General features: G+C 72.8%; 35 protein-coding genes and 2 rRNA genes (2 of these 37 running past the window's edge). 16 read left to right on the plus strand and 21 right to left on the minus strand.

Going from position 1 to position 57,671, the window contains the following annotated elements:
• Together OG900_26240 and rrf are read left to right on the plus strand one after the other, a co-directional pair.
• Positions 1 to 1,463 (plus strand): 23S ribosomal RNA (locus tag OG900_26240); it begins 1,661 nt to the left of the window's first position.
• A gap of 103 nt (positions 1,464 to 1,566) precedes the next feature.
• A 5S ribosomal RNA gene (gene rrf / locus OG900_26245) occupies positions 1,567 to 1,683 on the plus strand.
• Positions 1,684 to 1,762: 79 nt separating this feature from the next.
• Here rrf and OG900_26250 read toward each other — a convergent pair.
• Positions 1,763 to 3,190: a hypothetical protein gene (locus OG900_26250; protein WUH93268.1), complete on the minus strand. Its 1,428-nt coding sequence runs from the start codon at positions 3,188 to 3,190 to the stop codon at positions 1,763 to 1,765.
• A 91-nt stretch (positions 3,191 to 3,281) separates the two neighbouring features.
• Here OG900_26250 and mtnA point away from each other — a divergent pair, with 91 nt between their 5' ends.
• The 7 genes from mtnA to OG900_26285 all read left to right on the plus strand — a co-directional run bounded on the left by mtnA (position 3,282) and on the right by OG900_26285 (position 11,703).
• Positions 3,282 to 4,346: an S-methyl-5-thioribose-1-phosphate isomerase gene (gene mtnA / locus OG900_26255; protein WUH93269.1), complete on the plus strand. Its 1,065-nt coding sequence runs from the start codon at positions 3,282 to 3,284 to the stop codon at positions 4,344 to 4,346.
• Positions 4,347 to 4,505: 159 nt separating this feature from the next.
• Positions 4,506 to 5,183 carry an MtrAB system response regulator MtrA gene (gene mtrA, locus OG900_26260; GenBank protein ID WUH93270.1) on the plus strand — a complete coding sequence of 226 codons (678 nt, stop codon included), beginning with the start codon at positions 4,506 to 4,508 and terminating at the stop codon, positions 5,181 to 5,183.
• A gap of 52 nt (positions 5,184 to 5,235) precedes the next feature.
• A complete protein-coding gene (gene mtrB / locus OG900_26265) occupies positions 5,236 to 7,146 on the plus strand; it encodes an MtrAB system histidine kinase MtrB (protein WUH95932.1) in 1,911 nt (636 codons plus the stop codon).
• Positions 7,146 to 8,975: an LpqB family beta-propeller domain-containing protein gene (locus OG900_26270; protein WUH93271.1), complete on the plus strand. Its 1,830-nt coding sequence runs from the start codon at positions 7,146 to 7,148 to the stop codon at positions 8,973 to 8,975. The genes mtrB and OG900_26270 overlap by 1 nt, the downstream gene beginning before the upstream one ends.
• A gap of 170 nt (positions 8,976 to 9,145) precedes the next feature.
• Positions 9,146 to 9,853, plus strand: coding sequence for a ComF family protein (locus OG900_26275; GenBank protein ID WUH93272.1), 708 nt, complete (start codon positions 9,146 to 9,148; stop codon positions 9,851 to 9,853).
• A 276-nt stretch (positions 9,854 to 10,129) separates the two neighbouring features.
• Positions 10,130 to 10,813 (plus strand): ribosome-associated translation inhibitor RaiA, encoded by a 684-nt coding sequence (gene raiA / locus OG900_26280; GenBank protein ID WUH93273.1) that lies wholly within the window; start codon positions 10,130 to 10,132, stop codon positions 10,811 to 10,813.
• A gap of 143 nt (positions 10,814 to 10,956) precedes the next feature.
• Positions 10,957 to 11,703 (plus strand): response regulator transcription factor, encoded by a 747-nt coding sequence (locus OG900_26285; protein ID WUH93274.1) that lies wholly within the window; start codon positions 10,957 to 10,959, stop codon positions 11,701 to 11,703.
• 30 nt (positions 11,704 to 11,733) lie between these two features.
• Here the strand turns inward: OG900_26285 and OG900_26290 are convergent, their stop codons facing one another.
• The gene (locus tag OG900_26290; protein WUH93275.1) at positions 11,734 to 12,921 is read right to left on the minus strand and encodes a winged helix DNA-binding domain-containing protein; all 1,188 of its coding nucleotides are present in this window, start codon (positions 12,919 to 12,921) and stop codon (positions 11,734 to 11,736) included.
• A gap of 67 nt (positions 12,922 to 12,988) precedes the next feature.
• Complete coding sequence (locus OG900_26295) at positions 12,989 to 13,600, minus strand: GNAT family N-acetyltransferase (protein ID WUH93276.1); 612 nt, start codon at positions 13,598 to 13,600, stop codon at positions 12,989 to 12,991.
• Positions 13,601 to 13,829: 229 nt separating this feature from the next.
• Between OG900_26295 and secA the strand changes: the two genes are divergently transcribed.
• The gene (secA, locus tag OG900_26300; protein ID WUH93277.1) at positions 13,830 to 16,631 is read left to right on the plus strand and encodes a preprotein translocase subunit SecA; all 2,802 of its coding nucleotides are present in this window, start codon (positions 13,830 to 13,832) and stop codon (positions 16,629 to 16,631) included.
• A gap of 121 nt (positions 16,632 to 16,752) precedes the next feature.
• Here secA and OG900_26305 read toward each other — a convergent pair whose 3' ends face one another.
• Positions 16,753 to 17,133 carry an Rv3235 family protein gene (locus OG900_26305; protein ID WUH93278.1) on the minus strand — a complete coding sequence of 127 codons (381 nt, stop codon included), beginning with the start codon at positions 17,131 to 17,133 and terminating at the stop codon, positions 16,753 to 16,755.
• Between the two features lie 316 nt (positions 17,134 to 17,449).
• Between OG900_26305 and OG900_26310 the strand changes: the two genes are divergently transcribed.
• The 3 genes from OG900_26310 to OG900_26320 all read left to right on the plus strand — a co-directional run bounded on the left by OG900_26310 (position 17,450) and on the right by OG900_26320 (position 23,951).
• Positions 17,450 to 17,956 (plus strand): hypothetical protein, encoded by a 507-nt coding sequence (locus OG900_26310; GenBank protein ID WUH93279.1) that lies wholly within the window; start codon positions 17,450 to 17,452, stop codon positions 17,954 to 17,956.
• 97 nt (positions 17,957 to 18,053) lie between these two features.
• On the plus strand, positions 18,054 to 18,707 hold the full coding sequence (locus OG900_26315; protein WUH93280.1) for an HAD family hydrolase: 654 nt from the start codon (positions 18,054 to 18,056) through the stop codon (positions 18,705 to 18,707).
• Between the two features lie 288 nt (positions 18,708 to 18,995).
• The gene (locus OG900_26320) at positions 18,996 to 23,951 is read left to right on the plus strand and encodes an NAD-glutamate dehydrogenase (GenBank protein WUH93281.1); all 4,956 of its coding nucleotides are present in this window, start codon (positions 18,996 to 18,998) and stop codon (positions 23,949 to 23,951) included.
• 28 nt (positions 23,952 to 23,979) lie between these two features.
• Here the strand turns inward: OG900_26320 and OG900_26325 are convergent, their stop codons facing one another.
• The 3 genes from OG900_26325 to OG900_26335 all read right to left on the minus strand — a co-directional run bounded on the left by OG900_26325 (position 23,980) and on the right by OG900_26335 (position 29,194).
• The gene (locus tag OG900_26325; protein WUH93282.1) at positions 23,980 to 25,923 is read right to left on the minus strand and encodes a serine/threonine protein kinase; all 1,944 of its coding nucleotides are present in this window, start codon (positions 25,921 to 25,923) and stop codon (positions 23,980 to 23,982) included.
• Between the two features lie 242 nt (positions 25,924 to 26,165).
• A complete protein-coding gene (locus tag OG900_26330) occupies positions 26,166 to 27,671 on the minus strand; it encodes a hypothetical protein (protein WUH93283.1) in 1,506 nt (501 codons plus the stop codon).
• Positions 27,668 to 29,194, minus strand: a complete 1,527-nt coding sequence (locus OG900_26335; protein WUH93284.1) for a DUF6020 family protein — start codon at positions 29,192 to 29,194, stop codon at positions 27,668 to 27,670. Before OG900_26335 ends, OG900_26330 begins: the two co-directional genes overlap by 4 nt.
• A gap of 167 nt (positions 29,195 to 29,361) precedes the next feature.
• Between OG900_26335 and OG900_26340 the strand changes: the two genes are divergently transcribed.
• A complete protein-coding gene (locus tag OG900_26340) occupies positions 29,362 to 29,979 on the plus strand; it encodes a dTDP-4-dehydrorhamnose 3,5-epimerase (protein WUH93285.1) in 618 nt (205 codons plus the stop codon).
• Here the strand turns inward: OG900_26340 and rfbD are convergent.
• The 8 genes from rfbD to OG900_26380 all read right to left on the minus strand — a co-directional run bounded on the left by rfbD (position 29,934) and on the right by OG900_26380 (position 41,513).
• Positions 29,934 to 30,797 (minus strand): dTDP-4-dehydrorhamnose reductase, encoded by an 864-nt coding sequence (rfbD, locus tag OG900_26345; GenBank protein ID WUH93286.1) that lies wholly within the window; start codon positions 30,795 to 30,797, stop codon positions 29,934 to 29,936. The genes OG900_26340 and rfbD overlap by 46 nt on opposite strands.
• Positions 30,794 to 31,807: a dTDP-glucose 4,6-dehydratase gene (gene rfbB, locus OG900_26350; GenBank protein ID WUH93287.1), complete on the minus strand. Its 1,014-nt coding sequence runs from the start codon at positions 31,805 to 31,807 to the stop codon at positions 30,794 to 30,796. Before rfbB ends, rfbD begins: the two co-directional genes overlap by 4 nt.
• Positions 31,804 to 32,871: a glucose-1-phosphate thymidylyltransferase gene (locus tag OG900_26355; protein WUH93288.1), complete on the minus strand. Its 1,068-nt coding sequence runs from the start codon at positions 32,869 to 32,871 to the stop codon at positions 31,804 to 31,806. Before OG900_26355 ends, rfbB begins: the two co-directional genes overlap by 4 nt.
• Positions 32,868 to 35,273 carry a methyltransferase domain-containing protein gene (locus OG900_26360; protein WUH93289.1) on the minus strand — a complete coding sequence of 802 codons (2,406 nt, stop codon included), beginning with the start codon at positions 35,271 to 35,273 and terminating at the stop codon, positions 32,868 to 32,870. Before OG900_26360 ends, OG900_26355 begins: the two co-directional genes overlap by 4 nt.
• Positions 35,270 to 36,736 carry a glycosyltransferase gene (locus tag OG900_26365; GenBank protein ID WUH93290.1) on the minus strand — a complete coding sequence of 489 codons (1,467 nt, stop codon included), beginning with the start codon at positions 36,734 to 36,736 and terminating at the stop codon, positions 35,270 to 35,272. The genes OG900_26360 and OG900_26365 overlap by 4 nt, the downstream gene beginning before the upstream one ends.
• On the minus strand, positions 36,733 to 37,512 hold the full coding sequence (locus OG900_26370) for a glycosyltransferase family 2 protein (protein WUH93291.1): 780 nt from the start codon (positions 37,510 to 37,512) through the stop codon (positions 36,733 to 36,735). Before OG900_26370 ends, OG900_26365 begins: the two co-directional genes overlap by 4 nt.
• On the minus strand, positions 37,509 to 37,883 hold the full coding sequence (locus OG900_26375) for a DUF2304 domain-containing protein (protein WUH93292.1): 375 nt from the start codon (positions 37,881 to 37,883) through the stop codon (positions 37,509 to 37,511). The genes OG900_26370 and OG900_26375 overlap by 4 nt, the downstream gene beginning before the upstream one ends.
• A gap of 81 nt (positions 37,884 to 37,964) precedes the next feature.
• On the minus strand, positions 37,965 to 41,513 hold the full coding sequence (locus tag OG900_26380; GenBank protein WUH93293.1) for a CDP-glycerol glycerophosphotransferase family protein: 3,549 nt from the start codon (positions 41,511 to 41,513) through the stop codon (positions 37,965 to 37,967).
• A 188-nt stretch (positions 41,514 to 41,701) separates the two neighbouring features.
• Here OG900_26380 and OG900_26385 point away from each other — a divergent pair, with 188 nt between their 5' ends.
• On the plus strand, positions 41,702 to 43,978 hold the full coding sequence (locus tag OG900_26385) for a bifunctional glycosyltransferase family 2 protein/CDP-glycerol:glycerophosphate glycerophosphotransferase (GenBank protein WUH93294.1): 2,277 nt from the start codon (positions 41,702 to 41,704) through the stop codon (positions 43,976 to 43,978).
• A 54-nt stretch (positions 43,979 to 44,032) separates the two neighbouring features.
• On the opposite strand, the gene OG900_26390 is transcribed toward OG900_26385, so the two are convergent.
• The 6 genes from OG900_26390 to OG900_26415 form a co-directional block, all read right to left on the minus strand.
• Complete coding sequence (locus OG900_26390; protein ID WUH93295.1) at positions 44,033 to 46,276, minus strand: bifunctional glycosyltransferase family 2 protein/CDP-glycerol:glycerophosphate glycerophosphotransferase; 2,244 nt, start codon at positions 46,274 to 46,276, stop codon at positions 44,033 to 44,035.
• Positions 46,277 to 46,384: 108 nt separating this feature from the next.
• Positions 46,385 to 47,362 carry a class I SAM-dependent methyltransferase gene (locus tag OG900_26395; GenBank protein WUH93296.1) on the minus strand — a complete coding sequence of 326 codons (978 nt, stop codon included), beginning with the start codon at positions 47,360 to 47,362 and terminating at the stop codon, positions 46,385 to 46,387.
• Between the two features lie 169 nt (positions 47,363 to 47,531).
• Positions 47,532 to 48,425, minus strand: coding sequence for a carbohydrate ABC transporter permease (locus OG900_26400; GenBank protein ID WUH95933.1), 894 nt, complete (start codon positions 48,423 to 48,425; stop codon positions 47,532 to 47,534).
• A gap of 26 nt (positions 48,426 to 48,451) precedes the next feature.
• A complete protein-coding gene (locus tag OG900_26405; GenBank protein WUH93297.1) occupies positions 48,452 to 49,732 on the minus strand; it encodes a sugar ABC transporter permease in 1,281 nt (426 codons plus the stop codon).
• A 119-nt stretch (positions 49,733 to 49,851) separates the two neighbouring features.
• Positions 49,852 to 51,276 (minus strand): extracellular solute-binding protein, encoded by a 1,425-nt coding sequence (locus OG900_26410; GenBank protein WUH93298.1) that lies wholly within the window; start codon positions 51,274 to 51,276, stop codon positions 49,852 to 49,854.
• A gap of 747 nt (positions 51,277 to 52,023) precedes the next feature.
• A complete protein-coding gene (locus tag OG900_26415) occupies positions 52,024 to 55,260 on the minus strand; it encodes an FtsK/SpoIIIE domain-containing protein (protein ID WUH93299.1) in 3,237 nt (1,078 codons plus the stop codon).
• A gap of 570 nt (positions 55,261 to 55,830) precedes the next feature.
• On the opposite strand from OG900_26415, the gene OG900_26420 reads away from it, so the two are divergent.
• Positions 55,831 to 57,671 carry the 5' portion of a serine/threonine protein kinase gene (locus OG900_26420; protein ID WUH93300.1) on the plus strand. It continues 34 nt past the right edge of the window, so the window shows 1,841 of its 1,875 coding nt (coding positions 1-1,841); it begins with the start codon at positions 55,831 to 55,833; its stop codon lies beyond the right edge, outside the window.

Raw genomic sequence — 57,671 nt, forward strand, 5'->3', positions numbered from 1 at the left:
CCAGCCCGGGCGGTGGTTGTCCCGGGGTAAGGGTGTAGCCCGAGGAATAGGCAAATCCGTTCCTCATGCAGGGTGAGACCTGATGCCGAGCCGATTGTGGTGAAGTGGATGATCCTATGCTGTCGAGAAAAGCCTCTAGCGAGTTTTACGGCGGCCCGTACCCTAAACCGACTCAGGTGGTCAGGTAGAGAATACCGAGGCGTTCGGGTGAACTATGGTTAAGGAACTCGGCAAAATGCCCCCGTAACTTCGGGAGAAGGGGGCCATGTCTGGTGATCCGATTTACTCGGTGAGCTGGGTGTGGCCGCAGAGACCAGCGAGAAGCGACTGTTTACTAAAAACACAGGTCCGTGCGAAGCCGTAAGGCGATGTATACGGACTGACGCCTGCCCGGTGCTGGAACGTTAAGGGGACCGGTTAGTCACATTTCGGTGTGGCGAAGCTGAGAACTTAAGCGCCAGTAAACGGCGGTGGTAACTATAACCATCCTAAGGTAGCGAAATTCCTTGTCGGGTAAGTTCCGACCTGCACGAATGGCGTAACGACTTCTCGACTGTCTCAACCATAGGCCCGGTGAAATTGCACTACGAGTAAAGATGCTCGTTTCGCGCAGCAGGACGGAAAGACCCCGGGACCTTTACTATAGCTTGATATTGGTGTTCGGTTCGGCTTGTGTAGGATAGGTGGGAGACTTTGAAACATCGGCGCCAGCCGGTGGTGAGTCGTCGTTGAAATACCACTCTGGTCGTGCTGGATGTCTAACCTCGGTCCGTGATCCGGATCAGGGACAGTGTCTGGTGGGTAGTTTAACTGGGGCGGTTGCCTCCTAAAGGGTAACGGAGGCGCCCAAAGGTTCCCTCAGCCTGGTTGGCAATCAGGTGTTGAGTGTAAGTGCACAAGGGAGCTTGACTGTGAGACTGACGGGTCGAGCAGGTACGAAAGTAGGGACTAGTGATCCGGCGGTGGCTTGTGGAAGCGCCGTCGCTCAACGGATAAAAGGTACCCCGGGGATAACAGGCTGATCTTCCCCAAGAGTCCATATCGACGGGATGGTTTGGCACCTCGATGTCGGCTCGTCGCATCCTGGGGCTGGAGTCGGTCCCAAGGGTTGGGCTGTTCGCCCATTAAAGCGGTACGCGAGCTGGGTTTAGAACGTCGTGAGACAGTTCGGTCCCTATCCGCTGCGCGCGTAGGAGTCTTGAGAAGGGCTGTCCCTAGTACGAGAGGACCGGGACGGACGAACCTCTGGTGTGCCAGTTGTCCTGCCAAGGGCATGGCTGGTTGGCTACGTTCGGGAGGGATAACCGCTGAAAGCATCTAAGCGGGAAGCCTGCTTCGAGATGAGGGCTCCCACCCACTTGATGGGGTAAGGCTCCCAGTAGACGACTGGGTTGATAGGCCGGATGTGGAAGCCCTGTAAGGGGTGGAGCTGACCGGTACTAATAGGCCGAGGGCTTGTCCTCAGTTGCTCGCGTCCACTGTGTGGTTCTGAAACAACCAGCTACCACACACCCTCACTGTCCTTTGCGGGCAGGTGTCGGGGGTGTGGTGTGTGTTTCATGGTGTTTCGGTGGTCATAGCGTTAGGGAAACGCCCGGTTACATTCCGAACCCGGAAGCTAAGCCTTTCAGCGCCGATGGTACTGCAGGGGGGACCCTGTGGGAGAGTAGGACACCGCCGAACAAATATTAGAAGAAGCTCCGCCCCCGAAGTCACTTCGGGGGCGGGGCTTCTTTGCGTTTCCGGTTATTCGCCCCGCCGGTCAGCGTCCGGCGCCGGCTGTTGCGGGAGCCTCGTATCCGGGGACCTTTGCCGCACGGCCGAGGTCGACGTCGAGCGCCTCACGGCGGATGCGCTGGTCGATGTACAGCAGCGAGACGGCGCCCGCGCTGATCGGCAGGGTCAGGGTGGAGCTGATCACGCCGCCGACGGCGACGATGATGATCGTGGTCCAACTGCTGTCGGTGCTCGCGGAGAAGACGCTGCTCATGCCGCCGCCGTCGATCGCGTCGGCGATCAGGCCGAAGGGGAATTGGATGACCAGCGACGCGATGGCCGCGATGAGCAGCATGAGGAGCTGCACACCGAGAATGCGCCACCACGAGCCGTTGACGAGTTTCACCGAGCGCTTGAGCGCGGTCTTGGCGCCCTGCTTCTCCAGCATGAGCGCCGGAGCGGTGAGGCTCCAGAGATTCCACTGCCAGATCGCGACGACGACTCCGAAGAGCAGCCCGAGCGAGGCGAGCGAGGCGCCGCCGGCTTCCCCGCCTGCCAGCGCGATCAGCAGGCCGGGCACTGCGGGCACCGCGACGATCGCGCAGAGTGCGAGCGGGAGCAGCAGCGCGAGACCGACGAGCTGACCCAGCCGGGGGCGGACGTCCCGCCACACGGAGGGGAGTGTGGTCGGCCGGCCGAGGACGGCACGGCTGATGACGACGGTGAGCAGGCCGGCTGTGAGGATCACGCCGATCATGCTCGTCAGGATGAGCAGCGACGATGCCGCCGCTCCGCCGCTGAGCGCGTGCAGGATCTCGTGCACGCTCGGGTCGGAGTCGCGGTTCAGGTCATCAATTCGAGTGTCGTCGATGAGGAATCCGCTGATGACCGCGTTGACGCTCTCGGTCAGAAGGCTCACGACGAAGGCCAGAAGCATCGCGGCCCGCCAGTGCTTCCGCAGGGTGGAGGCGGCGCCCTGCAGGATCTCCCCGGCGTCCAGCGGACGCAGCGGGATCACGCCGGGCTGCGGCGCGGGCGGCTTGGCGGCGTACGGCGGCTGTGCGGCGCCGTATTGACCCACCGTCGGGCCCCAGCGTGGGCCGCCGTCCTGCGGTGGAGGAGACGGCGGGGGAGCCCACTGCTGACCCCAACCCGAGCGCCCCGTGCCGGCGGCCGGCGGTGCCGGTGCCTCGGGCGGGGTGGGCGCGTCGGGGCGCGCGGCCGTGGGGGCCGCGGCGGGGTGCGGGCCGGTGGCGCCGGACGGCGTGTGCCACTGCGCCGGAGGGGGCTGCTGCTGAGACCAGAGGCCGCTCGCCGGCGGCGCCGGTGGTGTGTTCTGCGCGGCAGCTGCGTCCTGCGCGCCGTCGCTCTCGCCGTCCGCCGCAGCGGGGGACGTGTCCTGGGGGCTGTCGCCGCCGTCCGGCTCTGGCGAGTCGGAGGATCCGGGCGAGGCCCAGCCCGGAGTGTTGGTCATCGGAGGCTGCCCTTTCGTATGTCCTGTCAGTACTCATCGCCATCGTGTCACGGGCTGCCGCAGGTCGGGCTTGGCAGGGCAGACTGGGCAGATGGGTGATCACCTCGCGAAGTCCGGTCATGAAACCGTCCCTGCTCTGCGCTGGGAGGAGCCGCCGGACGGTCCTGTCCTGGTGCTGCTCGACCAGACGCGGCTGCCGCACGAGGAGGTGGAACTGGCCTGCACGGACGTGCCTGCGCTCGTGCAGGCGATACGGTCCCTCGCGGTCCGGGGCGCGCCGGTGCTCGGGCTGGCGGGGGCGTACGGGATCGCGCTCGCGGCGGCTCGCGGTTACGACGTGGAGGACGCGGCCGCGGTGCTCGCGCACGCACGTCCGACCGCGGTGAATCTCGGGTACGGCGTACGGCGGGCGCTGACCGCCTTCCGCTCGGCCGGGCCGGGCCAGGGCGCCGCGGCGGCGCTCGCCGAGGCACGGCGGTTGCACGCGGAGGACGCGGCGGCGAGTGCGGCGATGGCGGCGCACGGCATACGGCTGCTCTCGGAGCTGGCGCCCGGCGGTGGATACCGGATCCTGACGCACTGCAATACCGGCGCTCTGGTATCGGGCGGTGAGGGAACGGCGCTGGGCGTCGTCCTGGCCACCCACCGGGCCGGTGAGCTGCGGCGGTTGTGGGTGGACGAGACCCGTCCGCTGCTCCAGGGCGCGCGGCTGACGGCGTGGGAGGCGGCGCGGGCGGGGATGCCGTACACGCTGCTGGCCGACAGTGCCGCCGGGTCGCTTTTCACCGCGGGCGAGGTGGACGCGGTGCTGATCGGGGCGGACCGGATAGCGGCCGACGGCTCGACGGCGAACAAGGTGGGGAGCTATCCGCTGGCGGTGCTCGCCCGCTATCACCATGTGCCTTTTATCGTGGTCGCGCCGACGACGACGGTCGATCCGGCCACTCCCGACGGTGCCGCGATCGAGGTGGAGCAGCGGCCGGGGAGCGAGGTGACGGATCTGGCGCCGTCACCGCTCGGCACGCAGGCCTATAATCCGGCATTCGATGTCACACCGCCGGAGCTGATCACCGCGATCGTCACGGAGAACGGTGTGGCGTCGCCGGTGACTGCCGAGAGCCTTGCGGCGGTGTGTACACGGCAGACCGCTTCGTGACGCTCCGTGGAGCGTCGGTGGCGTACTGGTCCACAAGTTATCCACAGGCTGCAACTGGGGGGCAGCGCAACCGCGTACAACCATGGACAATAGTCGCATAGCGTGACCTTGATCACGAAAGGTCACCAGTATCGATATGCAAATGGGATGATGGTCGGTATGAAGGGACGTGTCCTGGTCGTCGACGACGACACTGCGCTGTCAGAGATGCTTGGCATCGTGCTGCGCGGAGAAGGTTTCGAGCCGTCGTTCTGTGCTGACGGCGACAAAGCGCTGGCCGCTTTTCGAGAGGCCAAGCCGGATCTGGTGCTGCTCGATCTGATGCTGCCCGGGCGTGACGGTATCGACGTCTGCCGGCAGATCAGGGCGGAATCAGGTGTGCCGATCGTGATGCTCACGGCGAAGAGCGACACCGTGGACGTGGTGGTCGGCCTGGAGTCGGGCGCGGACGACTATGTCATCAAGCCGTTCAAGCCCAAGGAGCTGGTGGCGCGGGTGCGGGCGCGGCTGCGGCGGGCCGAGGAGCCCACGCCGGAGCAGCTGACCATAGGCGACCTGGTGATCGACGTGGCCGGCCACTCGGTGAAGCGCGACGGCCAGCCGATCGCGCTCACACCGCTGGAGTTCGACCTGCTGGTCGCGCTGGCCCGCAAGCCGTGGCAGGTGTTCACCCGCGAGGTGCTGCTCGAGCAGGTGTGGGGCTACCGGCATGCGGCCGACACCCGGCTGGTGAATGTGCATGTGCAGCGGCTGCGCTCGAAGGTCGAGCAGGACCCCGAGCGTCCGGAGATCGTCGTGACCGTCCGCGGGGTCGGTTACAAGGCGGGACCGGGCTGAGATGAGCGCGTCGTACGAGCGTGAGCGGCTGGAGAGCCGGCTAGCGGACCCGATGCGCGGTCTGCTGCCGGTGATCCGCTCGTGCGTGCGCTGGGCACGGCGTCCGCTGCAGCCGGCAGCCCGGCTGTGGCGGCGCAATCTCCAGCTGAGGGTGGTGGCCTTCACGCTGCTGATGTCGGTCGGCGTGGTGCTGCTGCTCGGCTTCGTCGTCATCGGCCAGGTGAAGAACGGCCTGCTCGACGCCAAGGAGAAGGCCGCGGAGAACCAGGCCACCGGCGGGTTCTCCATCGCGCAGAATCTGGCGGCCCAGGGCAGTCAGGCGCAGGACGGCTCGGGATCGGGGACGCCGCCCGCACCCGTGGACTCCGGCAACTGGCTCAACGGCCTGGTCGGCCAGTTCGCTAGCGGCGGCAAGGGCGTCTACGGCATCGTCACGCTCAGCCCCGGCGCCGAGGCGGGCGGCGGGCCCGGCGGAGGCAGTGCCGACGCCCGCGGGTCGCGCGGCTCGAACCACGTGCTGCCCTCCAGCATCCCCAAGTCGCTCAGTGACGCCGTCGAGACGCACACCGGCGCCCTCAAGCAGTACACGATGATGCACACCGACGAGGGCACGCCGCCGCGGCCCGCGCTCGCGGTCGGCAAACGCCTCACAGACCCCAACGGCAACACTTTCCAGCTGTATTACATCTTCCCCTTCGACCAGGAGGAGAAGACCCTCGGCCTGGTCAAGGGCACTCTGGCGACGGCCGGCATCTTCGTGGTCGTGCTGCTGGGCGCGATCGCCTGGCTGGTGACCCGGCAGGTGGTCACGCCGGTGCGGATGGCCGCCGGGATCGCCGAGCGGCTCGCGGCGGGCCGGTTGCAGGAGCGGATGCAGGTGACCGGCGAGGACGACATCGCGCGACTCGGTGAGTCGTTCAACAAGATGGCGCAGAATCTGCAGGTCAAGATCCAGCAGTTGGAGGACCTGTCGAGGATGCAGCGCCGCTTCGTCTCCGACGTGTCCCACGAGCTGCGGACCCCGCTGACGACGGTGCGGATGGCGGCGGACGTCATCCATGACGCGCGCACCGACTTCGATCCGGTGACGTCCCGCTCCGCCGAACTGCTGCAGAACCAGCTGGACCGCTTCGAATCGCTGCTGTCCGACCTGCTGGAGATCAGCAGGTTCGACGCGGGCGCGGCGGAGCTGTCGGCGGAGCCGATAGACCTGCGCGACGTCGTGAGGCAGGTGGTCGACGCGGCGGAGCCGCTGGCCGAGCGCAAGGGCAGCCGGGTGCTGATACGCGGCGACGCCCAGCCGGTCATCGCCGAGGCCGACCCCCGCAGGGTCGAGCGGGTGCTGCGCAATCTGCTGGTCAACGCGATCGAGCACGGCGACGGCCGGGATGTGGTCGTACGGCTGGCGACAGCCGACGGCGCCGTCGCGGTCGCGGTGCGGGACTACGGTGTCGGGCTCAAGCCGGGCGAGGCGACCAGGGTGTTCAACAGGTTCTGGCGGGCCGATCCGGCCCGGGCGCGCACCACGGGCGGTACGGGCCTCGGCCTGTCGATCGCGGTGGAGGACGCGCGGCTGCACGGCGGCTGGCTCCAGGCGTGGGGCGAGCCGGGCGGCGGGTCGCAGTTCCGTATGACGCTGCCGCGCACGGCCGGCGACAGCCTGCGCGGATCGCCGATCGCGCTGGAGCCCGACGACTCGCGCCGCAACCGCGCTCTGATCACCTCGGGGCGTCCGGCATCGGCGGCGACGCCGACCGTGCCCGCACCCCGGGCGGGGAGCGCGGGCGGCGCCGCGGCGGGCGGCGGGCAGGGCGCGGACGCGGGGCGGCTGCGGCCGCCGCTCATACCGCCGATGCCCAACGTCGCTCCGATGCGCACGGCGAAGGCCGATCCGGCCGCGCTGCCGGGCAGCGGGGCACGGGTGGTGGAGCGCAGGGAAGCGGCTCGGGAGGACGACGTCTGATGCGTGCGATGGGGGGCCGGGCCCTGCGGGTGTTCAGAGTCGGTGCGCTGCCGCTGGGGGCCGCGCTGCTGCTGGCCGGATGCGCGTCCATGCCGAACGGCGGCGAGGTGCGCAAGGTCGACAACGGCCAGCAGGCGGACGCCGACGCGCGGGTGCGGGTCTTCGGCATCCCGCCGCACCCCGGGGAGAGCGCCGCCGAGATCGTCAGCGGCTTCCTTGAGGCCACCACCAGTGGTGAACCCGACTTCGCCACGGCCAAGAAGTACTTGACCGACGCGCTCGAGCACCGCTGGAATCCGTCGGCCAAGATCACCGTGCTGTCCAACGGCCCGCAGAGCGACGACGGCACGGAGATCGGCCCCAAAGCGACAGGCACCGTGGTCGGGGTGTCGGGCTCCAAGACCGCGCTGGTGGACGCCAAGCACGCCTACAGCCCCGACGAGGGCGCCTTCCACGCCTCGGTCCACCTGGTCAGGCAGGGCAACGAGTGGCGGATCGACAGGCTGGACGACGGCCTGATCCTGTCCGCGTCGGACTTCCAGCGGATATACCACTCCGTGAACATGTACTACTTCGCCGAGCTGGGCCCCGACGGGCAGCGCTCCGGCACCCGGCAGCAGACGCTCGTCGCCGACCCGGTGTATCTGCGCCAGCAGCAGACCGACTCGCTGACCGCCACCGTGGCCACGCTGCTCGGCGGTCCCACGAACTGGCTCGCTCCCGCGGTCGCCACCGCGGCGCCCGCCGGTGCCCGGCTGTACGACAAGGGCCCCGGCCAGGGCGTCACCGTGGACGACTCGCAGCATCTGAAGGTGCGGCTGAGCAAGGAGGCGGACCGTCTGGGGCACGACCAGTGCATGCGGCTGGCCGCGCAGCTCTTCGCCACCGTGCAGGGGCAGGCGTCCGCGAAACTGGCGTCCGCCGAGGTGCAGCGTGCCGACGGCGCCACGATCTGCTCGCTGCTCAGCACCCAGGCGCTCACTCCGATGGACCTGGTCGGGTCCACGGACAAGCGGTATTTCATCGGGTCCGAGCAGCACCAGTTGTACGAACTGGCGGGGGAGGACACGACCGCGACTCCGGTGCGCGGCCCGTTCGGCTCGGCCAAGGCGGATCTGGCGTCGGTCGCGGTGCGGCGCGACGGTGGGATGGCCGCGGGGGTGAAGGCCGACGGCCACCTGGTGGTCGGCTCGTTCGCGGAAGGCGACTCCCTCCGGACGTCGGAGCTGACCAGTTCCGCGCAGAGCCCGAAGAACGGGCTGAGTGCGCCGAGCTGGGACGGACTGAACGACCTGTGGGTGGCCGACCGGAGCCCGGCGGTCTCCCGGCTGTACGTGCTGCCCGACGGCACGGGCGCGCCCGTGCCGGTGGAGGTGCCGGACCTCGACGGGCGGGTCGAGTCGCTGCGGGTCGCCTCCGACGGGGTGCGGATCGTCCTGGTCGAGGACGAGGGCGGGGTCAAGACCTTGCAGCTCGGCCTGATCCAGCGGGGCGGCACCCTGGAGAAGCCGCAGTTCAGCGTGCTGCATCTGCGTAATCTCACGCCTGCCGGGGAGAGCGTGAGCTCGGTGTCGTGGGCGGGCGCCAGCCGGCTGGTGATGCTGGGCAGCGACATCGGCGGGGGCGGGCAGCAGATCCAGTACGTGAGCACCGACGGATCCGTGGCGCCCGCGCTGGAGAGCATCGGCGAGGCGGTGTCGGTCGCGGCCTCCGAGGACCCCACCAGGCCGCTGCTCGCCTCCTACAACGGCAGCGTCTACTGGCTGCCCGACGACTCGAACTGGAAGAAGGTCACCCAGAAGGGCGGCAGCCCGGTCTACCCGGGCTGACCGGGGCCGCTCCTCACCGGGGCGCTGGTGTGCCGGGCAGCCGGTCCATCGCCGGCACTGTGGCGTCTTCCGCGTATCCGGCCGGGCTTGTCAGGTGCCTGACCCGAGTTGTCCACAGCCACCGAACGAGTGACTGGCAGCCGCCGGCTCGCAGCGGCCACAGTGGAGGCATGCGGGGCTGGTGGCGGGAGATCGCCGGGCTGGTGCTGCCGGTGGACTGCGCGGGCTGCGGGCGTCCGCGTACGGAGTTGTGCGAGCGGTGCCGGGGGCTGCTGGGCGGCGCGTCCTCGGTGCGGCGGGTGCGTCCGACACCGGAGCCGCCCGGTCTGCCGCCGGTCTATGCGACGGGGCGGTACGGCGACGAGGTGCGGGCGGTGCTCCTCGCGCACAAGGAGAGGGGCGCGCTGGGCCTGGCCCGGCCGCTGGGAACGGCCCTTGCGGCGGCTGTACGGCCGCTTGGCGTCGCGGGGACGGTGCTGCTGGTGCCGGTGCCCTCAGCGCGGCGGGCAGTGGCGCGGAGGGGCCATGACGCCACAGCACGGATGGCCCGTGCTGCGGCAGCGGCACTGCGCCGCACGGGGACGCCGGCGAGGGCGGTGGCCCTGTTGCGGCAGCGGCGGGCGGTCGCCGACCAGTCCGGCCTGGACGCGGCCGGACGGGCGGCGAACCTGTCCGGTGCGGTGGAGGCGGTCGGCGGCTGTGCGGCGCTGCTGTCGGTCGCCGAGGTGGTGCTGGTGGACGACCTGATGACCACCGGGACGTCACTGAGCGTGGCGGCGCGGGCCGTCTCGGTGGCGGGAGGGAGAGTGGCGGGAGCGGCGGTCGTGGCGGGGCCGGATGGCCCGGAAATCCACCCGGGCGGGCATCGTCGCAGGTGAAGAGGGGCGGTTTTCACCCGAACGGAGGGAGCGCGGCGCTGGGGATGCCGACTTCCGCACTCCGGGACTATGTTCGGGGGAGAGGGAAGGGAACACCATGGGGTGTTGATCTTCCCAGTGGGGCAGGAGGAGGTGAAAGCCGCAGCTTCGCGGTTCCCGGTGAGCCCGGGATGCGGAGCGGCAGCCGACGCAGCGCCGGACGGGTGGCACCCGGGCCGGCCTCAGCGAAAGGGATCGCCACCGGTCAGCCGGGGCGGTCCGGGAACGGAGTTCTGCGTGGACATCGTCGTCAAGGGCCGCAAGACCGAGGTGCCTGAGCGGTTCCGGAAGCACGTGGCCGAGAAGCTGGACAAGATCCAGAAGCTCGACGGCAAGGTGATCAGCCTCGACGTCGAGGTGTCCAAGGAGCTCAACCCGCGGCAGGCGGACCGTTCAGACCGGGTGGAGATCACGCTCAACACCCGGGGCCCGGTGGTCCGGGCGGAAGCGGCAGCGGCCGACCCGTATGCCGCCCTGGACGTCGCGGTGACGAAACTGGAGGCGCGGCTCCGCAAGGCCGCGAGCAAGCGCCACACCCGCAGGGGAAACGGCCGGATCCCGGCCGCGGACGTAGCCTCCGCCGTCCCGGACGCGGCGTACATGAACGCGGAGGGCGAGGTGGTCGGCGACCCGTCGAGCGACGGTGTGCCGACCAAGCGGATGGGCCCGTTGGAGGTGCGCGGCGAAGGGCCGCTGGTGGTCAGGGAGAAGACGCACGCGGCCGCGCCGATGGCGCTCGACCAGGCGCTGTACGAGATGGAGCTGGTGGGGCACGACTTCTATCTGTTCGTCGACGCCGACACCAAGCAGCCGAGCGTGGTCTACCGGCGGCACGGCTACGACTACGGCGTGATCCATCTCAACGCGGACGAGGCGGGAGCGGAGGCTCCGGCCGGCGCCGGCGGGGCGCTGGCCCGCTGAGCGCTGCCCCGGCCTGTTGATCGGCCCGCCGGAAGACAGGCGGACGCCCTTGGTGCCCCATGGTTCGCTGTGGGGCACCACGGCGCCGGGACGTGAAATGCTGGACCGGAAGTGGTGAACTCTGGTCTGAGGGGGAGGATCTGATGCCGGACTTCGCGCACCGGGCTGCCGGCGGGAGCAGGCCCGGCCCCTACGAAGGACCGGACGATCCGGCCGGGCCGGCGCCGGTCGAGCCGATCCGGGTGCTGGTGGTGGACGACCACGCGCTCTTCCGCCGGGGTCTGGAGATCGTGCTGGCGCAGGAGGAGGACATCCAGGTCGTCGGCGAGGCCGGGGACGGGGCGGAAGCGGTGGACAAGGCGGCCGACCTGCTGCCCGACATCGTGCTGATGGATGTGCGGATGCCGCGCCGCGGCGGTATCGAGGCCTGTACCTCCATCAAGGAGGTGGCACCGAGCGCCAAGATCATCATGTTGACCATAAGCGATGAGGAAGCCGACCTCTACGAGGCGATCAAGGCCGGGGCGACCGGTTATCTGCTCAAGGAGATTTCCACCGACGAGGTGGCCACCGCGATCCGCGCGGTCGCGGACGGGCAGTCGCAGATCAGCCCGTCGATGGCGTCCAAGCTGCTGACCGAGTTCAAGTCGATGATCCAGCGCACCGACGAGCGGCGGCTGGTGCCCGCCCCCAAGCTCACCGACCGGGAGCTGGAGGTGCTCAAGCTGGTGGCCACCGGGCTGAACAACCGGGACATAGCCAAGCAGCTCTTCATCAGCGAGAACACGGTGAAGAACCATGTGCGCAACATCCTGGAGAAGCTGCAGCTGCACTCCAGGATGGAGGCCGTGGTCTACGCGATGCGCGAGAAGATCCTCGAGATCCGCTGACCCCGGCGCCCCGACGGGCGCCCCGCGGGGCTAGCGGCGGTCGTGGGAGCGCTTGACCGCGGTGACCAGCGGTTCGCGCAGGGTCTCCGGGAGCACCCGCTCGACACGAGCCTCCTCGCAGCCGACCCAGCCGGCCGCCTCCGCGATGGCGTCGGCGGCGGGCTGCACTGCCTTGTGGCTGTCCAGCGTCACCTGCCGGGCGACCAGCGTCCTGCCCTCCCTGGCCGGGTCGACCCGGCCCACCAGCCGGCCGCCGGCCAGCAGCGGCATGGCGAAATAGCCGTGGATCCGCTTGGGCTTGGGCGTGTAGGCCTCCAGCCGGTGGGTGAAGCCGAAGATGCGCTCGGTGCGCGGCCGGTCCCAGATCAGCGAGTCGAAGGGCGACAGCAGCGTCGTACGGTGCCGGCCGCGCGGCTCGCTCGCCAGCGCCGCCGGGTCGGCCCAGGCCGGCTTCCCCCAGCCCTCGACCTCGACCGGGACCAGGCCGGTGTCGGCGATCACCGCGGCGACCTGCTCGCCCTTGAGCCGGTGGTAGTCCGCCAGGTCGGCGCGGGTGGCGACCCCCATGGCGGCACCGGCCTGGGCGACCAGCCGCCGCATGCACTCGGCGTCGTCGATGTCGTCGTGCAGCAGCGCGTCGGGCACGGCGCGCTCCGCCAGGTCGTAGACCCGCTTCCAGCTGCGCCGCCGGGTGCAGACCACCTCGCCGGTGTCCAGCAGCCACTCCACGGCGATCTTCGTCTCGGACCAGTCCCACCACGGTCCGCCGTTCTTCGCGCCGCCCAATTCGGTGGACGTCAGCGGTCCGTCGACGCGCAGCCGGTCGAGCACGGTGGCGCAGGACCGCTCGGCGTCGGCCAGCACATGCCAGCGGTGGCCGCGCGCCCGCCGGGCCCGCCGCCGGAAGGCGAAGTGCGGCCACTCCTCGATGGGCAGGATGCAGGCGGCGTGCGACCAGTATTCGAAGGCGTGGTCGTCCGACCAGTACGCCTGCTCCACCGCCTCCCTGCCGACCGCGCCCAGCCGCGCGTAAGGGATCAGCTCGTGCGACCGGGCCAGCACCGAGATCGTGTCGAGCTGCACGGCGCCGAGCGAGCGCAGCACCCCGCGGGTGCCGGCCCGCCGGTCGGGGGCGCCGAGGAACCCCTGGGCGCGCAGGGCGATCCTGCGGGCCTCGTCGGCGGACAAGGTGAGCTGGTGCGGCGGCAGCGCTGTCATGGCCGCAAGCGTAGGACGCCCCACTGACAATCGGTGCTGACCTGCGAGAACCGCGGTCCCGGCGGGATCAGTCGACAGGCCGATCGGAGCCGTCCGGCGGATACGGCAGATACGGGGTCGCCGACTCCCGGCCCCAGTCCGAGGGCAGCAGCGCCGCGCTCCAGGTGTCGCGCCGGACGCCGCGGTGCACGATCTTCGCCCGCAGGGTGCCCTCCATGACGAAGCCGATGCGGAGCGCCACCGCGCGGGAGCCCTCGTTCCCGGCCTCCGCGAACCATTCGACCCGCTCCACGCCCAGCGCCCCGAAGGCCCACTCGCACACCGCCCGGCCCGCCTCGGCCGTGTAGCCCTTGCCGCGCTGCTCCTTCACCGTCCAGTAGCCCAGCTCCGCCTGCCGGCCGGGCTCGGGCAGCTGCCCGAGCCTGAGCAGTCCCATCGAGCTGACCAGGGCGCCGTCCTCACGGGTGAAGACGCCGAAGTTGTACAGGGTGTCGTCCCGCCAGCCCTGGGCGGAGATCCGTTCGACGAAATCCGCCGCGTTCTCGCGGGTGTAGGGCGAGGGGACGGACGTCCAGCGCGGAATCTCCGGGTCCTGGCAGGCGGCCAGCACCGCGTCGGTGTCGCGGGGCTCCAGCGGGCGCAGCAGCAGGCGTCCGGTGGTCAAAGTGACGGGATCCATGGCTCGGCAACACCTTCCGCGGGGGGACGCAGCTGGGGACAAAGGACGTGCGGCCGAGTATTGCGGAGCCTCTGCGACCCCGGAAAACCGTTTTGCCGACGCCGGGCCTCCCGGCCCGCTGGTCTCCTCGCTTACGATGGCCGTTGCAGCAGGGCCGAGGCAGACAGAAAACCCCGCTGTGCCCCGCGCGGCAACCGCGCCAGGCCCGACCGGCAAGGAGCCAGCCTACGTGTCCGTCATCAACAAGCTCATGCGTGCAGGCGAAGGCAAGATCCTGCGCAAACTGCACCGCATCGCGGACCAGGTCAATTCCATCGAAGAGGACTTCGAGAGCCTTTCCGATGCCGAGCTGCGGGCACTCACCGACGAGTACAAGGAGCGGTACGAGAACGGCGAGACCCTCGACGACCTGCTGCCCGAGGCGTTCGCGACGGTCCGCGAGGCGGCCAGGCGCGTTCTGGGACAGCGGCACTACGACGTGCAGTTGATGGGCGGCGCGGCCCTGCACCTGGGCTATGTCGCCGAGATGCGCACCGGTGAGGGCAAGACGCTGGTCGGCACGCTGCCCGCGTATCTGAACGCGCTGTCCGGCAAGGGCGTGCACCTGATCACCGTCAACGACTACCTCGCCGAGCGCGACTCGGAGTGGATGGGCCGGGTGCACAAATTCCTCGGCCTCGAAGTCGGCTGCATCCTGGCCAACATGTCGCCCGCCGAGCGCCGGGCGCAGTACGCGTGCGACATCACGTACGGCACCAACAACGAGTTCGGCTTCGACTACCTGCGCGACAACATGGCCTGGTCCAAGGACGAGCTCGTACAGCGCGGCCACAACTTCGCGATCGTCGACGAGGTCGACTCGATCCTGGTGGACGAGGCGCGTACGCCGCTGATCATCTCCGGGCCCGCCGACCAGGCGACCAAGTGGTACAGCGACTTCGCGCGGCTGGTGCGCCGGCTCAACCGCGGCGAGGCCGGCAGCCTCGGCAAGGAGGAGACCGGCGACTACGACGTGGACGAGAAGAAGCGCACCGTCGCGATCCACGAGTCCGGTGTCGGCAAGGTCGAGGACTGGCTGGGCATCGACAACCTGTACGAGTCGGTCAACACCCCGCTCGTCGGTTACCTGAACAACGCCATCAAGGCCAAGGAGCTCTACAAGAACGACAAGGACTACGTCGTCATGGACGGCGAAGTCATGATCGTCGACGAGCACACCGGCCGTATCCTCGCCGGCCGCCGCTACAACGAGGGCATGCACCAGGCGATCGAGGCGAAGGAAGGGGTGGACATCAAGGACGAGAACCAGACGCTCGCCACGATCACCCTGCAGAACTTCTTCCGCCTGTACGACAAGCTGTCCGGAATGACCGGTACGGCCATGACCGAGGCCGCCGAGTTCCACCAGATCTACAAGCTCGGCGTGGTCCCGATCCCGACCAACCGGCCGCTGGCCCGGATGGACAAGCCGGACCTGATCTACCGCACGGAAGAGGCGAAGTTCGCCGCCGTGGTCGAGGACATCGTCGAGAAGCACGAGAAGGGCCAGCCGGTGCTGGTCGGCACCGTGTCGGTCGAGAAGTCCGAGTACCTGTCGGCGCAGCTGTCCAAGCGCGGTGTGCCGCACGAGGTGCTGAACGCCAAGCAGCACGACCGTGAGGCGTCGATCGTCGCCCAGGCCGGCCGCAAGGGCGCGGTCACCGTGGCGACGAACATGGCCGGCCGCGGTACGGACATCAAGCTCGGCGGCAATCCCGACGACCTCGCCGAGGCGGAGCTGCGGCAGCGCGGTCTTGACCCGCTGGAGCACGTCGAGGAGTGGGCCGCGGCCCTTCCCGCGGCGCTGGAGCGCGCCGAGGAGGCGGTCAAGGCCGAGCACGAGGAGGTCGTCGACCTCGGCGGGCTGTACGTGCTGGGCACCGAGCGGCACGAGTCGCGCCGCATCGACAACCAGCTGCGCGGCCGCTCCGGCCGGCAGGGCGACCCGGGCGAGTCCCGCTTCTACCTGTCCCTGGGCGACGACCTGATGCGGCTGTTCAAGGCGCAGATGGTCGAGCGCGTGATGTCGATGGCCAACGTGCCCGACGATGTGCCGATCGAGAACAAGATGGTCACCCGCGCCATCGCCTCGGCCCAGTCGCAGGTCGAGCAGCAGAACTTCGAGATCCGCAAGAACGTCCTGAAGTACGACGAGGTGCTCAACCGGCAGCGCGAGGTCATCTACGGCGAGCGCCGCCGCGTGCTGGAGGGCGAGGACCTGCACGAGCAGGTGCAGCACTTCATGGACGACACCATCGACGCCTACATCGACGCGGAGACCCGGGAGGGCTTCGCCGAGGACTGGGACCTGGACCGGCTGTGGGGCGCCTTCAAGCAGCTCTACCCGGCCAAGGCGACGATCGACGAGCTGGAGGAGGAGGCCGGCGACCGCGCCGGCATCACCGCCGAGTTCATCGCGGAGACCGTCAAGGACGACATCCACGAGCAGTACGCCGAGCGCGAGAAGCAGCTCACCGAGGACGTCATGCGCGAGCTGGAGCGGCGCGTGGTGCTCTCTGTGCTCGACCGCAAGTGGCGTGAGCACCTCTACGAGATGGACTACCTCCAGGAGGGCATCGGGCTGCGTGCGATGGCGCAGCGCGACCCGCTGGTGGAATACCAGCGCGAGGGCTTCGACATGTTCACGGCCATGATGGACGGGATCAAGGAGGAGTCCGTCGGCTACCTGTTCAACCTGGAGGTCCAGGTCGAGCAGCAGGTCGAGGAGGTGCCGGTGATGGCCGACGCCGAGGTGCAGGACGCGCCGCCGTCGCTGGCCAAGGACCGCCCGGAGATCCGCGCCAAGGGCCTGGACGCGCCCAAGCGGGCCGACCGGCTGCACTTCTCCGCGCCGACGGTCGACGGCGAGGGCGGTGTCGTCGAGGGCGACTTCGCGGGCGAGCCGGCGGACGCCGCCGAGGGCGAAGAGGTCGGCCAGACGCGCGCCGAGCGCCGCAAGGCCGCCAAGGGCGGCCGCCGCCGCAAGAAGTAGCGCCACGGCCCGCAGCAGGGCGTGTGAGAACCGGCCGGGGGCCGGACCGGGAACGGTCCGGCCCCCGGCCGCGTCATGCCGCCGCGCACTGCCTGGTGGGTCGCGGCCGTCCGGTCCCCGGTCACCTGGCGGCGACCGCGGTGCAGTGCCAGCGCTCGGGGCCGTAGCCGGAGGTCGCCCGAACGCCGCCGGACTCCAGGCGGAAGGCCAGCGCGCGGAAGACGTCCCGGTCCAGGCACACCACGGCGCACACTTCGAGCGCCCCGCGGTAGGTGCGGTAGGAATGGCAGCGGTACACGAAAGGGGTACGCCCGCGGTTGCCGCGGGGGCGCCAGTCGGCCCGCTGGGCGTGCAGCTCCCACAGCTGCTGGTACGCCTCGTCCCTGACCTTGCCGGCCAGCATCGTCAGCGGCTGCCGCCCGGTCAGCACGTCGAGCAGCCGGCCGGCGAACCAGTCGTGCGCCGACATCGGGCCGAGGGCCCCGGCCGGCGTCCTGGCCACCTGCGGCCGCCCCGCGGGACGGCGGCTGTCCCGGCGTCCCGGCGGCGCCGCCCCCGCACCTCCCGGCCTGCGCGGCGGCAAGGGCGCGGACGGCGGCACGTGGCCGGGCAGGCGCTTGCGCCGGGGGTCCGGGGCGGCTCCGGAAGAGGGTGCGGCGGGTGGCTGCGGTGGCTGCACGAGTGGCTCCCCAAGATCGCTACTGGCTGGTAGTCAGGTTCTAGGGGCGGCCGCCGGAGACAGGCAAACCTGGTGGGCGCTGTTCGAAGGCGCCGTGGAATTCACCTATCAGGATGGTTGCGCACGTATGCTTCACGCCATGCGCGTCTATATTCCGACGACCCTGGCGGGACTGGCCGAGGCGTACAAGGCGGGCGAGGTGGGCCCCCTGCCGCTCGACGCCTTCGCGGTCACGCCGAGCCTGCGCGAGTGGTATGTCTCCGACGACATAGAGGAACTCGAGTACGCGGCGCTGAACCGGGCCGCCCAGGCGTCGCTCCGGCTGCTCGCGGTTCACCCGGATGTGGCACGCCGCCGCACGGTCATCGCGGTGGACGTCCCCGACGCCGCGGTCCGTTTCGACCCGGACCGCGCGCTCGATCCGGCCGCGCTCGGCGAGGTCCGGCTCTCCCAGCGGGTGCCGCTGTCCGAGGCCGCCGCGGTCCACCTGGACGCCGACGACGCCGAGCCCGACGTGGCCGCCGCGGCCGCCGCGCTGGGCGCTGCGGACGCCGGCGACGACGACGCGCAGTTCACGGTCGACGGCGCCGAGGACCACGAGCTGCTCTGGTACGCCACCCAGGAGATCCCCAATCTGATCGGCTGATCGACCGATACGCCGATCGCCGTACCGTCACACTGCGAGCCGAGTTATCCACAGGCCGCAGAACGTCTTGACCTCCCACGCGAGTACGGTTCTTTCCATGAGCACGCATCTCGTGTGGGACTGGAACGGCACCCTTTTCCACGACATCGACGCGGTGATCGAGGCCACGAACGCCTCCTTCGCCGAACTCGGCCTGCCGCCGATCACCCTCGACCGCTACCGCGAGCTGTACTGCGTGCCCGTGCCCCGGTTCTACGAGCGGCTGATCGGCCGGCTGCCGTCGGACGCCGAATGGGAGGTCATGGACGCGGCCTTCCACCGGCACTACTGGGCGCTGGCCGACGGCTGCCGGCTCGCCGACGGCGCCGCCGACCTGCTGGCCGCCCGGCGGGCCGCGGGGCTCACCCAGTCGCTGTGCTCGCTCGCCCCGCACGCGCAGCTGGTGCCGATCGTGGCCGCGCACGGCATCACCGACCACTTCCTGCGGGTCGACGGCCGCAAGGACACCTCGACGGCGGGCAAGGCCGCCCAGATGGTCCGCCACCTGGAGTCCCTCGGCACGATCGACCCGCGCCAGGTCGTGGTGATCGGCGACGCGCTGGACGACGCGGCCGCCGCCGCGCACGTCGGGGCGCGAGCCGTGCTCTACACCGGCGGGTCGCACAGCAGGACGGCCCTGGAGTCCGCGGGGGTGCCGGTGGTGGACAGCCTCGCCGAGGCCGTCGAGCAGGCCGAGCGAATAGCTTCCTGACGGATCGCCGTCCCGGTTCCGCGTGCGTTCCCGGCCGGTTCCTGTCCATTCGGGCCAAAGGCGTCTGGTGCATTTGTACGAAGACGTCTCCTGACAGCCACCCCGGACGGGGCGATAGCCTGGACGCCGTGATCAACGTTGATCCGTTCTCCCGGGGCAGACTCGTGCCGACGGGCACGGCGAACCCCCTTTTCGGCATAGCGTCGTCCCGTAGCGGAAACCCCGCGTCGCGGTGCGTCGTGCCACCCACCGACGTCACGCAATGGCGCGCGACAGGAGTCAGAGGACATGCAGACCAAGCTGGACGAAACCAAGGCCGAGCGGCTGGAACAGGCAGCGCGGGTCGGTGAGAACAGCCAGAAGGGGAAACTGCCGGGGCAAGGCCTCGACAAAGAGGCGCTGACCGCGTTTCTCCAGCGGTACTACCTGCACAGCGCGCCGGAAGACGTGGTCGACCGTGATCCGGACGACATCTTCGGTGCCGCGCTGTCCCATTACCGGCTCGCCGAGGTACGCCCGCAGGGCACCGCGAACGTGCGGGTGTTCACCCCGAGCGTCGAGGAGAACGGCTGGCAGTGCAGCCACACCGTCGTCGAGGTGGTCACCGACGACATGCCCTTCCTGGTGGACTCGGTGACCAACGCGCTGACGCAGGCCAACCGGGCGATCCATGTGGTGGTCCACCCGCAGTTCACCGTCCGCCGGGACGTCACGGGCAAGCTGCAGGAAGTCATGGCCACCGTCCCCGAGGGCGCGGACGGCACGCTGCCGCACGACATGCTGATCGAGTCCTGGATCCACGTCGAGATCGACCGGGAGACCGACCGGGCCGACCTCAAGGAGATCACCGCCGACCTGCGCCGGGTGCTGTCCGACGTGCGCGAGTCCGTCGAGGACTGGACGAAGATGCGGCAGGCCGCGCAGTCCATCGCCGACGAGCTGGCCGCCGCCCCGCCGCCGCTGCCCGCCCAGGAGACCGGCGAGGCCCTCGAACTGCTGCGCTGGCTCGACGGCGACCACTTCACCTACCTCGGCTACCGCGAGTACGCGCTGACCACCGAGACCGCGGAGGACGGCAGCCCGGAGGACGTGCTGGTCGCCGTGCCCGGCACCGGCCTCGGCATCCTGCGCTCCGACCCGCAGCACCCGCACAGCGACTCCACCCACCCGGGGCATCCCAATTCCCCGTCGTTCAGCCGGCTGCCCGCCGACGCGCGGGCCAAGGCCAGGGAGCACAAGCTGCTCGTCCTGACCAAGGCCAACAGCCGCTCCACCGTCCACCGGCCGTCGTATCTCGACTACGTCGGGGTGAAGAAATTCGACGCCGACGGCAATGTCGTCGGCGAGCGGCGCTTCCTCGGGCTGTTCTCGTCGGCCGCCTACACCGAGTCGGTGCGCCGGGTGCCGGTGGTCCGCCGCAAGGTCGAGGAGGTGCTCGAAGGGGCCGGCTTCTCCGCCGACAGCCACGACGGCCGCGACCTGCTGCAGATCCTGGAGACCTACCCCCGCGACGAGCTGTTCCAGACCCCGGTCGACGAGCTGCGGTCCATCGCCACCAGCGTGCTGTACCTCCAGGAGCGCCGCAAGCTGCGGCTCTTCCTGCGGCAGGACGAATACGGCCGCTACTTCTCCGCGCTGGTGTATCTGCCGCGGGACCGCTACACGACCGCCGTGCGGCTGCGGCTGACCAACATCCTCCAGGATGAGCTGGGCGGCCACAGCGTCGACTTCACCGCGTGGAACACCGAATCGGTGCTGTCCAGGCTGCACTTCGTGATCCGCATCGACCCGGGCGGCTCGCTGCGGGAGCTGGACGACGCCGACGTCGAGCGCATCGAGAGCCGGCTGTCGGACGCCACCCGCTCCTGGGCCGACGGCTTCGCCGAGGCGCTGACCGCGGAATGCGGCGAGGAGCGCTCCGCCGAGCTGGTCCGCCGCTACGGGCAGGCCTTCCCCGACGGCTACCGCGCCGACTTCCCGCCGCGGGTGGCGGTCGCCGACCTCCAGCACTTCGAGGAGCTGGGCGCGGACGACTTCACCCTCAGCCTGTACGAGCCGGTCGGCGCCGCACCCGAGGAGCGGCGGTTCAAGATCTACCGCACCGGGGCGCCGGTGTCGCTGTCCGCCGTGCTGCCGGTGCTGCAGCGGCTCGGCGTCGAGGTGGTGGACGAACGGCCCTACGAGCTGCACCGCTCCGACAAGTCCAGGGTCTGGGTCTACGACTTCGGGCTGCGGCTCGACCCGGCGCTCGGTGACCTCGGTGACGACGCCCGGGGGCGCTTCCAGGAGGCCTTCGCCGCCACCTGGACCGACCGGGCGGAGAACGACGGCTTCAACTCCCTGGTGCTGCGGGCCGGCCTGGACTGGCGGCAGGCCATGGTGCTGCGCGCGTATGCCAAATACCTGCGGCAGGCGGGGTCCACCTTCAGCCAGGACTACATGGAGGACACCCTCAGGACCAACGTCCACACCACCCGGCTGCTGGTCAACCTCTTCCAGGCCCGGCTCTCGCCCGACCACCAGCGGGCCGGCAGCGAGCTGACCGACGGCATCCTGGAGGAGCTGGACGGCGCCCTCGACCAGGTCGCCAGCCTGGACGAGGACCGCATCCTGCGGTCCTTCCTCAGCCTGATCAAGGCGACCCTGCGCACCAACTACTTCCAGCGCGCGCAGGACGGGCAGCCGCACCGCTACCTGTCGATGAAGTTCGACCCGCAGGCCATCCCCGAACTGCCCGCGCCACGGCCCGCGTACGAGATCTGGGTGTATTCGCCGCGGGTCGAGGGCGTGCACCTGCGGTTCGGCAAGGTCGCCCGCGGCGGGCTGCGCTGGTCCGACCGGCGGGAGGACTTCCGCACCGAGGTGCTCGGCCTGGTCAAGGCGCAGATGGTGAAGAACACGGTGATCGTGCCGGTCGGCGCGAAGGGCGGCTTCGTCGGCAAGCGGCTGCCCGACCCGGCCGCCGACCGTGACGCGTGGCTCGCGGAGGGCATCGACTGCTACAAGACCTTCATCTCCGGGCTGCTCGACATCACCGACAACCTGGTGGCCGGCGAGGTCGTCCCGCCGCGCGACGTGGTCAGGCACGACGGGGACGACACCTACCTGGTGGTCGCCGCCGACAAGGGCACCGCGTCGTTCTCCGACATCGCCAACGAGGTCGCCGTCTCGTACGGCTTCTGGCTCGGTGACGCCTTCGCCTCCGGCGGCTCGGTCGGCTACGACCACAAGAAGATGGCCATCACCTCCTCCGGCGCCTGGGAGTCGGTGAAGCGGCACTTCCGCGAGACGGGCCACAACACCCAGGAAGAGGACTTCACCGTCGTCGGCATCGGCGACATGTCCGGTGACGTCTTCGGCAACGGGATGCTGCTGTCCGAGCACATCAAGCTGGTGGCCGCCTTCGACCACCGGCACATCTTCCTCGACCCCAAGCCGGACCCGGCGGCCTCCTACGCCGAGCGGCGGCGGCTGTTCGACATGCCGCGCAGCAGTTGGGCCGACTACGACACCTCGCTGATCTCCCCCGGCGGCGGGATCTACCCCAGGACGGCCAAGTCGATCCCGGTCAACGCGCAGGTGCGCGCGGCACTGGGCATCGCGGCGGGAGCGGTCAAGATCACCCCGGCCGAGCTGATGAAGGCCATCCTGCAGGCCCCGGTCGACCTGCTGTGGAACGGCGGCATCGGCACCTACGTCAAGGCGTCCACCGAGACCAACCTGGACGTCGGCGACAAGGCCAACGACGCGATCCGCATCGACGGTTCGCAGCTGCGGGTCAAGGTGGTCGGCGAGGGCGGCAACCTGGGCTTCACGCAGCTGGGCCGGATCGAATTCGCCCGCTCCGGCGGCCCGGAGGGCGAGGGCGGCCGCATCAACACCGACGCGATCGACAACAGCGCCGGGGTGGACGCCTCCGACCACGAGGTCAACATCAAGATCCTGCTCAACAGCGTGGTGGCCGAGGGCGACCTGACGGTCAAGCAGCGCAACACGCTGCTGGCCGAGATGACCCACGAGGTCGGCAACCTGGTGCTGCGCAACAACTACGCGCAGAATGTCGCGCTCGGCAACAGCATGGCGCAGTCCGACAGCCTGCTGCACGCCCACCAGCGCTTCATCCGCAGGCTGGTGCGCGACGGGCACCTGGACCGGGCGCTGGAGTTCCTGCCCACCGACCGGCAGATCCGCGAACGGCTCAGCGCGGGACAGGGCCTCAGCCAGCCGGAGATGGCGGTGATCCTCGCCTACGCCAAGATCACCGCGGCCGAGGAGCTCATCCACACCGGGCTGCCCGACGATCCGTATCTGCGCGGGCTGCTGCACGCGTACTTCCCCGTGCCGCTGCGGGAGCGGTTCGCACCGCAGATCAACGCCCACGCCCTGCACCGCGAGATCGTCACCACCGTGCTGGTCAACGACACGGTCAACACCGGCGGCACGACCTTCCTGCACCGCTTCAGGGAGGAGATCGGCGCGACCACCGAGGAGATCGTCAGGGCGCACACCGCGGCCCGCGCGATCTTCGGGCTCGGCGCGATCTGGGACGAGGTCGAGGCGCTGGACAACACGGTCGACGCGGCCGTGCAGACCCGGATCCGGCTGCACTCGCGTCGGCTGGTCGAGCGCGCCACCCGCTGGCTGCTCAACAACCGGCTGCAGCCGCTGCAGATCGCCGAGACCATCGAGGACTTCACCGACGGTGTGGCCGTGGTGTGGGCGCAGCTGCCGAAGCTGCTGCGGGGCGCGGACCTGGAATGGTACGAGTCGCTGCACGACGAGCTGATCGCCGGCGGGGTGCCCGAGGCCCTGGCCATCCGGGTCGCCGGCTTCTCCTCCGCCTTCCCGGCGCTGGACATCGTGGAGGTCGCCCACCGCAGCGGCAAGGAGCCGCTGGACGTGGCCGAAATCTACTTCGACCTCGCCGACCGGCTGCAGATCACCCAGCTGCTCGACCGGATCATCCTGCTGCCGCGCGCCGACCGCTGGCAGTCGATGGCTCGGGCCGCGATCCGCGAGGACCTCTTCGCGGCGCACGCGGCGCTGACCGCGGACGTGCTGGCGGCCGGCGACGACCTGGCCACACCGGAGCAGCGTTACCACGCCTGGGAGGAGCAGAATTCCGGCCTGATCGGGCGGGCGCGGACGACACTGGAGGAGATCCAGGGGGCCGAGGAATTCGACCTGGCGAGCCTGTCGGTGGCGATGCGGACCTTCAGGACGCTGCTGCGCACCCACCGCTGAGCCCGCGGTCCGCCCGGCCGCCGGGGGGTCAGGACGTGCCGCCGCCCGGAATCGTCCAGAGGGTGAGCAGGCCGGTGTAGACGGGGGTCTTGTAGAAGTTCGCCGTCGGCTCGGTCTTGGTGATCGTCCACATGGCCAGATGGCCCTCGGCGGTCACCATGCAGAGCCGGTCACCGACCTGGAGCAGCGCGTTGGAGCCGACCAGGTCCTGGGCGCCGACCTGGGTCGGCAGCGGGGCGGACTCGGCGGCGCTCTTGCAGTCCGCGGGCTGGTCGGTCGGGGACTTGCCCGCGGGGGTGTCGAAGGTCAGATAGTCGTCGCCGTAGGTGAACTCGACCTGGCGGTTTTCGAGGGTGTGCTGCGGGTCGACCTTCGGCTGGTCCAGGTCCACGTCGGGGCCGGAGTCCAGGCTGTTGGGCGGCCGGACGGTGAGCGGGTGGTCCTGGAAGACCACCGTGTAGTCCCCCGGGCCGGCGCCGGTCGGGTCGGCGGCCGGGGTGGTGTCCGTCGGCGCGTTCGAGGGGGTGTGCCGCTGGTCCGGCGCCTGCGAGGCGGGAGCCGAGGGGCCGCCCGAGGAGGTGCCCTTCGAGGAGGCGCCGTCGTTGTCGCTGTGCCGGGTGAAGGTGTAGGTCAGCGCCACCGCCAGCACCACGGCGAGGACGCCGCTGCCGATATAGAGCACCTTCTGCCTCCGGCCGACGGGCCGGCCACCGCCCGGGGCGGGCGCGGGAGTCGCGGCGGGCGCCGGGTGCTGCGGGGTGCCGGGCGGCTGCCAGGACGAGGTCCCGGCCGGGTAGGCGGACGTCAGCGGTGCCGTCCCCGGGCCCTGCCCCGGGCCTTGACCCTGGCCCTGACCCGGGCCTTGACCCGGGCCCGCGTGCGGCGGGGCGGCCCCGAAGGCCCCGGTGGGCGCGGCCGGCGCTGCCGGCGCTGCCGGTGCGGCCGGCGGGATCTCGGGCACCGTCACCGGTATGCCAGGGGTGCCGGAGGCCGGCGGGACCGGGGGCCTCGGCGGTATGGGGGCGGCGGCCGGTGCCGCGTTGGGAGCGGACTCCGGCTCCAGGGGCAGCTTGGCCGCCGCCTCGCGCCGTACGATCTCCGCGGCCACCGGCTCCGGCAGCCAGCCCGCCACATCCCGCAGCGGGCGGCCGGCCGCACGGGCGCAGGACTCGGCCAGTTCCTCGGGCGAGGGGCGGGCGTCGGGGTCGGCGGTGAGGCAGCGCTCCAGCAGTTCGCGCAGCGGCTCGGGATACGAGCTGAGGTCGGGCGGCCGTATCGCGGTGTTGGCGATCTGCGCGGCCAGCGTGATCGCGCCCGCCTCGCCGTACGGGTGCCGCCCGGTGGCGGCGACCGCCGCGATCAGGCCGAGCGAGAAGACGTCGGTGGCCGGGGTGAGGGCGAGCCCGTTGGCGTGCTCGGGCGACATGAACTGCGGGGTGCCGATCAGTCCGCCGCTGCGGGTCAGCGCGGTGGAGTCCGCGGCCCGGGCGATGCCGAAGTCGATGACCGAGGGGCCCGCGGCGCCGAGCAGGATGTTGCTCGGCTTGAGGTCGCGGTGGATCACGCCCGCCGCGTGCACCGCCCGCAGCGCCTCCGCCGCGCAGCCCGTCAGCTGGAAGACGCTCGGCAGCGGCAGGGCGCCGTAGCGGGCCAAGGCCTCGTCCAGCGGGAGGCCGGGGACGTAGGCGGTGGCCAGCCAGGGCTGGTTGCCGGTCGTGTCGTGGTCCAGGACCGACACCACGTAGTAGCCCTGCACGCGGCGGGCCGCCTGCACCTCCTGCTGGAAGCGGCGGCGGAATTCCTCGTCCTGGGCGTATTCGCGCCGGATCACTTTCAGGGCGAGCGGCTGGCCGCCGCGGGTGTGGCTGAGGTACACGCTGCCCATGCCGCCCTCGCCGATCCTGGCGCGGAGCCGGTAGCCGGCGACCTCGCGGGGATCCTGCGGCTGGAGCGGGGTCAGCGGGCGGGACATGTTTTCTTGGCCGGCGATTTTGGGCACCCCCCGGGTAGACGAAGTGATGCTACCCGCATGGGGGTGGTGGGGGGTTGGGCTTGTGCCGCTTGCCTTGCGGCGCCAAGGGGGTGCCCCCCCGCTGTTGTCTCTGACGGTGCATCAGGGCAGGGCGCGCGGTTCCTCGCGCCCCTGGGCGGGTGCCGCTTGGGGCGCGTCGCCCTCTTTCCCAGGGCTTCGGCTGGGGTACCCCATCGCCGGGGTCAAGGGGCCAGGTGGAAGAGGCGTTCGCCCGTGTGGGGGGAAGTGGACGTCAGGGTGGCGGGGGTCGGGGGGAGGGTGGAGGGGGGGAGGAGGAGCCAGGTGGCGTGGTAGCGGTGGGCGATGGCGGTGCGGCGGGGGAGGGGGGTGGACGGGGAGAAGTACGCGGTGGTGTCGGACCAGCGGCGGGTGCGGTCGGCGGCCGGGGTCGAGGGGTCGGGCCAGGTGGGGGCCACCAGGTAGAGGCCGTAGGCGGGGAGTACGTGCATCGGGATGGACGCGTCCGTCAGGACGACCGCGCCGACCGGGACGCGGTCGGCGACCCAGCGGTAGTCGGGCCAGCGCGACGGGTGCGGGGTGGTGACGGGGAGCCAGCGCTGCGGGATCACCGAGCCGATCTGCGCGGCCAGCGCGAAGCACAGCGCCACCGCGGCGACCGGCGCCAGGAAGGCGCGCAGCCGGGTCCAGGGCGGGGCGGCGGCCAGCTCGACGGCGAGGGCGAACTGCAGCGGCACCAGCAGGAGGGCGAAGACCCGGCCGTAGGTGTAGTGGCCGCTGAACCAGCCGTACGCGGCGACGGCGCTGTCGGCCGCGAACATCAGGACCAGCGGGTCGCGCAGCCGGCGCCGGGCCCGCCAGGCCAGTGCGGGCAGGCCGGCGAGGGCGAGGCCGTACCACTGCCAGGGGTGGATGTAGAGGCGGCGGTGGACCTGGTCGACCGTGGTGTCGCCGGCGAGCGCGAAGACGTCGAAGTACGGCCAGGCCAGGGCGGCCGCGATGGCCGCGACACCGGCCACCGCCCACAGCCCGGCCACCCGCCGGGACCAGTCGCGCTGCCGCCCGGCGACGGTCGCCGCGATGCCGACGCTCGCGGCCAGCGCGGTGATCGGGTGGATGAGCAGCAGCACGCCGGCCGTGGCGCCGAGCCCGGCGTACGACCAGGCGGTGCCGCCGCGCCGGGCCAGCCGGTCGGTCCAGGCCCACAGCAGGAAGGCGAGGCCCACGGCGAAGGCGCTGGGGTAGGACGCCCCGCGGGTCAGCGACCACACCCCGCAGAAGCCGCTCCATTCCTTGCCCTGCACGCCCCACAGCAGGGTGAAGGCCAGCAGCGCGTAGACGGGTGCGGCCCGCCGGCTGCTCAGCGTCCTGGCGTAGGCGCCGACGCCGACGACGAGCACCGCCAGGTTCAGCGGGCCGCACCAGCGCACCATCTGCCATCCGGCGGCGCCGGTCAGCCGGGCGGCGAGGCCGAGCGTGACGATGTAGGGGGAGTAGTAGGGGCTGTCGGTGCCGGGTTCGTCGAGCAGTGGGTTGGCCGGGTGCCAGGGGTTGTCCTTGACGCGCTGCACCGCGGAGGCGTGCTGGCCGAAGTCGGAGGCGATGGGGGTGTGCCAGGCGACGACGGCGAGCAGCAGCCAGAAGCCGGTGCCGATGATCGCGTACGGTGTCGGCCGCCAGGCCAGGGCGCGCGTGCGGTCGCGGAGCGCGACCCGTGCTTCCCCGGTCACGTGGTGGCGCCCGAGCGGGGCGGCGCCGTGCGGACGGGGCGGCGGGCGGGCCGGCGGGGCGGTTCGTCGCCCGGCGGCCGGTCGGCGGGGTGGGCCGCGGTCAGCAGCGGCACCGCCAGGAAGCCCAGCAGGACCGGCGCCGCCATGTAGCGGAACAGCCCGGCCGGGGTGGCGACGAGCACTGCGACCTGGAGCCCCGCGGTGGTCGCCGCCAGGGCGAGCGCGGCCCGCAGCGGGCGGCGCCGCACCAGCCGCAGCACGATCAGATACGTGGCCCAGCACCACAGCGAGCCGGTCCACAGGAACCAGGTCAGCTCGGGCGCGCGGGCGGCGGTGTAGGCCCACACGCCCGCGCGGTGCAGCGAGGCGGACGGCGGGTCGGTGCGCAGCGCGGGCAGGAAGCGGCTGTGCTCCATCAGGCCGCCGGGCCGGGAGTAGCCGAAGCGGTTGGCGGGGATGACGGGCGGCTGCACGAAGATGTCGGTGTCGTTGTGGGGCAGCGCCCAGGCGATCCTGCCGCGGCACAGGTGGGCCGACAGCATGAGGTCGGGCCGCTTGGACAGGATGTGGCCCCAGACGTCGAGCAGCCTGCCGTTGAGCCTTTCCGCGGCCGGGCGGTCGAAGGGCGTGCCCATCAGCGGGTCGACCCAGGCGCAGTTGGAGCCGCCGGCGGACCAGTGGCCGAGCGGCGCGACCTGCCGCATCACGGCGAGGTCGGAGCCGCGGAAGGACTGCGGGGCGCGGTGGTAGGCGACCGCGATGTCGGCGTAGTTGAAGGCGTAGTAGGAGCTGGTGCGCGGCTCCTGGATGCCGATCGCCGGGTAGACGCCGAAGTTGAGCCCGAGGGCCAGCGCGGTCGGGATCAGGGTGGCGGCGGCGATCCTGCGCCAGTGCCGCGGCATCGCGACGAGCAGCACCGCGCCCGCGGTCACCACGGCCGGGTAGGTGTTGTTGCGGAAGACCGACAGGCCGAGCATCGCACCGGCCAGCAGCCACCAGTGCGGGGCCGGGCGCTGCCGGGCGGCCAGGTGGGCGCAGGCGCCGAAGGCCAGCACGGCGGCGATGGCGTAGGCGCTGTCCTTCCACACGAAGATGGCGAAGGTGCCGGTGGAGGGCACCAGCACGACCGCCAGGGGCGCGGCCGCCGCCCACCGGCCGCGTACGCCGAGCGCGCGCAGCCCGTGGCACACGTAGCCGAGCGACGCGGCAAGGGCGACGGTCTGCACGAACGTCAGGGCGGCGACCCCGCCGGTGATCTGCAGCGACAGCCACACCAGGACGTCGTAGGCGACGGCGTGGTCGCTGCGCCAGTGGCCGGTGGTCACCTGCCAGACGTAGGTGATCGAGTCGAAGCTCATCAGGCCGGGGTAGAAGGCCAGCCACCAGGCCAGCAGCACCGCCTCGCAGAGCAGGCCCACCGCGAGCGGCAGCCTGGCCCGCTCGGGCACCCGGTCCGCGGTGCGGCGCAGCGCCGCGAGCGGCGGGAGGGAACGGGCTCCGCTGAAGCGGCCGATGGTCGTCACCCGATTTCAACGCGGTCCGCGCGCAAAGGTTTCGCGCCGCCCCGCCGACGGCCCCCGCACACCACCCGTTCGGCGGACCGGGCCGCGCGGCGCGGTGACCGGCGCGGGTGCTCCGCAGTTGGGACACGAGCAGACCCGACCGTGGCAGGCACGTGAAAGGCAGACACATGCGCGAGACCCGCATCCCCGGGGCCTGGGTCCATGAGCCCGCCGTCTTCCCCGACGAGCGCGGGCGCTTCCACGAGTGGTTCAGGGGCGCCGACTTCGCCGCGGCCACCGACCACCCGATGGGCCTGGCGCAGGCCAACTGCTCGGTGTCGCGGCGCGGCACCCTGCGCGGGGTGCACTTCGCGGACGTGCCGCCCGGGCAGGCGAAGTACGTCACCTGCGTCCGCGGCGCGGTGCTCGACGTCGTGGTGGACGTGCGGACCGGCTCGCCGGCCTACGGGCGGCACGAGGCCGTCCTGCTCGACGACCGCGAGCACCGGGCGGTCTACCTGGCCGAGGGCCTCGGGCACGCCTTCCTCGCGCTGACCGACGACGCCACCGTCGTCTACCTGTGCTCGCGGGGCTACGCGCCGGGCCGCGAGCACGGGGTGCACCCGCTGGACCCGGCGCTGGGCATCGGGTGGCCCGCCGACTGCCCGCCGCTGCTGTCGGCGAAGGACGCGGCGGCCCCGTCGCTCGCCGAGGCGGAGCGGGCGGGGCTGCTGCCGGAATACGCCGAATGCGCCGCCTACTACGAGCAGTTGCGCAGCGCGGGGAAGGCCGCGGCCAACGCCTGACGCCAGTCGCGGATCGGCTCGATGCCCGCCGCGGCCCAGCCGTCGTGGGCCAGCAGGCTGCTGGCCGGCCGGGGCGCGGGGCGCGGCACCGCGGAGGTCGGGACCCGGCGCACCCGGTCGGGGTCGGCGCCGAGCAGCCGGAAGACCTCGCGGGCCAGGTCGTACCAGCTGGCAGCGCCCGCACTGGTGCCGTGGTAGATCCCGGCGGGGGCGGCGCCGGCCGAGCCGAGCGCGACCAGCCGCTCCGCGAGGTCCGCCGTCCAGGTCGGCTGGCCGCACTGGTCGCCGACCACGTCGACGGTGTCGCGCTTCCTTTCCAGGCGGATCATCGTACGGACGAAGTTCGCCCCGCCCGCGCCGTACAGCCACCCGGTGCGCACCACGTAGCCGTCGCCCGGCAGCAGGTCGAGCACCGCCTGCTCGCCGGCGAGCTTGCTCCGCCCGTAGGCGGTACGCGGCAGCGGCCGGTCGGTCTCGCGGTACGGGGCCGCCGCGTCGCCGGCGAAGACGTAGTCGGTGGACACGTGCAGCAGCCGGGCGCCGTGCTTCGCGGACAGCACGGCGAGATGGCGCGGGCCCTCGCCGTTGACCCGCAGCGCGTCCGGCTCCGCCGTCTCGGCGGCGTCCACGCCCGTCCAGGCGGCGCAGTTGACGACGACGGTGGGCCGGTGGTCGTCGAAGACCTCGCGGACCGCGTCCTCGTCGGTGATGTCCAGCGCCCGCCGGTCCACCCCGACGGCCGCCTCGCCGTCCTCGGCGAGCCGCAGCAGCACATCGCGGGCCAGCATCCCGCCGGCCCCGGTCACCAGCCAGGTCATCGTGGTCCCACCACTCCGGCCGACGCGGACAGCAGCGGTTCCCACCAGTCGCGGCGCCGCCGGTACCAGTCCACCGTCGCGGCCAGGCCGGCCGCGAAGTCGACCTGCGGGGCATAGCCCAACTCGGCGCGGATCTTGCCCCAGTCTACCGAATAGCGCAGGTCGTGGCCCTTGCGGTCGGGCACCTGCTGGACCAGGTCCCAGCCGGCGCCGCACGCGTCGAGCAGCCGCCCGGTCAGCTCGCGGTTGGTCAGCTCGGTGCCGCCGCCGATGTTGTAGACCTCGCCCGCCCGGCCGCCGCGCCTGACCAGCTCGATACCGCGGACGTGGTCGCTGACGTGCAGCCAGTCGCGTACGTGCCGGCCGTCGCCGTACAGCGGCACCGGGCGGCCCTCCAGCAGCCGGGTCACGAACAGCGGGATCACCTTCTCGGGGAACTGCCGGGGCCCGTAGTTGTTGGAGCAGCGGGTGATCCTGACGTCCAGGCCGTGCGTGCGGTGCTGGGCCAGCGCCAGCAGGTCGGCGGACGCCTTCGAGGCCGCGTAGGGGGAGTTGGGGCGCAGCGGGTCGGTCTCCGGCCAGGAGCCCGTCTCGATCGACCCGTAGACCTCGTCGGTCGACACCTGCACGAAGACCGCGACGCCGTGCCGTACGGCCGCGTCGAGCAGCGTGTGGGTGCCGGCCACGTTGGTGGTGACGAAGTCGGCGGCGCCCGCGATGGAGCGGTCCACATGGGTCTCGGCGGCCAGGTGCACGACCTGGTCGTGCCGGGCCGCCAGATGGTCGACCAGGGCGGCGTCCCGGATGTCGCCGTGCACGAAGGACAGCCGCGGGTCGGTGCGCACCGGGTCGAGGTTGGCCGCGCTGCCGGCGTAGGTGAGCGCGTCGAGCACGGTCACCTCGACGGGCTCCGCGCCCGGCGCCAGCAAGGCCCTGACGTAGTGCGAGCCGATGAAGCCGGCGCCGCCGGTGACCAGGACGCGGGTGGTGGTGGGGTGGTGGGCGGTCATGACGAGATCTGCACCTTGCTGTGGTCGCCGAGTACGAACCGGTGGGCGGCGGGGGTCCGCGGGCCCGGTGTGACTTCGACCTTGCGGCCGATCAGCGACGCCTCGATGCGCCGCACCCCCAGGATCGACGCGCCCGGCAGCACGATCGAGAACTCGATCTCGCTGTCGCGCAGCACGCAGTCGGCGCCGATCGACGTGAACGGGCCGACGTAGCAGCCCTCCACGACCGTGCCGGGGCCGATCATCACCGGGCCGACGATGCGCGACCCGCTGATCCTGGCGCCCGCGCCGACACTGACCCGGCCGACCAGCTCGCTGGCCGTGTCGACCTCGCCGTGCACCCCGCGCTCCAGGGTCTCCAGCACCGAGCGGTTCACCTCCAGCATGTCGGTGACATTGCCGGTGTCCTTCCAGTAGCCGTCGATGACCTCGGAGCGCACGTCGGCGTCGTGGTCGATGAGCCACTGGATCGCGTCGGTGATCTCCAGCTCGCCGCGCCCCGAGGGCTTGATCGCGCGGACCGCGTCGTGGACGGCGGCCGAGAAGAGGTAGACGCCGACCAGCACGAGGTCGCCGCGCGGCTCGGCCGGCTTCTCGCACAGGCTCACCACCCGGCCGCGCGCGTCCAGTTCCGCCACGCCGAAATCCGACGGGTTCGGCACCCGGGTCAGCAGCAGCTGCGCGGCGGGGCGGTGGGCGCGGAAGGCGGCGACCTGGTCGCCGATGCCGCCGACGATGAAGTTGTCGCCCAGGTACATCACGAAGTCGTCGTCGCCGAGGAAGTCCCGCGCGATCAGCACCGCGTGCGCCAGGCCGAGCGGCTGCTCCTGCCGGATGTACGTGACGCGCACGCCGTGCGCGGAGCCGTCGCCGACCGCCGCCATGATCTCGGCGGCGGTGTCGCCGACGATGATGCCGACGTCCTCGATGCCGCAGTCGGCGATCGCGTCGAGGCCGTAGAAGAGGACGGGCCGGTTCGCGACCGGCACGAGCTGCTTCGCGGAGGTGTGGGTGATCGGGCGCAGGCGGGTGCCGTGGCCGCCGGCCAGGACGAGGGCCTTCACGACCGCTTCCCGTGGGCCGTGTCCGGTGCGGTCGAGACCAGGACGAACTCGTTGTGCCGGAAGAGCCGCCCCGCCGCACGCGGCAGCGGGAAGGAATACGCCCGGCGTACGTCGAGCCCGGCGGCCCGCGCCTCCTCGGCCAGCTCGGTGAAGCCCACGAAGCGCACATGCGTGGCGTCGCTGGCGAAGCCCGCCTCCTGCGGGGTGATCAGCACGGCCCGGCCGCCGGGCCGCACATACGGCAGATACGTCGCCAGCAGCGCCGACGCCTTCGCCGCGTCCAGGTGTTCGAGGACGTGCGCGCACAGCAGGCTGTCGAACGAGCCCGGTACGCAGTCGGTCGCGGCGAATTCCTCCGGCGTGTACGCGGTCAGGCCGCGGGCGCGGGCCGCCGCGACCGAGTGCGCGTTGTGGTCCACGCCGACGCTGCCAGGGGCGCAGTGCCGCAGATTCCGGCCCACCCCGCAGCCGACGTCGAGCACCCTGCCCAGCCGCAGCCGGCGCAGATTCCAGCGGTAGGGCGCTTGCGTGGGCAGCAGCCGCCGGGTCAGCAGACGGGCGGTGTAGTCGGGGGAGGCGGTGTCGGACATCAGGTCGCCTTTCACGGATGGGTCGAGTCTGAGCGTACGGATCAGGCGGGCGGCGAGCAGCGCGGCGGCGGTCCACGAGCCCAGCGCGTACGCCGCCTCGACGCGCGGACCCGGGGCCCCGGGCAGCGCCAGCGCGGCGGCGGTGACGGCGGCGCCCGCCGCCCAGGCCAGCGCCTGCGGGCGGTGGCCGCCGGTCGCGAGGGTGCCGTTGCCCAGCAGATACGCCACCAGGTAGCCGGTGGTCCCCAGGCCCAGCGCGGCGAAGTCCAGGTGCCCGAGCACCGGGGGTGCCGCGAGCAGCCGCTCGGTCACCCACGGCCCGCCCAGCGCGGCCGGCACCGTGCACACCACCCCGAGCCCCGCCATCCCCCCGGCGCTGCGCCACACCCCCCGGGCCACCCCCGCCCGGTCCCCACGCTCCTGCCGCACGGTCAGCTCCCGCAGCAGCCCCGCCTGAAGCGCCCCCACCGCGAACTGCGGCACCCGCACGAGGGTGAGCGCGCACAGCAGCGCGGTCACCAGCGCCGCGTCCCCGGGCGCCAGCCCCTTCGCCCCGAGTACCGGGGCATTGGCCAGCACCTGCGCGAAGACGGCACCGCCGATGAGTGCGACCAGGCCGCGGCCGATCTCCCCCGCGGCCGGTGGGGGCCCATCCGCCCCCGCGGGCGAGCCCGCCGCCCCTCGGGCGCCGAACCGCCCGTGCCGGCGGCCCCCGGCGGTGCCCTGCGGACCGCGGGGGGTGGGCGCGGGCTGCGCCGGGCCAGTTCCGCCCGCCGCCCCCTGGGCGCCGAACCGCCCGTGCCGGCGGCCCCCGGCGGTGCCCTGCGGGCTGCGGGGCGCGGACTGCCCGCCCGCCGCCGCCCGGCTGCCGAACCGCCCGTGCCGGCGGCTCCGGGCGGGGCGGCCGGGGGCGTCCTGCGGACCGCGGGGGGTGGGCGCGGGCTGCGCCGGGGCGGTGGGGGTGTCCGGCCGACCGCGGGGGTTGGGTGCGGAATGCGCCAGGGCTGCCGGGGTGTCCTGCGGGCTGGTGGGCAGCGGGGACGTGGAGAGGGTTGCGGTCGTTACGGCCTGCGGCGGCGCGGCCGGGGTTGCGGTGGGCGCGGGCTGCGGCAGGCCCGCGGGCGGGAGGCTCGGTGTCGTACGGGCGCGGGCGGCCTGCGGGCTGCGGGGGATGGGGGTGGCGGTAGCAGGGGGTGCGGGGACGAGGGGGTTGGCCGGTCGGCTGGCTGTTGGGAGGAAAGGGAGGCAGGCCAGCAGGGGGGAGGTGGTCAGGATGAGGGCGAAGGCGGTGGGGGAGTGGCTGCCGGTGAGGAGCAGGGCGGCGGCGGTGGCCAGGCGGAGGAGGCCGTCGAGGGTGAGCTGGCCCGCGTAGGCGGCGAAACGGGCGTGGCCGGCCAGGAGTCCGCGCAGCGTGTGGGCGGCGGCGAGCGCGGACAGGGCGCCGGCCAGCGGCCACAGCAGGGCCGCGTCGCCGTCGAAGGCGATTCGGGTCAGCGGGCGGTGGGCCGCGGCGAGCAGCAGCACGGCGGCGGCGAGCAGGCCCGCGGCCACCGTCGTACCGCGCCGCAGCAGCGGGCCCGTACCGGCGCCGCCCGCGACCCGGGCGGCCACCGTGCGGGTCAGCTCCTGCTCCAGCGGGAAGAACAGCCCGATCCCGACGGAGAAGGCCACCGCCCACACCACGGACAGCCCGGCCATCCCCGCGGTGTCCAGCGCGCGCCCGGCGAGTGCCAGGTGCCCGTACGCCCCGGCCGCGTTGACCGCCATCCCGACGCCGACCAGCCCCGTCCCCCGCGGCACCAGCCCCTTCACCCGCCGCCCTCCGCAGCCGGCACGTCGGCGGGCGTCCGTCGCGGGGTGTCCGCGTGCGAACCGGTGCTCGGGCCTGCCGGCGGGGTGGGCAGGCTGTCGGCCTCGGGCGGGGTGCAGCCTGTCTGCGGCGGCCGGGAGAGTGCGTCGCGGTCGAACGGCAGGGGCGTGCGGCCCGCAGCGGCAGGGGTGTCCGCGTGCGAGCCGGTGCTCGGGCCTGCCGGCGGGGTGGGCAGGCTGTCGGCCTCGGGCGTGGCGCAGCCCGTCTCCGGCGGCCGGGAGAGTGCGTCGCGGTCCGACAGCGCGGGCGTGCGGCCTGTAGCGGCCGCCGCAGCGGCAGGGGTGTCCGCGTGCGAACCGGCGTTCGGGCCTGCCGGCGGGGTGGGCAGGCTGTCGGCCCCGTGCGTGGCGCAGCCCGTCTCCGGCGGCCGGGAGAGTGCGTCGCGGTCGAACGGCAGGGGCGTGCGGCCCGCAGCGGCAGGGGTGTCCGCGTGCGAGCCGGCGCTCGGGCCCGCCGGCGGGGTGACGGGGCTGGCGGCCCCGTGCGTGCCGTTCGCGATCGACCACGCCGGAGGCGACTGGCGGCGGGCGAAGGCGTGGTGGAGGAGCGGGGCGGCGGCCCGGGGGGACGTGGGGAGGAGGGTCAGGGCGTGGACGCGGGAGGACCAGTGGTGCTGGGCGGTGCGGGCGGCGCGGGGCCAGCCGTGTCGGGTGAGGCGGGCGGCTGTCGTGAGGAAGAAGCGCCGGGCCTCGGTGAAGCGGGCGCCGGTCACCGCCTCGGTGGCGGACGCGCTGACGGGGTGGCGGCGGTAGCGGAAGCAGACCTCGGGGTCGGTGGCGAGCAGGGCGCCGTCGAGGAGCAGGTCGACCACGACCGCCAGGTCCTGGATGACGCCGAGGTCGGCGCGGAAGGGGTGGCGGCGCAGCGCTTCGGTGCGCCAGCACAGCGAGGGGAAGTAGAGCCAGTTGCCGCGCAGCAGGCTGACCGCCAGGTCCTCGCCGCCGAGCAGGGCCGGTGCGCTGCGGATGCCGGGCGGCGCGTAGATGCGCCGCTTCGCGGTGTCGACGAGCGTGCCGCACGGCCGTCCCGCCGCGTCCACGACCTGCACCCCGGGCTGCACCATCGCCGCCTGCGGCGCGCGCCGCAGCGCCCGCCGCACGGTCCGCAGATAGCCGGGCAGCATCAGGTCGTCGCAGCCCATGAGGACGACGTGCGGCGCCCGCGCCAGCTCCACGCAGCGGTTGAAATTCCCGGTCACCCCGAGGTTGCACGGGTTGCGCAGATAGCTCACCCGGGGGTCGCCGAGCCCGGCGAACCACTCCGGCACCCCTGGCTCGCACCCGTCGTCGACGACCGTCAGGTGCCAGTCCTCGCCGTCCTGCGCCTGCACGCTGCGCACCGCGGCCCGCAGCAGCGGCACATCGCCGTAGTACGGGATCATCACGTCGAAGGCCCGCGCGCTCACCTGGCGACCCCCGCCGGTTCGGGCACCAGGGCGGTCGGCTCTGCGCGCTGCGGCGCCGGGACCCGGCGGGTCAGGGCGAGCAGCAGCACCAGCGCGGTCCTGGCCAGGTAGACCAGCGCCCGTGCTGGCGACTGGCTGGGCACCCCGGTGGTGCGCGGCCGCATGGCCACCGGCACCTGCCGCACCTGGTAGCCGCGGCGCAGCGCGCCGACCATGCTCTCGACGGTGTCGCCCAGGTATTCGGCCGGATACCAGCGGGCGAAGAAGGCGATCATGTCGCGGTTGCAGGCGCGGAAGCCGGAGGTCGCGTCGGTCAGCCGGGTGCCGGCCATCCCGGACAGCACCAGCGAGAGCAGCCGCATCGACCAGCGGCGCGGGCCGCGTACGCGGTAGTCGCCCACGCCCGCGAACCGCGCGCCGACGACCAGGTCGGCGCTCTCCAGCGCGGCCAGCAGCGCGGGCACGTACCCCGGGTCGTGCTGGCCGTCGGCGTCGACCTGCACGGCGGCGTCGTAGCCCTGGTCCAGGGCGTAGCGGTAGCCGGTGCGCATGGCGCCGCCCACGCCGAGGTTGTACGGCAGCCGGGCGACCCGGGCGCCGGCGGTGCGGGCGGTCTGGGCGGTGCGGTCGGTGGACCCGTCGTCCACCACCAGGACGTCGGCGGCCGGGACGGCGGCCCGCAGCTCGGCAAGCACCGACGCCAGGCCCTCCGCCTCGTTCCAGGCGGGCACGATGACCAGGACCCGCCGTGCCGCCGTGTCCGGGTCCGGCGTCATACGGGGCCGCCCTCCGTACGGCGGCCCGACGGCCGGTTCTGCTCGTCCAGCGCCGTCCTGATCAGGGCGATCTCCTCGGCGAGCGTCCTGGTCTCCTCCTCCAGGCGGCTGGACTCCCAGCTCAGGTGCAGGCACACCAGGAGCAGCAGCACGATCCCGGCGAAGAGCACCAGGCTGGCGCCCGACATGATGCCCAGGCCCCGCGCCAGCGAGTCCAGCATCTGCGGGAAAAGCCCGAGCGGCACCACCGCGGAGCCCACCGCGAGCCACAGCGCCGCGTACTTCTCCCGCAGCTGGTGCCGGCGCAGCAGCTCCAGGATGCAGGCCAGCAGGGCCAGTCCGGTGAGCGAGGTGATCACGGACAGCTGCACGGTGGGGGCCTCCTGGGGTCCTGCGGGGATTGCGTGTCGTCGTCGCGGGCCGAACGCGGCCGGCCGGGCCGCCCCGCTTCATCAGATGCGCGGTCCGCGCAGAATCAGGTCCGCCACGCGGGAGGCGGCGCCCCCGTCGTCCAGATGGCAGAAGGCGGCGCGGAAGGCGTCATAGGCCGCGCCGTGCGGCCGCACCGCGTCCGCCGGGTCGCGCAGCGCCGCGATCAGCTCGGGTGTGGTCGACAGCAGCGGCCCCGGTGCCTGCGCCTCGAAGTCGAAGGTGAAGCCGCGCAGGGTGTCCCGCATATGGGCGAGGTCGGGGGTGTGCAGCAGGATCGGGCGGCCGGTGACGGCGAAGTCCGCGAGCAGCGAGGAGTAGTCGGCGACCAGCACGTCGGCGGCGAGCAGCAGCTCCGCCAGGTCGGGGTGGGCCGACACGTCGCGGACGAAGCCGCCGCCCGCGGGCACGGTGTCGGCGACCCGCGGGTGCGCGCGGACCAGCAGCACATGGGTGTCGCCCAGCTCCGCCTCCATCGCCGCGAGGTCGGCGGCCAGGTGCAGCCGCTGGTGGGCGGCGTCGTAGGCCTCGTCGTCGCGCACGGTCGGCGCGTAGAGCACCACCGTGCGCCCCGGCGGCAGGCCGAGCCTGGCGCGTACGTCCTCGGCGATCTTGTCGCGGTCCTCGCCGCTGAGCAGGTCGTTGCGCGGCAGCCCGGTCTCGGCGACCTCGCCGGCGAAGGCCAGGGCGCGGCGCAGCGCCGGGGTGGACTGCGCGTTGGGCGACAGGAGGACGGTCCACTGGCCGCCGCGCAGCGGCTGCGGCCACATGTGGGTGAGGTCGGCGCACAGGGTGCCCGCCAGGTCCTGGCCGAAGCGCTTGACGGGGGTGCCGTGCCAGGTCTGCACGACGTGCTGGCCGTCGCGGCGGCGGAAGAAGCCGGGCAGGTGGCTGTTGGTGACGATGTGCCGGCTGCGGGCCAGCGCCTCGTACCAGGCGTGGCTGCCGAGCACCACGGACCGCGCGGCGGCCGGCACCGCCGTCGTACGGTCCGCGACCACCCAGACGTGGTCCAGCGCGGCGCCGCGCCGCACCAGTTCGTCGTGGACGGCGCGCGGCGAGTCGTCGCAGCGGCGGCCGTCGAAGCTGCTGTAGAGGACGCTGCCGGTGAGCTGGCTGCGGGCCAGCACCGGGTAGCGGCGCTCGCGCAGCATCCGCTGCCGGTAGGGTCCGCGGTCCGCGGCGGGGACGGCGGAGCCCGCGGCCACGAACAGGTGGTCGTGGAAGCGGCGGTCCAGCCGCACCGGCCGGGTCCCGTCCGCGACCGCCGCCTCCAGGGGCAGTCCGGACATCGCGCCGGGCGCGACCCGCACGGGCGTGTCCGTGCCGCCGGCCCGCAGGTGCAGATACCACCGCCCGGAGTGCGGCAGCGCCCCGACGTCGACGGCGGCGGAGAAGCGCCCGCCCTCCCCGTCGGCCACGGCCTCGGCCCCGGTCTCCGCGCTGTAGGTGCCGTGCCGCAGCATCAGCCGGACGCCTTCCGCGGCGGGCGCCGCCGCCGCCGGGGGCAGTTCGCCGGACACCAGGAGGTGGCCGTCCGGGGTGAAGGACAGGCGGTCGGCGACGGCCTGCGGGGTGCGGTCGCGCAGGACGAGGTTGCCGGCCGCCGTGCCCTCGACCGAGAGCTCCCGCGGGCGGGGGTCGCCGAGGCGCTCGTCCGGGGGGAGGGGGTAGCGGCCCGCGGGGAGGTCGCGGTCGAGGCTCAGGCGGGCGCGGCCGCCGTCGCGGAAGAGGGCCTCGGCCGTCCAGGTCGCCGTCGTCTCGGGGGCGACCTCCTTCGGGAGCCCGCTCATCGGGGGCCGGGCGGCGGCCAGTCCGGCGAGCGGCACGTCGGCGGCGAGCGCGGTCCACCCTGCGGCGGGCTCGCCGGACGGGGCCAGCGGGTGGTCGAGGGTGGCGCCGGTGGCCTGCTGGGTCAGCCGCACGGCGACCGGCAGCGTACGGTCGCGGACCGCCAGGTCCAGGTGGAGCAGGCCGTCGCCGGAGGGGCGGTGGGCGGTCAGCCGCCGGGTGACCGGCTCGACCGACAGGTGCAGCCTGCCGTCCTTGTACCAGGGCACCAGCCGGGTGTCGTCGTCCAGCCGGAAGGGCACGGGCGAGGAGCCCGCGCCGGCCTCGTCGGCGCGGAGCGCGGCCGGTCGGACCGCGGCGGCGCCCGCGACCACGATGCCGACCCGCCACTGCGCCGGCTTCCAGCCGCCGTCGGTGCGCAGCCGCGCCGGGTCGACGGTGATCTCGAAACCGGACCAGTCGTAGCAGTGGCGTTCCTGCGACTGCTCGTCGGTGACGTCGGGGACCCGCACCGTACGCACCGGCAGCAGCAGTTTGCGCCGCCCGCAGGTGGCGACGGCCGTCTTGAGCGAGGAGCGCCGGGTGCGGGCGTCGACATTGCGGATGTACGCGTAGCCCTTGAGCACCAGCTTGCCGTCGCGCCACTCCAGGTCCCGCAGCCGGGCGACGACCGGCAGGTCGGTGGTGCCGGTCGCGGTCGCCGCCCGGGACAGCCGTACCGGCGAGCCGTCGGGGCGTACGACGACGGCCCGCTTGCGCAGCGGCAGCCCCGCGAGGTCGAAGACGCCCCGCCCGCCGTGCCGTTCGTGGCCGAGCACCGTCAGCAGGTCGTCGAGCCGGCCCTGCCTGATCAGCTCCCAGCGCAGCCGCAGCTCCACCGGCAGCCCGGGGTAGAGGGTGGGGTCGACGCGGCTGAGGTAGTCGCCGGCGCGGTCCATGAAGACCTGGTGGTATTCGGGTCCCGCCATCGGCAGGGCCTCGATGAAATACAGCAGGTCGTCGGTGAGCACCGATCGGTCGTAGTCCCGCTTGTGCCTGCTCCAGCGGGTGTTGGCCGGGTCGGCGAGGAAGCGCGAGACCCCGTCGACGGCCGCGATCCGGTCGCGTACGCCCTTGACGTCGGTGCGCCGCCGGGTGATCGAGCCCTCGCGGATGCGCCAGTAGTACACATGCTCGTGCAGCACGTCGACGGCGTCGGCGAGGAAGTGCGCGGGGATGGTCAGCGGCGTGTCCTCGTACAGCACGCCCTCGGGGAAGGCGAGTCCGTGCCGGTCCCAGAAGGTGCGGCGGAAGACCTTGTTCCAGGCCACCCGGTCCGACAGCAGGCCCAGGTCGCGGGTGATGTGGGTGCGGCTGACCGTCTTCGTCATGCCGCGGTGCTGCCAGGCCTGGCTGCGGCCCGCCGTCGTCAGCCGGTAGACGTTGCCGGTGGCGAAGTCCGAGCCGGACCGGTCGAGCAGGCCGGTCAGCTGCTCGTACGCGCGCGGCGGCAGCACGTCGTCGCTGTCGATGAAGGTCAGGTACGACGTCGCCGGGTCGGCGTGGCGCGCGCCGGTGTTGCGGGCGTGGCCGAGGCCGCCGTTGGCCTGGGAGACCAGCCGGAAGCGCGGGTCGCGGGCGGCGAACGCCCGCGCGATGTCCGCGCTGGTGTCCGTCGAACCGTCGTCCACCATCACCACGTCAAGCTCTGCCAGCGTCTGCGCGGCGATCGACCGCAGGCACTCCTCCAGGTACTGCTCGATGTTGTAGACGGGGACGACGACGGTCAGGCGGGGCGTCATGGGGGGACAACGCTCCTTTCTTGGCGGCGGTGGCAGACCATGCCGTGTGTTCAACTCGCCCCGCCCGCAGCGGTCACCGAAGGTAGGCCGAACGAGCGACACGACCCCGCGGATCGACACAGGGTGCGCGGCCAATTACCCTCGGACGTTATCCCGTACCGGTAACCACCGATCTGTCCAGGATGGTCATGCCCCGTTTCAGCGTCGTCGTTCCCGCCCACCGCGCGCAGGGCTTCCTGCGCCCCTGCCTGGAGTCCGTCCTCGACCAGTCCGGCGGCGACCGGTCCGGCGGCGACCGGTCCGGCGGCGACGTCGAGGTGATCGCGGTGGACGACGCCTCACCCGACGCCTGCGGCGCGATCATCGCCGACCTCGCCGCCGCCGACCCGCGCGTCGTACCGGTGCGCCTGGACCGCGCCGGCGGCACCGGGAAGGCCAGGGACGCCGGTGCCGCCCGCGCCACCGGCGACTACCTGCTCTTCCTCGACGCCGACGACCTCATGGCACCCGGCACCCTCGCCGCACTCGCCGACCGGCTCACCCGCACCGGCGACCCCGACGTGCTGCTGTACGACCACGAGCGCTTCACCGTGTGGGAGAACGTCCAGGAGAGCGGCGACGGCGACTTCCTGGCCGCCGCGGGCACCCGCGTCTTCACCGCCGCCGACCTCCCCGACTGCCTGGCCTGCTACCCCGCCGCCTGGAACCGCGCGGTCCGCAGGGACTACTGGACCTCCCACGACTTCACCTTCGGCGACGCCCCCTACGCCGACATCGCCGTCGCCGCCCGGGTGCTCACCGCGGCGCCCCGCATCGCCTGCCTCGACCGGGTGTGCGTGCGCTGGCGCAAGCGCCGCTCCGGCAGCCTCACCACCACCCGCGGCGCCCACCACCTGGCCGTACTCGACCGCTACGGCGAGCTGTTCGCCGACCCCGACCTGCCCGGGGAGGCCGGGCGGGCCGCGCTCTACGGGCAGATGGCCGCGATGCTGATGGCCGTCGGCGAGGACCGGCTCACCCCCGAGGCCACCCCCGACTTCGTCCGCAGGGCGGGCCGGCTGCTCACCGACCACCGCCCGGCCGGCTGGACCGCCCCCGAGCCGAAGGAGGCCCGCTGGGTCAGGGCCGCCGGCACCGGCTCCTACGGCCGCTACCGCGCCGCCCTGGGCGCGCGGGCCGTCGCCATGAGCCTCGCCAAGAAGGCCAGGGCCCGCAGGAACGGCCTGGCCCGCACCCTCTTCCAGCGCTACTACCGGATGCGGCTGCGCCGCCCCGTCGACCCCGGCCTGGTCCTCTACGCGGCCTACTGGAACCGCGGGGTGTCCTGCAACCCGGCCGCGATCTACCGCAAGGCCGCGGAGATCGCCCCGCACCTGCGCGGCGTCTGGGTCGTCAACAAGCGCGACCGGGACGCGCTGCCGCCCGGCGTCGACCACGTCATCGTCAACTCCCGCCGCTACTGGGACGTCCTGGCCAGGGCCGGCCACCTCGTCAACAACGCGAACTTCACCGGAAACGTCGTCAAGCGGCCCGAGCAGACGTATGTGCAGACGCACCACGGCACCCCGCTCAAGCACATGGGCATGGACCTGCGGGCACGGCCCGCCGTCGGCAAGGGCATGAGCTTCGGCCGGCTCCTCGACCACGCCGACCAGTGGGACTACTCCCTGGTCTCCAACCAGCACTCGGCCGAGGTCTTCGACCGCGTCTACCCCAGCGGCTACCGCACCCTGCCCACCGGCTACCCGCGCAACGACGTCTTCTACGCGGCAGGCCCCGACGACGTCCGCCGCGCCCGCCAGGCCCTCGGCATCGCCCCCGGCGCGACCGCGATCCTCTACGCCCCCACCCACCGCGACTACCAGCGGGAGTTCGTCCTCCCGCTGGACCTGGAACGCCTCGCCCGCGAACTGGGCCCCGGCTACACGCTGCTCGTGCGGGCGCACTACTTCTACGGGCAGAGCCCGCAGCTCGAAGAGCTGCACGCGAACGGCTCCATCGTGGACGTCTCCGCGCACCCGTGCGTGGAGGAGCTGTGCCTCGCGTCCGACGCGCTGGTCACCGACTTCTCGTCGCTCATGTTCGACTACGCCAACCTCGACCGGCCCATCGTGATCCACGCGGCCGACTGGGCGGCCTACCGGGCCGCCCGGGGCGTCTACTTCGACCTGCTGTCGGGGCGGCCCGGCGAGACGCCGGGGGCTGTCGCCGCGGACGAGGCGTCCCTGGCGGAGGTCTTCCGCGGCGGTGCGTTCGCGTCCGGCCCGGCCGATGCCCTGCGGGCGGCTTTTCGGGAGCGGTTCTGCTCGTACGACGACGGGCTTGCCGCGGAGCGGGTCGTCCGGCGGGTCTTCCTCAACGAGGACGCGCTCGTGCCGTACCGCCCTCTCCCGGACCGCCGTCCGGCCCCCTCCCCCGCCTCCCTCGCCCACCCCGCCCCGGCCCCCGCGGTCCCCACGCCCTGACCCCGCCCCACACGTGCGGCCGCAGGCAGGCAACGCAGCGCAGGGGGCAGGGACTCACGGCAGAGGACGCGCCGTCGGGCGGGTGGGGGGAGCGGGTTGTGGCGCGGCCGCGGGACGGCGGTCGGGGAGGGGGGTGACGGCCGGGAGGCCGCCCTCTTCGCGGAGGAACACGCGCCGGACCACCCGTTCCGCCGCGTGCCCGTCGTCGTAGGGGCAGAAGCGCGCCCGGAAGGCCGCGCGGAGCTGGGCCGAGCGGGGCCCGGACCAGGAACCCGTGGCCAGGATGTCGGTCAGCTCCGACTGGGTCCGGGCGACAGGCCCGGGAGGGTGCGCGGTGACGTCGAAGTACGCGCCGCGGGTGGCGCGGTAGGTGTCCCAGTCGGAGACGTGCAGCACGATCGGGCGGTCGAGGCCGGCGTAGTCGAACATCAGTGACGAGTAGTCGGTGATGAGGCCGTCGGAGGCCAGGCACAGCTCCTCCGCAGAGGGGTGCGCGGAGACGTCGATGACACGCGGGTGGGCGGCGGCGCCCGGGGTGCCCGGCGGGTAGAAGTAGTGCGTGCGCAGCAGCAGGACCACCCCGGGGCCCAGTTCGTCCGCGAGGCGGGGCAGGTCGAGGGCCGGCAGGTAGCCGGACTGGTAGTCGCGGTGGGTGGGGGCGTAGAGCAGGGCCGTCGCGGTGCGCGGGATGCCCAGGCTGTCGCGCACCGCGAGGACGTCCTCGGGGGTGGCGCGGTGGAAGACGTCGGTGCGGGGCTGGCCGTATTCGAGGCAGGTGAAGGCCGCGGGGTAGGCGCGCTCCCAGACCAGGCTGGAGTGGCGGCTGGCCGAGACGCTGTAGTCCCAGCGGTCGACGTGCCGCAGCAGGCGTTCGAAGTCCATGCCGTGCGCGGCGGCGGGGTGCTGGAGCAGGTCGACGCCCATGTGCTTGAGCGGGGTGCCGTGGTGGGTCTGCACGTTGATCTGGCCGGGCCGCTTGGCGTAGCGGTGGTGGAAGTTGACGTTGCTGACCAGGTAGGACGCGCGGGCCATGGCCTTCCAGTAGCCGGCGGAGCCGGGTTGGAGCCGGGCCACCCCGGGCGGCAGGGTGTGCGCGTACTGCTCGGTGGTGACCCAGGCGGTCCGCATGTGCGGGGCGAGTTCGCGCAGCGAGCCCTCGACGGCGGCCGGGTTGCAGAGGTAGCCGCGGTCCCAGTAGGCGGAGAAGACCGCGAGGTCGGGGTCGAGCGGCCGGCGCCGCTGGGCCAGGTAGTACGCGTGCAGCACCGTCTTGCGCAGCCGTCCGGCAGCCGCCTCGGCCCGCCGCACGGTGCGCAGCCGCAGCCGGTGGAGGGTGCCGAGCGCCTGGAAGGTGCGCCGGGCGCCGAGGGCGACCAGCAGGTAGCGCACCCCGCTGCGCCGGTTCAGCGCGAAACTGAAGCCGCCGGGCCGCAGCCTGCGGTATTGCGAGCGGCAGCGCCGGAAGTATTCGGGGCGGGACGACCGGGGCAGCCGGTCGGGCAGGTTGAAGACGGTGGTGAGGTGGTCGAGCATCCGGCGGAAGAGGACCGTGCGCCAGCGCTCCAGGTCGGGTCGGCTGTCGAGGAACGCGAAGAGCAGGTCGTACTGCTTGAAGATCTCGAAGTGCCGCCGGCTGGTGGTGTGCAGGATGCCGCGCTTGCGGCGCTGCCGGTAGTGCACGCACACCTGGTCGAGCAGCGCGATCGTGTCCGCGGCCATCAGCAGCGGATACGTCCACGGGGTGTCCTCGTAGTAGCCGGCCGGGAAGGTCACCCCGACCTTGGCGAGGAAGTCCCGGCGGTAGGCCTTGTTCCAGGCGACCATGATCAATCGCAGCAGGCCGGGGTGCTCGTCGAGGGAGAAGACCTGCGGGTCGTGCTGGGCGAGCAGCGCGCTGAACTGGTTGCGCTCCGCCCGGCCGTTCCAGTAGGTGCGGTCGTAGTCGAAGATCAGCAGGTCGGGGCGGCCGGTGGCGTCGATCCTGGCGGCGATGGAGTGCAGCGCGCCGGGGGCGTAGGTGTCGTCGCTGTCGAGGAAGAGCACGTAGTCGCCGGTGGCCTGGGCGAGGCCGGCGTTGCGGGCCCGGCCCAGGCCGACGTTCTCGGCCAGGTGCAGGACGCTGACCCGGCGGTCGCGGGCCGCGTAGGCGTCGGCGATCTCGCCGCTGCCGTCCGGTGAGCAGTCGTCCACCACGATCAGCTCGAAGTCGCCGAAGGACTGGTCGAGCACGGAGTCCAGGCAGGCGTGCAGATACGCCTGCACGTGGTAGACGGGCACGATGACGCTGAAGCGGGGCACAGCAGCACATCCAGGTTCGACGCGGGGACACGGGACACTACGACCACATCCGCGGTAAATGCGGTGTGTGACGCTGTATATCCTGCGAACGCGCGGTTGCCCCGCTGGTTACGCCTGGTGGCGTAGCGCGGCGCGAAGCCTTACGAAGCCTTTGGACACGAACGGCGGCAGCACGTTGAGCACCAGCCGGCGCAGCGGTGACCGCCGCCGGGCCGCGGGCGCGGGCTCGGCGGCCTGGGCCGGCTGGGGGACCGGCGGGGCCGGCTCGGGGACCGGCGCGACCTCCTCGGCCGGCGGCTCCTCGCGGCGGTGCCGGGACCGGGGCTGGGCCGGCGGGACCGTCTTGGCGCCCTTGACCCGCACCAGCTTGCCGCCGGCCACCGCCTCGACGCCGTGCCACAGGTCGTCGCGCCCGGCGAGGAATTCCAGCAGCTGCTCGCGCACCGGCGCCGGGTCGCCCCACGTGCCGTAGAGCTTGGTGCCGGTCACGCACACCGGGTTGAGGCCGCCGGTGGCGACCGCCGCCCAGACCGCGGCGGCCACCCCGGGGCAGTGCTCGGAGCGGTAGTCGTCCAGCGCGACGATGCCGTGCGGGTGCAGCAGCGTCCTGGTGTCCTCGATGTCGCCGCGTACGTGCTCGTAGAGGTGCGAGCCGTCGATGTGCGCGAAGCGGCAGCTGGCGGCCGGCACCCGGTCCCGTACGAGGGACGACAGGCCCTGGACCACGGTGGGCAGCTCGTCGTGGAAGGACAGGTAATTGGACTCGAACGAGCGACGGGTGAGCGTCGAGTAGGAGTACCGCATCTCCGCGGAGTTCGCGTCGTCCTGCGCCGGGGAATCGAACAGGTCGCAGACCGTGAAGGTCTCGCCGGACCGCAGGTAGCTGCCCATGAAGATCGCGCTCTTGCCCATGTAGGCGCCGATCTCCAGCAGGTCCCCCGGTTCGGTCAGCTCGCTCTGCCGGGCCAGGAACCAGTCGAAGAGCAGCTGGTCGACGGGGAAGAACCAGCCTTTGACCTCGTCGAGTGAGGTGGGTGCGGGAAGCTCCTCGCCGGCCGGCTCCGGGGCGGTGGGGGTGAGCGTCATGGGGATCCGTTCGAACGGGTGGGAGCCCCTGGTGCGGGCGGCTCCCGGCTGCGGGGGGCGTCAGTGTAAACGTCCCCCGCGGCCGGAATCGTCCGCCGCGTCACCGTGTCGCCGCCGTCAACAGGCGTGCGGTGACGTCACAGCGCCCGCCGTCAGGACCGGCGTGCGGTCACTTCACCGCGCCCGCCATCACGCCGCCCACGAACTGCCGCTGGAAGGCGAAGAAGACCGCCAGCGGGATCACCATCGACACGAAGGCGCCGGGCGCCAGGATGTCGATGTTGTTGCCGAACTGCCGCACCTGCTGCTGGAGCGCCACCGTGATGGGCTGCGAGTCGCTGTTCGCGAAGATCAGCGCCACCAGCATGTCGTTCCACACCCACAGGAACTGGAAGATGCCCAGCGACGCGATCGCCGGACCGCCCAGCGGCATCACCACCCGCGCGAACAGCCGCAGTTCGCCCGCGCCGTCGAGGCGCGCGGCCTCCAGCAGCTCCCTGGGGATCTCCGCGAAGAAGTTCCGCAGCAGGAAGATCGCGAACGGCAGCCCGAAGGCGGTGTGGAAGAGCACCACCCCGGAGATGTCGCCGAAGATCCCGATGTCGCCGAAGAGCTTCGCCACCGGGATCAGCGCCACCTGCACCGGCACCACCAGCATCGCCACCACGGCGATGAACCACCAGTCGCGGCCGGGGAAGTCCATCCAGGCGAAGGCGTAGCCGGCCAGCGACCCGATCACCACCACCAGCAGGGTCGTGGGAATGGTGATCAGCGCCGTGTTCACCAGCGAGTCGGTGATGGCGTGGTTGTCCAGCAGGGTGCGGTAGTTGGTCACCGTCAGCTGCGACGGCGAGGTGAAGACCTTCCACCAGCCGCTGGCGGATATGTCCGCCGGGGTGCGCAGGCTGGACAGCAGCAGGCCGAAGGTCGGCAGCAGCCAGAACAGGCCCACCACCAGCAGCACGACCCGCACCACCCCGCCGCCGGCCAGGGCCGCCAGCCGGGTGCCGAGACGGTCCTTGGGCCGTACGCCCGCAGGACGGTCCGCTGTGTCGCGGGGCATCGCCTGCCCCGCGGTCGCGTCGGCGCTCATCGGCGTCCCTCCCTGCGCAGCCGCCGGATGTTGAAGATCATGACCGGCAGCACCAGCAGCAGCAGGATCACACCGATCGCACTGCCGACGCCCTGGTCGTCACCGCCGCCGAACGACGACAGGTACAGCTGCAGGGCCAGCACGTTGGCATTCTGCTGCGTGTTGCCGGGCGCGATGATGTAGACGAGGTCGAAGATCTTCAGCACGTTGATCATCAGCGTGACCGTGACCACCACCAGCACCGGTGCCAGCAGCGGCACGGTGATCCGGCGGAAGACCTGCCACTCGTCGGCCCCGTCCACCCGCGCCTGCTCCATCAGCTCCCGCGGCACCCCGGCCAGGCCCGCCGCGATCAGCACCATCGCGAAACCCGCCCACATCCAGATGTAGGACGCGATGATCGACGGCGTCACCAGGCTCGGGCCGAGCCAGTTGATGCCCTCGTACTTCCCGGAGAAATTCGACGCGGGCAGCCGCAGTCGGGCGCCGACCGCCGAGGCGGGCAGCTTGTACGTCCCGTCCTTGCCGGACTTCGCCGACGCGACGACCTTGCCGTCCTTGACCGCCTGCACCTTCACCCCGGACAGCGCCTTCTCACCGGGGTCGATCACCCCCGGCTTCCCGGTGCCGCCGGGCCGGAAGTCCAGCCACACCGTGCCGGTCACCGAACCCGGCTGCGACGGCGCGGGCTTCGCGTCCGCCGCGCCGGAAGGCACCTTGTTCTGCGGGATGCCGATCAGCGGCAGGTCGGCGGGAGTGCCGCTGGCCGCCGCCGACTTCGACGTGAAGGAACCGCCCGCGGTCGGCGCCAGATCGCTGTTCGGCCGCGGTCTGGCCCCCGGGTAGGCGGCGTTGTCGGTGAAGGTGTCGTGCACCGCCACCACCACGGCGTTCGCCACGCCCTGCGAGGGGTCCTGCTCGTAGACCAGCCGGAAGATGATCCCGGCGGCCAGCATCGAGATCGCCATCGGCATGAAGACGATCAGCTTGAACGCCGTGCCCCAGCGCACCCTCTCGGTGAGCACCGCGAACACCAGGCCGAGCGCGGTCGCCACGGCCGGCGCGACCACCACCCAGACCACGTTGTTGCGCACCGCGGTGAGGATGCCGTGGTCGCTGAAGACCGTCCCGAAGTTCTTCAGCCCGATGAAGGCGCTGCCGTCCGCGTCGTAGAGGCTCCGCTTGACGGTGTAGACGATCGGATACGCCACCAGCGCGCCCAGCAGCACCAGCGCGGGCAGCAGGAACACCGCGGCCACCCACGGCCGGGTGCCCATCACACTGCGACGGGGACCGGATCCCTTTCCGGGACCCGGCGGGGGCGGTACGGCGGCGGCGGAACCGCCGCCTCCCGCCCCCGCGGTGGCACCAGCCACCTGTGCCGGGGCCACGTGCCTCAGCCCCCGTACGCCTTGGTGGCGTCCGCCTCCAGCTTGGCCTGCGCACCCGCCACGTCGGACGGCTTGGCGAGGAAGTCCTGGAGGTCCTTCCACTCGCCCTCGCCCTTCGTGCCGCCGAAGGCCGCCGGCGCCTGGTCCGACATGTCGAACCGGAAGTCGTCACCCGCGGCGATCAGCGACTGGGCGATGTTGCGCTGCACGTCGTCCGGATACGCCGCCATGTCCAGCGACTTGTTCGGCGAGAGGTAACCGCCGCCCTGGGCCCAGATCTTGGCGGCGTCCGTCGACGCGATGAAGGTCAGCAGCGCCTGCGCGCCGGGGCCGTCCTTGAGCGCCACCCCCACGTCACCGCCGCTGACCACCGGCGCTTTGCCCGTACCCACGGCGGGGAAGGCGAACTCCTTGGCGTCCGTGCCGACCTTCGCCTTGGTGTTGGCCGAGATGAAGGCCGAGACGAAATCGCCCTCGTAGACCATCGCGGCGGCCGGCGGATTGCCGGTGAAGGTCTGCGTCACCGACTTCGGGAAGTCCGTGGCCAGGGCGCCCTTGGCGCCGCCCGCGATCAGGTCCTTGGCGCCGAACAGCTGGCCCAGCGTGGTCAGCGCGTCCTTCACCGACGGGTCGGTCCACTTGATCTTGTGCGCGGCCAACTGGTCGTACTTCTCCGGACCGGCCTGCGAGAGGTAGATGTTCTCGAACCAGTCGGTCAGGGTCCAGCCGTCCGCACCGCCGATCGACACCGGGGGAGTGCCCGACTCGAAGACGGTCTCCGCGGTCTTCAGGAAGTCCGCCCAGGTCTTCGGCTCCGTCGCGCCCGCGTTGCTGAAGGCCGCCGCGTTGTACCAGATCAGCGACTTGTTGGAGACCTTGGCGTAGACGCCGTACTGCTTGCCCTTCCACGCGCCGAGCTTCTGCCAGCCCGGGGAGAAGTTCTTTCCCAACTGGGCCTGCGCCTCCGGGCCCAGCGGCTTGAGCCAGCCCTTGTCGGCGAACTGGTGCAGCACGCCGTTCTGCGCGAGGAAGGCCACGTCGGGCGGGGCGCCGCCCTGGATCTTCGTCCCCAGGAAGGTCGACTGGCTGTCGCCCGTCGGCACGAACGTGGTCTTCGCGCCGGTGCGCTTGTCGAACTCGTCGAGCACCTTCTGGAAGTTCTTCTGCTCGGGCCCCGTCCACACCGCGGCCACTTCCAGCTTCTGGCCGTGCAGGTCGGGCAGTTGCAGGGCGTCACCGCTGCTGGGCGCCGCCGCCGACGTCGTCGGCGTGTCGCTCTTCTTGCCCCCGTCGTCGCTGCCACCGCCGCCGCAGGCCGCGGCGCCCAGCGCCAGGGCCGACGCCGATACGACGGCGAGCGCTATGCGCGTAGTCCGGCGTGAGGCGCTGCCGCTCGGGGCGATCCGCGTCTTACCCTTTAACCTGTGCATCTGGCTTCCCCTCAGTCCCGTGGCGTCCTGTCCTACGCCCGGTGAACTCCCCCCGGCAAGAGCCGATACCACCCACCGCCCGCAATGTGACCACGCCGTGATCTTGGCTCAAACCTGGGGGTGCCCCCTTGCCCCTGCCCCTTCCCCGGCGCTCCGGGACCTTCCCCCGGGTGGGCGGCCTGTCTCGCAGTTCTCCCCCAGAGCTTCGCCCGGGGGTACCCTCACGAGCCCCTGGGCGGGTGCCACTCCCTGCGGGGTGCTGTTACGGACTCCACAGTTGCGCTGTGTGGGTGGCTTGGCGCTCCGTTCTCCCCCAGCGCTTCGCCTGGGGGTACCCCCACGCGCCCCTTTTGGCCTGCGTCCTCCGCCGGCCGGCGTTCGCCCCTGCCGAGGGCCCTCTGCGCAGGGGGGCACGCGTTTTTCAGGGGCGCGGGGAACTGCGCGCCCCGCCGACAAGGCGGGAAGGAAAGGCAACGCCACAGCAAGTGGCACCCCCCAGGGGCGCGTGGGGGTACTCCCACGCGAAGCGCTGGGGGAGAACGGAGCGCCAAGCCCCCACGGAGCGCAACCGTGGAGTCCGTAACAGCACCCCGCAGGGAGTGGCGGGGAACTGCGCGCCCCGCCGACAAGGCGGGAAGGAAAGGCAACGCCACAGCAAGTGGCACCCCCCAGGGGCGCGTGGGGGTACCCCCACCCGGGGGAAGGTCCGGGAACAGGGGGCGGGGGCGCCCCCGGCGGGGGTGCGGGTCAGGCAGACGTGGCCTCGGCCTCGGCGGCACGCTGAAGCGCACTGGCGAGGAGTGCGAGATCGGTCGGCCCGTTCCCCAGCTCACGGACCTGGCGCCGGGCCGGCGGATCCCCCATCCGCTCCCACTCGAGCCCCACAACCGTCGGCCGCAAGGTCGCCGTGCGCGGGATGCGCCCGCTGACCCGCCCGGCCTGAAAGGCCGTCACCGCCCCGCCGGGCCGCCGGAGATACCCGCGGCCCGGGACGCTCTCGTCGAGCCCGGCCGGGTCCTCGACATTCACCAGCAGCGCCGCTGACTCCGTGTCGGGCATCCGCAGCGCGACCCGCAGCGGTGCCCGCTCGTCCGCGTCGGTGCCCGCCGTGCGCTCGGGGCGGCCGGTGGCGGTGACGAGGTGGACGCCGAGGCGCTCGCCGTCCCGGGCGACCGACTCGATCGCCCGGACGACGCTGCCGGCCGCGGGCCTCCCGGAGGCGCCGAGCGCGGGGGCCACGAGCGCGTCGAAGTCGTCGACGAGCACGACGAGCCGCGGCAGCGCGGGCACGTCCTGGGGCGAGGCCCCCGGCGGGCGCCCGCCGGGGTGCGGCACGGTCGCGGCGACGAGCCGCTCGGCATGCCACGCGGCGAAGGCCTGCCCGCCGAGCACTCCCTCGCGCCGCTTCAGCTCCGCGCTGAGCGCCTGCGCGAACTCCCGCATCCGGACGGGGTCGGCGGCCACCAGGTGCGCGCTGACGTGGGGCAGGTCGGCGCAGCCGCCGAGCCCTTCGCCGCGGTCCTGCCCGGCGCCGTCGACCAGGATCAGCGCGAGCCTCTCCGGCCGCTCGGCGGCGGCCAGTGCCGCGGCGAAGGACCGCAGCAGCTCGGTCTTGCCCGCGCCAGGGGCCCCGCCGACGATCAGGTGCGGCCCCTCGGCCACGAGGTCCACCGCGACCCGGCCGCCGGGTCCCGCGCCCGCCCCGAGCACGGCGACCCCGGACGGCGCCGCGGCGGGCGCGGCGGCCCAGCGGGCGGCGATCTTCGCGGGCGTGGCCAGCGCGAGGTCCAGCTCGTCGAGCAGCCGTACGGAGGCGGGCAGCGCGTGCCGCGACAGGGCGCCCGGCGCGTCCGCGTCGGCTTCGCGCAACGGGGCCAGCGCCCGCGCGAAATGCTCGGCCCAGGCGGCGGACACCGCGTCGAGCACGATCTCGTCGGCGCCGCCGGAGCCCGCGGGCTCCCCGGCGGGCTCGACCCGCAGCATCGTCGCGACGTCACCCGACAGGCGGGCGACGACCCCGTCGTCCACGGCGGGCCGCTCGCCCGGCTCGGCCAGGCACAGCACATGGATGCCGACTGCGGGACCGGCCGCCGCGATCCGCGCGACGGTCTCGCGCAGCGCCGCGGACCCGGGGTCGCCGTCGACCACCAGCAGCGAATACGGCCCCGGCTGCCCGGCGCCCGCCGGGCCCTCCTCGATCCTGCGCACCAGCTCCGCGGTGCGCGCCTGCGCCTGGTCGCGGTCGAAGGCGAGCAGCAGCCGGCAGTCCTGGCCGCGGGACGGGCGCAGATGCGGCAGCCAGTTCAGCCAGGACCACTCCTCGGCCCGCTGGTCGGCGGGCCTGGCACGGTCCGCGCTGACCAGCACGACCTCAAGGGCGGTGGGGGAGTGCAGCGCGCACAGCTGGGCGAGCACCGCGCGGGCGAGGCCGGCCAGCCGCGGCCGCGGCCCGGCCAAGGTCAGCGCGGAGGTGCGCGGCTCGCGCAGGTCCACGGTGAAGGGCACTCCGCCCAGCCGCCGGTTCCCGTACTCCGACGGCAGGTCGGCGGTGCCGAGCCGTACGGTCAGCGCGTCCGGGTGCCCGGGGGTGCGCTCCCACAGCCGCCTGCCGGGGCCCAGCGCCGTGAGCAGCACGGCCGCCGGGTCGGGCCACCGCTCCCGCAGCGCCTCCGCCTCACCCCCGGCGTACGCCTCCTCCTCGCCCCGCCCCGTCCCGCCGAGCCGCCGCCTGGCCCAGGCCCCTATCGACCCGACGACCCCGCTGCGCCCCCCGGGACCTGCACCGGGCCGCCGCGCCTGACCGGTGTCCCGCCGCACACCCGTGCCGGGGCTGTCCTGCGCGGTGCTCCTGCTCCCGCTGCTGCCGCCGCGCCCGCCGGGGCCGTCGCCCTGGTGCCCGGGGGTGCCGAGCGCGTCCGGCGCGGTGGTCTCCGGGCTCCCGCCCGGGTGCCCGAGGGCGCCGGAGGCGTCGTCCCGGGATGCCGGGCCGCCGGTGCGGCCCCCGGTCGCGCCGCCCTGGCGCCCGCTTTCCGCGCCGGGCGCGAACGGCGCGGTATCCGGGTGACCGGCCGCGCCGGAGAGGCCGGGGCCGCCGGGCCCGTCCACGGCGTCCGCCAGGTGCCCGCCGCGGGCGGCGGACCCGCTGCGGCCCGCCGCCGCACGGTCCTCGCGGGTCGGGCCGTCCGCGTCCCTGCCGTCCTGCGGGTGCCCCGCGGGCGAGCCGTCCGCCGCGCCGTCCCGGGGTGCCGGGACCGGCGGGGAGGCGGGCGCGGGCCAGGGGGCGTCCCGGAGGGAGACGCGGAGGTGCCCGTCGGTGTCGGGGGTGGCCGGGAGCGGGGGCGGGGCGGGGGAGCCCGCCGGGTCGAGGCGGAGCGTGGACTCGCCCAGGTGCAGCAGTGCGCCCGGGGGCAGCGGCACCGGCTGCGGGCCGACAGCGCGCCCGCTCAGCGTCGTACCGTTCGTGGAGCCCAGGTCGGCGACGGTGAGGCCGCCGTCCGGGCCGAAGGCCACCTCGCAGTGCAGCCGGGAGACGTCCGGGTCGTCCAGCGGCACATCCGCGTCGGCCGACCGCCCGATCGTGGCCCGGCCGCCGGGCAGCAGGTGGACGCCGCCGGCGTCGGGCCCGCCGACCACCAGCAGCCTGGCGACGTCGGCGGACGGGCGGCCGTATTCCCCGAAGCTGCCGTACTGCCCGTGGTCGTGCGGCTCGCCAGGGCGCCCCGTGGACGCGTGCAGCGACAGGACGGCGCCGTCGACCAGCGGCGGCACCCCGAGGACGGCGGTGGGCGGCACGCGGTCCTGGCCGACGTAGAGCGCCACCGAGGACCCGGCGGAGCGGCCCGGCTGCCCGGACCCCGCGGCCGAGGCGAGCGCGCCGGCCACCGAGCCGAGCACGGTGCCCGGGGGCGCGGTGACGAGCACGTCGCTGCCGCCGCGTGCGGCCCGGCCGCTGCGCGGCCCGAGGACGGTCAGCCGGATCTGCATCTCGTCCGCGGTCCCTTCTGCCCGGGCGCGCGGCGGAAGACCCCTCCCGGACCGCGCACGAGCGCGTTGACACTGAACACCTACGACAGCTGGCGACACACTTGGCGAACACCCGCGCCCGCCTGCCGGACCGGACAGCGTCCGGCGGCGCGCGGCCGCGACCGGCAGGGCCGCCCCCGCTGCCCCCACCGGACCGTACGGGTGCATCCTCCCACCCGCCACCGACATCCTGACGCCGGTACCACCTCCGGTGATCTTGTCCTACCGCGGACCGGGCCGCTCACCATCGGCGGCACGGCGGGAAGTGACCGGATCCGGCCGTTTCGCGGCAGAACCTGATCTCTGTCGGAGCCGTGTCGCCGCCGCCTCCCGGCCGTCTTCCGCCTGCCGCGTACCGCAAACCGGCGCAAGCCGATCCGCCGCCGACCGCGCAACCGCGGACCGCCGTGCGGCGTCCTACCCGGGAATCCCGGCGGCGCCACCAGGCCACGGTTTGCCGCGCGGCACTACGCTTGGCCGGAATCGGGGCACCGGAAGGGCCCGGTCACTACGGAGCAGGGAGCGCATGACGTGCGGCCGGTAGGCAGCAAGTACCTCCTGGAGGAGCCGCTCGGGCGCGGCGCCACAGGCACCGTCTGGCGTGCCCGGGTGCGGGACGAGTCGGGCACCGCGGTCGCCGTCAAGGTGCTCAAGGAAGAGCTGGCCGGCGACCCCGACGTGGTGATGCGCTTCCTTCGCGAGCGCTCCGTCCTGGTCCGGCTGCGCCACCCGCACATCGTGCGGGTCCGCGACCTGGTCGTCGAGGGCGACCTGCTCGCCCTGGTCATGGACCTGGTCGACGGCCCCGACCTGCACCGCTATCTGCGGGAGAACGGCCCCTTCACCCCGGTCGCCGCCTCGCTGCTGACCGCCGCCGTCGCCGACGCGCTCGCCGCCAGCCATGCCGACGGCGTCGTGCACCGCGACCTCAAGCCCGCCAACGTGCTGCTCGCCACCCTCACCGGTGAGAACGGCGAAGAGCGGATGCACCCGATGCTCACCGACTTCGGCATCGCGCGCCTGGCGGACTCCCCGGGCGTCACCCGGACCCACGAATTCGTCGGCACCCCCGCCTACGTGGCGCCGGAATCCGCCCAGGGCCGCCCGCAGACCTCCGCCGTCGACGTCTACGGTGCCGGAATCCTGCTCTACGAGCTGGTCACCGGGCGTACGCCCTTCCAGGGCGAGAATGCCATCGAGGTGCTCCAGGCCCACCTCAACCAGCAGCCGCGCCGCCCCAGCACCGTTCCCGAACCGCTGTGGACGGTCATCGAGCGCTGCCTGCGCAAGGAGCCCACCCAGCGCCCGAGCGCCGACAGCCTGGCCCGCGCGCTGCGGGTGGTCGCGGCGGGCGTCGGCGTGCACGCCACGCCCGACGCGGCCGAGGCCGCGCTCGGCGTGGGCGCGCTGCTCGCCCCCGACGAGACCCCGACCCTGGTGCCCGGCACCGGCCAGGGCGGCGCACGGGGCGCGGGAGCCGGCAATTCCGACGCCGACCCCACGCAGGTGCTGCCGCAGGGGCAGGGCGGCGGCTACGACCCGAACGCCGCGACCAGCGTGCTGCCCTCCGAGGGCGACCGCTCGGCCCGGCCCGCCGCCGACGGCACCCGCGTCATGCCGCCCGTGCCCGACGGCGCACCGCAGTCCGCGCAGGCGCAGGGCGGCCCGCACCCGTGGGAGTCGCAGCTCAGCGCGGCCCGGCAGCGCAACGACCAGACCGAGGCGCGCTATCTGCCGCCGGAGATGGACCCGCTCTTCCGCCGCCCGCGCCGCCAGCCGGGCCAGCCGGAGCAGGGGCAGGGACAAGGCCAGGGACAGGGCGGCCAGGGCCGGCAGGGCTACGGATACCCGCAGCAGCCGTACCAGCAGCAGCAACAGCAGCAGGGCGGCGGCCAGGGCTACGGCTATCCGCAGCAGCAGTCCGGCCCCTCGCAGCAGCCCCGCTACCAGCAGCCGCAGCAGCAGTCGGGGCCGCCCCCGCAGGCGTACGAGCCGCGAAGGGAGCAGCAGCCGCAGCCGCAGCGCTACGAGCCGCAGCAGCGCCCGCCGGCCCGGGCCCCCGAGCCGCCCCGGCAGCACGACCCGCGCGAGCCGCGGCGGCGCAGCGCGAACCCGGTCAAGATCCCCGGCCTCGGCTGCCTCAAGGGCTGCCTGACGGTGATCCTGGTGATCGCCGTGCTCTTCGTCGTCATCTGGTACACCACGCCGCTGCCGCACTGGGTCGACAGCACCCGCAACCTGTGGGACGCGACGTCGAGTTGGGCCCATTCGGCATGGGACAAGATCTCCTCGATCACCGGCGACTCCGGCGGCGGCCAGGGCAACGACACCCCCGGCCTGAACAGCACCCCGGACCTGAACAACCTCCCCGA

The organism is Streptomyces sp. NBC_00433, assembly GCA_036015235.1.
In the GTDB taxonomy this organism is placed as follows: Bacteria; Actinomycetota; Actinomycetes; order Streptomycetales; family Streptomycetaceae; genus Actinacidiphila.

Excerpts from the sequence above, each read along its gene's own strand:
- OG900_26370 (WUH93291.1), bottom strand. The coding sequence starts at position 37,512 with ATGACGCCGGACCCGGACACGGCGGCACGGCGGGTCCTGGTCATCGTG.
- OG900_26400 (WUH95933.1), bottom strand. The coding sequence starts at position 48,425 with ATGCCCCGCGACACAGCGGACCGTCCTGCGGGCGTACGGCCCAAGGAC.
- OG900_26250 (WUH93268.1), bottom strand. The coding sequence starts at position 3,190 with ATGACCAACACTCCGGGCTGGGCCTCGCCCGGATCCTCCGACTCGCCA.
- OG900_26395 (WUH93296.1), bottom strand. The coding sequence starts at position 47,362 with ATGACGCTCACCCCCACCGCCCCGGAGCCGGCCGGCGAGGAGCTTCCC.
- OG900_26290 (WUH93275.1), bottom strand. The coding sequence starts at position 12,921 with ATGACAGCGCTGCCGCCGCACCAGCTCACCTTGTCCGCCGACGAGGCC.
- OG900_26295 (WUH93276.1), bottom strand. The coding sequence starts at position 13,600 with ATGGATCCCGTCACTTTGACCACCGGACGCCTGCTGCTGCGCCCGCTG.
- OG900_26410 (WUH93298.1), bottom strand. The coding sequence starts at position 51,276 with ATGCACAGGTTAAAGGGTAAGACGCGGATCGCCCCGAGCGGCAGCGCC.
- OG900_26270 (WUH93271.1), top strand. The coding sequence starts at position 7,146 with ATGCGTGCGATGGGGGGCCGGGCCCTGCGGGTGTTCAGAGTCGGTGCG.
- OG900_26325 (WUH93282.1), bottom strand. The coding sequence starts at position 25,923 with ATGTCCCGCCCGCTGACCCCGCTCCAGCCGCAGGATCCCCGCGAGGTC.
- OG900_26385 (WUH93294.1), top strand. The coding sequence starts at position 41,702 with ATGCCCCGTTTCAGCGTCGTCGTTCCCGCCCACCGCGCGCAGGGCTTC.
- OG900_26380 (WUH93293.1), bottom strand. The coding sequence starts at position 41,513 with ATGACGCCCCGCCTGACCGTCGTCGTCCCCGTCTACAACATCGAGCAG.
- OG900_26415 (WUH93299.1), bottom strand. The coding sequence starts at position 55,260 with ATGCAGATCCGGCTGACCGTCCTCGGGCCGCGCAGCGGCCGGGCCGCA.
- rfbB (WUH93287.1), bottom strand. The coding sequence starts at position 31,807 with ATGACCGCCCACCACCCCACCACCACCCGCGTCCTGGTCACCGGCGGC.
- OG900_26320 (WUH93281.1), top strand. The coding sequence starts at position 18,996 with ATGCAGACCAAGCTGGACGAAACCAAGGCCGAGCGGCTGGAACAGGCA.
- OG900_26275 (WUH93272.1), top strand. The coding sequence starts at position 9,146 with ATGCGGGGCTGGTGGCGGGAGATCGCCGGGCTGGTGCTGCCGGTGGAC.
- OG900_26405 (WUH93297.1), bottom strand. The coding sequence starts at position 49,732 with ATGGGCACCCGGCCGTGGGTGGCCGCGGTGTTCCTGCTGCCCGCGCTG.
- OG900_26340 (WUH93285.1), top strand. The coding sequence starts at position 29,362 with ATGCGCGAGACCCGCATCCCCGGGGCCTGGGTCCATGAGCCCGCCGTC.
- mtrB (WUH95932.1), top strand. The coding sequence starts at position 5,236 with ATGCGCGGTCTGCTGCCGGTGATCCGCTCGTGCGTGCGCTGGGCACGG.
- mtnA (WUH93269.1), top strand. The coding sequence starts at position 3,282 with ATGGGTGATCACCTCGCGAAGTCCGGTCATGAAACCGTCCCTGCTCTG.
- OG900_26285 (WUH93274.1), top strand. The coding sequence starts at position 10,957 with ATGCCGGACTTCGCGCACCGGGCTGCCGGCGGGAGCAGGCCCGGCCCC.
- mtrA (WUH93270.1), top strand. The coding sequence starts at position 4,506 with ATGAAGGGACGTGTCCTGGTCGTCGACGACGACACTGCGCTGTCAGAG.
- rfbD (WUH93286.1), bottom strand. The coding sequence starts at position 30,797 with ATGACCTGGCTGGTGACCGGGGCCGGCGGGATGCTGGCCCGCGATGTG.
- OG900_26315 (WUH93280.1), top strand. The coding sequence starts at position 18,054 with ATGAGCACGCATCTCGTGTGGGACTGGAACGGCACCCTTTTCCACGAC.
- OG900_26310 (WUH93279.1), top strand. The coding sequence starts at position 17,450 with ATGCGCGTCTATATTCCGACGACCCTGGCGGGACTGGCCGAGGCGTAC.